Annotated in this window: 53 protein-coding genes and 1 tRNA gene (1 of these 54 running past the window's edge); 33 read left to right on the top strand and 21 right to left on the bottom strand. The window is 48.7% G+C overall.

Annotated features, from left to right (window positions below; all coding sequences use genetic code 11):
• The 19 genes from rplO to ACR6Z4_RS21820 all read left to right on the top strand — a co-directional run.
• A protein-coding gene (gene rplO / locus ACR6Z4_RS21910; RefSeq protein WP_479719451.1) for a 50S ribosomal protein L15 crosses the window boundary here: on the top strand, positions 1-440 show its 3' portion. It extends 7 nt beyond the left edge of the window; only the last 440 of its 447 coding nucleotides appear in the window; its start codon lies beyond the left edge, outside the window; its stop codon occupies positions 438-440.
• A 66-nt stretch (positions 441-506) separates the two neighbouring features.
• Positions 507-1,817, top strand: coding sequence for a preprotein translocase subunit SecY (secY, locus tag ACR6Z4_RS21905; protein WP_479719450.1), 1,311 nt, complete (start codon positions 507-509; stop codon positions 1,815-1,817).
• On the top strand, positions 1,817-2,371 hold the full coding sequence (locus ACR6Z4_RS21900; protein WP_479719449.1) for an adenylate kinase: 555 nt from the start codon (positions 1,817-1,819) through the stop codon (positions 2,369-2,371). The genes secY and ACR6Z4_RS21900 overlap by 1 nt, the downstream gene beginning before the upstream one ends.
• 206 nt (positions 2,372-2,577) lie before the next feature.
• Positions 2,578-2,802 carry a translation initiation factor IF-1 gene (gene infA, locus ACR6Z4_RS21895; protein ID WP_036002386.1) on the top strand — a complete coding sequence of 75 codons (225 nt, stop codon included), beginning with the start codon at positions 2,578-2,580 and terminating at the stop codon, positions 2,800-2,802.
• Between the two features lie 307 nt (positions 2,803-3,109).
• Complete coding sequence (rpmJ, locus tag ACR6Z4_RS21890) at positions 3,110-3,223, top strand: 50S ribosomal protein L36 (protein WP_071782548.1); 114 nt, start codon at positions 3,110-3,112, stop codon at positions 3,221-3,223.
• A gap of 93 nt (positions 3,224-3,316) precedes the next feature.
• Positions 3,317-3,700: a 30S ribosomal protein S13 gene (gene rpsM / locus ACR6Z4_RS21885; protein WP_479719448.1), complete on the top strand. Its 384-nt coding sequence runs from the start codon at positions 3,317-3,319 to the stop codon at positions 3,698-3,700.
• 161 nt (positions 3,701-3,861) lie between these two features.
• Complete coding sequence (rpsK, locus tag ACR6Z4_RS21880; RefSeq protein WP_479719447.1) at positions 3,862-4,257, top strand: 30S ribosomal protein S11; 396 nt, start codon at positions 3,862-3,864, stop codon at positions 4,255-4,257.
• A gap of 177 nt (positions 4,258-4,434) precedes the next feature.
• On the top strand, positions 4,435-5,382 hold the full coding sequence (locus ACR6Z4_RS21875; RefSeq protein ID WP_479719446.1) for a DNA-directed RNA polymerase subunit alpha: 948 nt from the start codon (positions 4,435-4,437) through the stop codon (positions 5,380-5,382).
• A gap of 69 nt (positions 5,383-5,451) precedes the next feature.
• On the top strand, positions 5,452-5,802 hold the full coding sequence (gene rplQ / locus ACR6Z4_RS21870) for a 50S ribosomal protein L17 (RefSeq protein WP_479719445.1): 351 nt from the start codon (positions 5,452-5,454) through the stop codon (positions 5,800-5,802).
• A 21-nt stretch (positions 5,803-5,823) separates the two neighbouring features.
• Entirely contained in the window at positions 5,824-6,711 is an 888-nt protein-coding gene (gene truA / locus ACR6Z4_RS21865) for a tRNA pseudouridine(38-40) synthase TruA (protein WP_479719444.1), read from the top strand.
• Positions 6,712-6,787: 76 nt separating this feature from the next.
• On the top strand, positions 6,788-7,243 hold the full coding sequence (rplM, locus tag ACR6Z4_RS21860) for a 50S ribosomal protein L13 (protein WP_479719443.1): 456 nt from the start codon (positions 6,788-6,790) through the stop codon (positions 7,241-7,243).
• Entirely contained in the window at positions 7,243-7,656 is a 414-nt protein-coding gene (rpsI, locus tag ACR6Z4_RS21855) for a 30S ribosomal protein S9 (RefSeq protein ID WP_479719442.1), read from the top strand. The genes rplM and rpsI overlap by 1 nt, the downstream gene beginning before the upstream one ends.
• A 120-nt stretch (positions 7,657-7,776) precedes the next feature.
• Positions 7,777-8,028 carry a 50S ribosomal protein L31 gene (rpmE, locus tag ACR6Z4_RS21850; protein WP_479719441.1) on the top strand — a complete coding sequence of 84 codons (252 nt, stop codon included), beginning with the start codon at positions 7,777-7,779 and terminating at the stop codon, positions 8,026-8,028.
• A 119-nt stretch (positions 8,029-8,147) separates the two neighbouring features.
• Positions 8,148-9,257, top strand: coding sequence for a peptide chain release factor 1 (gene prfA / locus ACR6Z4_RS21845; protein WP_479719440.1), 1,110 nt, complete (start codon positions 8,148-8,150; stop codon positions 9,255-9,257).
• A gap of 8 nt (positions 9,258-9,265) precedes the next feature.
• Positions 9,266-10,528, top strand: a complete 1,263-nt coding sequence (locus tag ACR6Z4_RS21840) for a metallophosphoesterase family protein (protein ID WP_479719439.1) — start codon at positions 9,266-9,268, stop codon at positions 10,526-10,528.
• Between the two features lie 416 nt (positions 10,529-10,944).
• Positions 10,945-12,651 (top strand): ABC-F family ATP-binding cassette domain-containing protein, encoded by a 1,707-nt coding sequence (locus tag ACR6Z4_RS21835; RefSeq protein ID WP_479719438.1) that lies wholly within the window; start codon positions 10,945-10,947, stop codon positions 12,649-12,651.
• 106 nt (positions 12,652-12,757) lie between these two features.
• Positions 12,758-14,356, top strand: coding sequence for a 2,3-bisphosphoglycerate-independent phosphoglycerate mutase (gpmI, locus tag ACR6Z4_RS21830; protein WP_479719437.1), 1,599 nt, complete (start codon positions 12,758-12,760; stop codon positions 14,354-14,356).
• 256 nt (positions 14,357-14,612) lie between these two features.
• Entirely contained in the window at positions 14,613-14,855 is a 243-nt protein-coding gene (secG, locus tag ACR6Z4_RS21825; RefSeq protein WP_479719436.1) for a preprotein translocase subunit SecG, read from the top strand.
• 16 nt (positions 14,856-14,871) lie between these two features.
• Positions 14,872-15,666, top strand: coding sequence for a peptidase (locus tag ACR6Z4_RS21820; RefSeq protein WP_479719435.1), 795 nt, complete (start codon positions 14,872-14,874; stop codon positions 15,664-15,666).
• A 100-nt stretch (positions 15,667-15,766) separates the two neighbouring features.
• On the opposite strand, the gene ACR6Z4_RS21815 is transcribed toward ACR6Z4_RS21820, so the two are convergent.
• The 3 genes from ACR6Z4_RS21815 to ACR6Z4_RS21805 form a co-directional block, all read right to left on the bottom strand.
• The gene (locus ACR6Z4_RS21815) at positions 15,767-17,353 is read right to left on the bottom strand and encodes a CAP domain-containing protein (protein WP_479719434.1); all 1,587 of its coding nucleotides are present in this window, start codon (positions 17,351-17,353) and stop codon (positions 15,767-15,769) included.
• 480 nt (positions 17,354-17,833) lie between these two features.
• A complete protein-coding gene (locus ACR6Z4_RS21810; RefSeq protein ID WP_479719433.1) occupies positions 17,834-18,511 on the bottom strand; it encodes an HAD family hydrolase in 678 nt (225 codons plus the stop codon).
• A gap of 5 nt (positions 18,512-18,516) precedes the next feature.
• Positions 18,517-21,411, bottom strand: coding sequence for a PAS domain S-box protein (locus tag ACR6Z4_RS21805; RefSeq protein ID WP_479719432.1), 2,895 nt, complete (start codon positions 21,409-21,411; stop codon positions 18,517-18,519).
• Positions 21,412-21,419: 8 nt separating this feature from the next.
• Between ACR6Z4_RS21805 and ACR6Z4_RS21800 the strand changes: the two genes are divergently transcribed.
• Positions 21,420-21,584, top strand: coding sequence for a hypothetical protein (locus ACR6Z4_RS21800; protein WP_479719431.1), 165 nt, complete (start codon positions 21,420-21,422; stop codon positions 21,582-21,584).
• 323 nt (positions 21,585-21,907) lie between these two features.
• On the opposite strand, the gene ACR6Z4_RS21795 is transcribed toward ACR6Z4_RS21800, so the two are convergent.
• Both ACR6Z4_RS21795 and ACR6Z4_RS21790 read right to left on the bottom strand, forming a co-directional pair.
• Positions 21,908-22,336 carry a DUF732 domain-containing protein gene (locus tag ACR6Z4_RS21795; protein ID WP_479719430.1) on the bottom strand — a complete coding sequence of 143 codons (429 nt, stop codon included), beginning with the start codon at positions 22,334-22,336 and terminating at the stop codon, positions 21,908-21,910.
• 336 nt (positions 22,337-22,672) lie between these two features.
• On the bottom strand, positions 22,673-23,254 hold the full coding sequence (locus ACR6Z4_RS21790; RefSeq protein WP_479719429.1) for a hypothetical protein: 582 nt from the start codon (positions 23,252-23,254) through the stop codon (positions 22,673-22,675).
• A 415-nt stretch (positions 23,255-23,669) separates the two neighbouring features.
• Here ACR6Z4_RS21790 and ACR6Z4_RS21785 point away from each other — a divergent pair, with 415 nt between their 5' ends.
• Positions 23,670-24,203 (top strand): NUDIX hydrolase, encoded by a 534-nt coding sequence (locus tag ACR6Z4_RS21785; RefSeq protein WP_479719428.1) that lies wholly within the window; start codon positions 23,670-23,672, stop codon positions 24,201-24,203.
• Positions 24,204-24,242: 39 nt separating this feature from the next.
• Positions 24,243-25,820: an NAD(P)H-hydrate dehydratase gene (locus tag ACR6Z4_RS21780; RefSeq protein ID WP_479719427.1), complete on the top strand. Its 1,578-nt coding sequence runs from the start codon at positions 24,243-24,245 to the stop codon at positions 25,818-25,820.
• A 233-nt stretch (positions 25,821-26,053) separates the two neighbouring features.
• Here ACR6Z4_RS21780 and ACR6Z4_RS21775 read toward each other — a convergent pair whose 3' ends face one another.
• Together ACR6Z4_RS21775 and ACR6Z4_RS21770 are read right to left on the bottom strand one after the other, a co-directional pair.
• Positions 26,054-26,821, bottom strand: a complete 768-nt coding sequence (locus ACR6Z4_RS21775) for a hypothetical protein (protein ID WP_479719426.1) — start codon at positions 26,819-26,821, stop codon at positions 26,054-26,056.
• 794 nt (positions 26,822-27,615) lie between these two features.
• Positions 27,616-29,070 (bottom strand): DUF4231 domain-containing protein, encoded by a 1,455-nt coding sequence (locus tag ACR6Z4_RS21770; RefSeq protein ID WP_479719425.1) that lies wholly within the window; start codon positions 29,068-29,070, stop codon positions 27,616-27,618.
• 170 nt (positions 29,071-29,240) lie between these two features.
• On the opposite strand from ACR6Z4_RS21770, the gene ACR6Z4_RS21765 reads away from it, so the two are divergent.
• The 5 genes from ACR6Z4_RS21765 (at position 29,241) to ACR6Z4_RS21745 (ending at position 33,747) form a co-directional block, all read left to right on the top strand.
• The gene (locus tag ACR6Z4_RS21765) at positions 29,241-29,609 is read left to right on the top strand and encodes a 2Fe-2S iron-sulfur cluster-binding protein (RefSeq protein WP_479719424.1); all 369 of its coding nucleotides are present in this window, start codon (positions 29,241-29,243) and stop codon (positions 29,607-29,609) included.
• Between the two features lie 307 nt (positions 29,610-29,916).
• Entirely contained in the window at positions 29,917-30,447 is a 531-nt protein-coding gene (locus tag ACR6Z4_RS21760) for a thermonuclease family protein (protein WP_479719423.1), read from the top strand.
• 167 nt (positions 30,448-30,614) lie between these two features.
• Positions 30,615-31,448, top strand: coding sequence for an inositol monophosphatase family protein (locus ACR6Z4_RS21755; protein WP_479719422.1), 834 nt, complete (start codon positions 30,615-30,617; stop codon positions 31,446-31,448).
• Between the two features lie 83 nt (positions 31,449-31,531).
• Positions 31,532-32,506 carry a J domain-containing protein gene (locus tag ACR6Z4_RS21750; protein ID WP_479719421.1) on the top strand — a complete coding sequence of 325 codons (975 nt, stop codon included), beginning with the start codon at positions 31,532-31,534 and terminating at the stop codon, positions 32,504-32,506.
• A complete protein-coding gene (locus ACR6Z4_RS21745) occupies positions 32,506-33,747 on the top strand; it encodes an ATP phosphoribosyltransferase regulatory subunit (protein WP_479719420.1) in 1,242 nt (413 codons plus the stop codon). Before ACR6Z4_RS21750 ends, ACR6Z4_RS21745 begins: the two co-directional genes overlap by 1 nt.
• A 143-nt stretch (positions 33,748-33,890) precedes the next feature.
• On the opposite strand, the gene ACR6Z4_RS21740 is transcribed toward ACR6Z4_RS21745, so the two are convergent.
• From ACR6Z4_RS21740 to bchM, 5 genes are all read right to left on the bottom strand, one after another.
• Entirely contained in the window at positions 33,891-34,298 is a 408-nt protein-coding gene (locus ACR6Z4_RS21740) for a secondary thiamine-phosphate synthase enzyme YjbQ (protein WP_479719419.1), read from the bottom strand.
• A 63-nt stretch (positions 34,299-34,361) separates the two neighbouring features.
• The gene (gene thrB / locus ACR6Z4_RS21735; RefSeq protein ID WP_479719418.1) at positions 34,362-35,288 is read right to left on the bottom strand and encodes a homoserine kinase; all 927 of its coding nucleotides are present in this window, start codon (positions 35,286-35,288) and stop codon (positions 34,362-34,364) included.
• A 47-nt stretch (positions 35,289-35,335) separates the two neighbouring features.
• Positions 35,336-36,688, bottom strand: a complete 1,353-nt coding sequence (gene accC / locus ACR6Z4_RS21730; protein WP_479719417.1) for an acetyl-CoA carboxylase biotin carboxylase subunit — start codon at positions 36,686-36,688, stop codon at positions 35,336-35,338.
• 480 nt (positions 36,689-37,168) lie between these two features.
• On the bottom strand, positions 37,169-37,885 hold the full coding sequence (locus ACR6Z4_RS21725) for a biliverdin-producing heme oxygenase (protein ID WP_479719416.1): 717 nt from the start codon (positions 37,883-37,885) through the stop codon (positions 37,169-37,171).
• 409 nt (positions 37,886-38,294) lie between these two features.
• The gene (bchM, locus tag ACR6Z4_RS21720; protein WP_479719415.1) at positions 38,295-38,978 is read right to left on the bottom strand and encodes a magnesium protoporphyrin IX methyltransferase; all 684 of its coding nucleotides are present in this window, start codon (positions 38,976-38,978) and stop codon (positions 38,295-38,297) included.
• A 522-nt stretch (positions 38,979-39,500) separates the two neighbouring features.
• Here bchM and ACR6Z4_RS21715 point away from each other — a divergent pair.
• From ACR6Z4_RS21715 to ACR6Z4_RS21695, 5 genes are all read left to right on the top strand, one after another.
• Positions 39,501-39,851 carry a slr0373 family blue light stress response protein gene (locus ACR6Z4_RS21715; protein ID WP_479719414.1) on the top strand — a complete coding sequence of 117 codons (351 nt, stop codon included), beginning with the start codon at positions 39,501-39,503 and terminating at the stop codon, positions 39,849-39,851.
• Positions 39,852-40,019: 168 nt separating this feature from the next.
• Complete coding sequence (ycf46, locus tag ACR6Z4_RS21710) at positions 40,020-41,624, top strand: stress-responsive protein Ycf46 (protein WP_479719413.1); 1,605 nt, start codon at positions 40,020-40,022, stop codon at positions 41,622-41,624.
• Positions 41,625-41,785: 161 nt separating this feature from the next.
• On the top strand, positions 41,786-42,139 hold the full coding sequence (locus tag ACR6Z4_RS21705; RefSeq protein ID WP_479719412.1) for a DUF1257 domain-containing protein: 354 nt from the start codon (positions 41,786-41,788) through the stop codon (positions 42,137-42,139).
• Positions 42,140-42,410: 271 nt separating this feature from the next.
• Positions 42,411-43,094, top strand: a complete 684-nt coding sequence (locus ACR6Z4_RS21700; protein WP_479719411.1) for a Crp/Fnr family transcriptional regulator — start codon at positions 42,411-42,413, stop codon at positions 43,092-43,094.
• A 266-nt stretch (positions 43,095-43,360) separates the two neighbouring features.
• Positions 43,361-45,145 (top strand): M61 family metallopeptidase, encoded by a 1,785-nt coding sequence (locus ACR6Z4_RS21695; protein WP_479719410.1) that lies wholly within the window; start codon positions 43,361-43,363, stop codon positions 45,143-45,145.
• Here the strand turns inward: ACR6Z4_RS21695 and thiD are convergent.
• The 3 genes from thiD to ACR6Z4_RS21680 form a co-directional block, all read right to left on the bottom strand.
• The gene (gene thiD, locus ACR6Z4_RS21690; protein WP_479719409.1) at positions 45,135-45,947 is read right to left on the bottom strand and encodes a bifunctional hydroxymethylpyrimidine kinase/phosphomethylpyrimidine kinase; all 813 of its coding nucleotides are present in this window, start codon (positions 45,945-45,947) and stop codon (positions 45,135-45,137) included. The two genes, ACR6Z4_RS21695 and thiD, sit on opposite strands and share 11 nt — an antisense overlap.
• 41 nt (positions 45,948-45,988) lie before the next feature.
• Positions 45,989-48,694 (bottom strand): phospholipid carrier-dependent glycosyltransferase, encoded by a 2,706-nt coding sequence (locus tag ACR6Z4_RS21685; protein ID WP_479719408.1) that lies wholly within the window; start codon positions 48,692-48,694, stop codon positions 45,989-45,991.
• Positions 48,695-48,976: 282 nt separating this feature from the next.
• Positions 48,977-50,794, bottom strand: a complete 1,818-nt coding sequence (locus tag ACR6Z4_RS21680; RefSeq protein ID WP_479719407.1) for a glycosyltransferase family 39 protein — start codon at positions 50,792-50,794, stop codon at positions 48,977-48,979.
• A gap of 285 nt (positions 50,795-51,079) precedes the next feature.
• On the opposite strand from ACR6Z4_RS21680, the gene ACR6Z4_RS21675 reads away from it, so the two are divergent.
• Positions 51,080-51,328 (top strand): hypothetical protein, encoded by a 249-nt coding sequence (locus tag ACR6Z4_RS21675; protein ID WP_479719406.1) that lies wholly within the window; start codon positions 51,080-51,082, stop codon positions 51,326-51,328.
• A 257-nt stretch (positions 51,329-51,585) separates the two neighbouring features.
• On the opposite strand, the gene ACR6Z4_RS21670 is transcribed toward ACR6Z4_RS21675, so the two are convergent.
• From ACR6Z4_RS21670 to ACR6Z4_RS21645, 6 genes are all read right to left on the bottom strand, one after another.
• Positions 51,586-53,346, bottom strand: coding sequence for a caspase, EACC1-associated type (locus ACR6Z4_RS21670; RefSeq protein WP_479719405.1), 1,761 nt, complete (start codon positions 53,344-53,346; stop codon positions 51,586-51,588).
• Positions 53,347-53,778: 432 nt separating this feature from the next.
• A complete protein-coding gene (locus ACR6Z4_RS21665) occupies positions 53,779-54,999 on the bottom strand; it encodes an aminotransferase class V-fold PLP-dependent enzyme (RefSeq protein ID WP_479719404.1) in 1,221 nt (406 codons plus the stop codon).
• Positions 55,000-55,174: 175 nt separating this feature from the next.
• A tRNA-Asn gene (locus ACR6Z4_RS21660) sits at positions 55,175-55,246 on the bottom strand.
• Between the two features lie 107 nt (positions 55,247-55,353).
• Positions 55,354-55,908, bottom strand: coding sequence for an NYN domain-containing protein (locus tag ACR6Z4_RS21655; RefSeq protein WP_479719403.1), 555 nt, complete (start codon positions 55,906-55,908; stop codon positions 55,354-55,356).
• A 183-nt stretch (positions 55,909-56,091) separates the two neighbouring features.
• A complete protein-coding gene (locus ACR6Z4_RS21650) occupies positions 56,092-56,766 on the bottom strand; it encodes an energy-coupling factor ABC transporter ATP-binding protein (RefSeq protein ID WP_479719402.1) in 675 nt (224 codons plus the stop codon).
• Positions 56,767-56,966: 200 nt separating this feature from the next.
• On the bottom strand, positions 56,967-57,236 hold the full coding sequence (locus tag ACR6Z4_RS21645; protein ID WP_479719401.1) for a UPF0367 protein family: 270 nt from the start codon (positions 57,234-57,236) through the stop codon (positions 56,967-56,969).
• Between the last annotated feature and the right edge of the window lie 435 nt (positions 57,237-57,671).

Raw genomic sequence — 57,671 nt, 5'->3', positions numbered from 1 at the left:
TGTCAGAAGCAATACCTCAAGAAGGTTCCCGAAAGCGCCGTCGCCGCGTTGGACGAGGCATTTCTGCAGGGCAAGGTGCGAGTTGTGGATTTGGGATGCGGGGTCAAAAGTCTCGATCTGGACATAGCACTCGTCCAGGTTTTGAAGGGGGTCAGATGCCTCTCTACCGGCGTATTCCCAAATTGAAGCACTTCACTGTAATTAATCGTCAGCAGTACACCATCATCAACGTTGAAGATCTAGTGGGGCTGGCAGCCAATACAGAAGTGACTCTAGATTCTCTCATGGATGCTGGAATTCTGACAGCTGATGACGGTCCTCTCAAAGTTTTGGGCAATGGAGAGTTGACGGTTTCTTTGGTCGTAAAGGCGGCAGCTTTCACTGAATCTGCGCGTAGCAAAATCGAAGCAGCAGGTGGTAGTTGCCATTTGCTAAGCTAGCTCTATCAACTGGATAGGTTGATACATCGGCTATCAATTAGAGCGAATCCATAGAGGTATCTGTTCATGGTTGTCAGTAAAGACAAAGCTCCAAGCGCTCAGGAGACCTTCATGCAGATGGCGCAAGCAGCAGGACTGAGAGGTCGGCTGCTTGTCACTATTGGCATGTTAGTTTTAGTTCGCTTAGGGATTTTTATTCCAGTCCCAGGAATTGACCGAGCGGCTTTTCAGGAAGGGATTCAAGGTAGTGGACTCGGTAGTTTAATTGGGTTTTTAGATATATTTGCTGGGGGCGGTATTTCTGCGTTAGGAATATTCGCACTTGGCATTTTGCCTTATATTAATGCTTCCATCATTTTGCAGTTGTTGACGGCTGCATTGCCCAGTCTTGAAGATTTACAAAAGAATGAGGGTGAGGCGGGACGTCGCAAGATCTCTCAAATCACGCGTTACGTAGCTTTGGGTTGGGCTGTTATTCAGAGTGTTGGGATTTCAATTCTAGTTAGTCGATATGCTTTGGCTCCTGGACCTATATTTATTATTCAGACCGTTTTGGCTTTAACGGCTGGATCTATGTTTGTTATGTGGGTAGGGGAATTAATTACAGAGAGAGGAATTGGTAACGGTGCTTCCCTGCTAATTTTTCTTAGCATTGTATCGACGCTCCCTCGTTCTTTAGGTCAAACGATTGAGCTAGCTCAAGTAGGCGATCGCGGATTGGTCGGCGGCATTATTATTTTGCTTGCTGTATTTCTGATCATGATTGTAGGAATTGTTTTTGTCCAGGAAGGGACTCGACGAATTCCAATCGTTTCGGCGAAGCGTCAAGTCGGGCGTCGTCTATACCTTGAGAAGAGTAGTTATTTGCCGCTCAGACTGAATCAGGGTGGAGTAATGCCCATCATTTTTGCGTCTGCGGTTTTGTTTTTGCCAGCTTCACTAGCCCAATTTTTCCCAGACAATAAACTGGTTACTAACATAATCAATGCTCTAAACCCGGGGACATGGATTCATGTGGTAGTCTATCTGGTCTTAATTCTGTTTTTTAGCTACTTCTATGCATCACTGGTCGTCAATCCAGTTGATATGTCTCAGAATCTCAAAAAAATGGGCGCTAGCATCCCTGGTATTAGGCCTGGTAAGGCTACAAGTGAGTACATCGAAAGGATTCTAAATCGACTAACCTTTTTGGGCGCAATCTTCCTGGGTCTAGTGGCGATCGTCCCGACAGCGGTTGAGAGTGCGACTAATATTACGACTTTCAGAGGATTTGGAGCGACATCACTCCTGATTTTGGTTGGTGTAGCAATCGATACAGCAAAACAAATTCAGACTTACGTGATTTCTCAACGTTACGAGGGAATGGTGAAGCAGTAGTGGTTCGATTAATTTTTTTAGGTCCTCCAGGTGCTGGGAAAGGAACTCAAGCTAGTTTTTTGGCGCATTCGTGTGAGATTCCTCACATTTCAACCGGAGATATTCTTAGATCTGCGGTAGCTCAAAAGACAGACCTTGGTGTGAAAGCCCAGTCTTATATGGAAAAAGGGGAATTGGTTCCCGATCAATTGATACTCGATATGGTTCGCGATCGCCTTGAACAGTCTGACACTACAGGTGGATGGATTTTGGATGGGTTCCCTCGTACCGTTGTCCAGGCATCTTTTTTGGATGAGTTACTATCTGGAATCAGTCAGAAGTACGATTTCGTCTTGAATTTAGATGTTCCAGATGAAATTTTGGTTGAACGTCTTTTAGGAAGAGGACGATCTGATGACCATGAAGAAACCATTCGCCATCGTTTGAAAGTCTACCGAGAACAGACTGAACCCCTGATCGGTTTTTATCGCGATCGCAACCAATTACTCTCGATCGATGGCAATCAAGCCATTGAAACCGTTACCCAAGCCATCCATGCGTTGGTGGAAGCGTAGCTGTTCTGAAAATGTTTCGTAAAGATGTAACTTGCTGCCTGAAAAATTAATGTTCTGTCTTATCTGTGTGGGTAACGAATCTGTTTTGCTAAGGATTTGTTACTGTTATAGAGAGGATAGATAAAGCGATTTAAATTATTTAGTTTTAAACTAATCTGTTTAAGTCCTGACAACCTACACGCTAATCAAATTGAGGAAAACTGGCATTGTCTAAGCAAGATCTGATTGAGATGGAAGGAACTGTGACCGATTCATTGCCTAATGCAATGTTTCGAGTTGACCTGGATAATGGGTTTAATGTCCTGGCTCACATATCGGGGAAGATTCGCAGAAATTACATTAAAATCCTACCTGGCGATCGCGTGAAAGTAGAATTAACTCCCTATGATCTGACGAAGGGCAGGATTACATACCGTCTGCGTAAGAAATAACAGCGTTTTCGAGCCTTTTGATAAAGTTTGATGCTTCTGCTCGTGGAGTTAAGTCTGCTCTATCGAGATCGAGCCAAGTCTCGATAGATTTAGTGGTCTGACGAACGTGAGCATCGATAAACTTGTTGTATCAGAACACTCTTCTTTTTATTATTTCGTTTTTAATAAATATTTTTTGAAATGGAATGATTATTCAAAATTGTATATTCTGAAAAATGGTGAAAGCCCTTGAACTCCTTTGTTTCTTGACAATTGATTTCATAAGCTGATAGAATGTTTTGTTTGTAATGCTATAGCGAATTGAGAAATGAAGGTTCGAGCATCTGTTCGTAAAATTTGTGAAAAGTGCCGAGTCATCCGTCGTCGCGGCAGAGTCATGGTGATTTGCTCTAACCCCAAGCACAAGCAACGTCAGGGATAGGTTGCAAAGTTTTTGATGAAGATTTGGTCTGACCCAGCGTCATTTCATTTCTGGAGAGGGGCAGTTTAGGTACGAAATTAGGGAGTTATTAAGGTGGCACGAATTGCCGGAGTAGACCTTCCACGGGATAAACGTGTTGAGATTGGTCTGACATACATTTATGGTATTGGCTTAACCAGGGCAAAGCAAATCCTCGCTACAACTGGTGTCAATCCTGATACTCGTGTTAAGGATTTGAGTGACTCAGACGTTGCTTCGTTGAGAGAAGCTGTTGAAAACGATTATGAAGTCGAGGGTGACCTGAGACGCTTGGAGTCGATGAACATCAAGCGACTGATGGACATTGGTACGTACAGAGGACGGAGACATCGCGCAGGTCTACCAGTTAGAGGGCAAAGAACTCGTACGAATGCTCGAACACGTAGGGGTGGACGCCGCACTGTAGCAGGTAAGAAGAAGGCTCCCAGTAAGAAGTAATAACAAGATCGCCCAAAGGGTGTTCTTGTATCCTTGCTTCTTGGCTCTAACCAGCTGGCGTCGAATTTGCTCTATAGGGCTTGATTCCTTCAAAGCATTGAATTTAACAAATAGAAGGATCAGCTCTGGTTTGATAGACATTTAACTTTGTGAGATGATTTATGGTCCGGCAACCTTCTAAAAAGACTGGAGCAAAACGGTCTAAACGTCATGTTCCTAGCGGTGTAGCACATATTCAATCGACTTTCAATAATACGATTGTCACTATCACGGATACGAATGGTGAGGCAATCTCGTGGGCTTCTGCGGGTTCTAGCGGATTTAAGGGCGCGAAAAAGGGAACGCCCTATGCTGCACAAACTGCTGCTGAGAATGCTGCCCGCCGTGCAACTGACCAGGGAATGCGTCAGGTTGAGGTAATGGTAAGTGGACCTGGAGCAGGCCGAGAAACAGCGATTCGGGCTTTGCAGGGAGCCGGTCTGGAGATTACCTTAATTCGAGATGTTACCCCTATCCCTCACAATGGTTGTCGTCCACCCAAGCGACGACGGGTTTAAGCATCACATTCAACGCCAATATTGGAACTTATGTCGCTTTCACGTCTAGACAAGCTCAGTTGCTCAATGCTCGAAGACGTCCCTGGCTAAACCTATGAGTTTAGAAGGGTTGATGGAAAGCGTTAGAAGTTTGAAAATATTGTCTTAATTGCGGTTAAGGATAAGAGAGGTTGGGTCATGGCACAGTTTCAGGTTGAGTGTGTAGAGTCGGATACCGGAAATGATAGAGGTTTATATAGTAAGTTTGTTCTAGAGCCTCTAGATCGTGGACAGGGGATCACGGTTGGAAATGCCTTGAGGCGAGTTCTGCTCTCTAATCTTGAAGGTGCTTCTGTGACGGCGGTGCGTGTCGCAGGGGTCACTCATGAATTTATGACGATTCCTGGGGTTCGGGAAGATGTTTTAGACATTCTCTTGAATATGAAGGAAATCGTTTTAAAGAGTTATTCTTCTCAACCTCAAATTGGAAGACTAAGGGTAGAGGGACCAGCGACCGTTACGGCTGAGTTGTTTGAGCTTCCTTCGGAAGTCGAAGCCATCGACCCTTCCCAGTATGTTGCGACTGTTGCGGCGGGCTCCACTCTTGAGATGGAGTTCAGGATTGAGAAAGGTGTTGGCTATCGTTCGATTGAGCGAGGTCGGGATGATTCTGCCGCGCTTGATTTTCTTCAGATTGATTCTGTCTTCATGCCGGTCCGGAGAGTCAATTACACGATTGAAGATGCCAGAATTGGTGGTTCTCTTGAAAAAGACCGCTTAATCATGGAAGTCTGGACTGATGGCAGTTTGACTCCGGAAGAGGCTTTGAGTCAAGCCGCTAACATCCTGGTTGATTTATTTAACCCGTTGAAAGATATTACTTTTGACCAACTGGAAAAAGATTTTCAGGATGATGAAGATCCAACCAATCAGATTCCGATTGAAGAGCTTCAGCTTTCTGTTCGTGCCTATAACTGCTTGAAACGGGCACAGATCAATTCAGTGGCGGATTTGTTGGATTATACTCAAGAAGATCTTTTAGAGATTAAAAACTTCGGGGCGAAGTCCGCAGAAGAAGTCATTGAAGCGCTGCAAGATCGTTTGGGCATTACGCTGCCTCACGAAAAATCTGCGAAGCCGACCTAAGATTGAGCCACGGTTTCAGTATCTGAGCGAATATTTAAGCATTTCTGTTGTGAAACTTGTCTATATACTATGCGTCATCGTTGTCGTGTTCATCAACTGAGTAAACCCGCTGATCAGCGCAAAGCCCTGCTAAGAGCTTTGACTACAGAGTTAATCCGTCATGGTCGGATTACGACCACTAGAGCGCGAGCAAAAGCGGTTCGTTCTGTCGCTGATAAAATGATCTCCTTGGCAAAGGATGGCTCTTTGTCTGCCCGCCGTCAGGCTTTGGGATATATGTACGATAAGCAATTAGTTCATGCTTTGTTCGAGCAAGCCCAATCTCGCTATGGCGATCGCGAAGGCGGCTATACCCGCATCCTTCGTACCGTTAGCCGTCGGGGAGATAATACTGAAATGGCTATTATTGAGCTGACTTGATTAATATTGTTGTGAGTTTTCATGTCTGGTCTACCGTTACAGCCCAATGACGTTTTAACTAAAAGTGAAGCGGAAACTGATAAGTTTCAAAGAGTTGCCCTGGTTGTTCAGTACCTGGGCACTCATTTTCATGGCTGGCAACGGCAGTCTAATCAACGGACGGTTCAGGCAGAGATAGAGCGTGCTATCCAATCAGTATCAGGCTCTTGCGTTACACTTCATGGTGCCGGTAGGACAGATACAGGAGTTCATGCAGCTGCGCAAGTTGCTCATTTTGATGTACCTGATTTAATTCCTGCTCATCGCTGGGCAGATATTTTGAATCATCGATTGCCTGAAGATATTGTGATTCGAGGTTCGGCTCCCGTTGGTCGTCGTTGGCATGCTCGCTTTTCAGCGATCTGGCGGCGATATCGATATACGATCTATACTGATGCCCGACCTAACTTATTTGTCCGTTCTTTTTCCTGGCATTATTACTACGAACCTTTGGATGTGTCGTTAATCCAAGACGCACTCAACCCGATGCTGGGGCTTCACCATTTTGCAGCGTTTCACCGTGCTGGCTCTCATCGAGGTCATTCTTGGGTGGAGATTCAAGCTGCAACTTGCATTCGTCGAGGTTCTTTTATTGAGATAGAGCTTCAGGCGAGTGGTTTTCTTTATGGAATGATGCGCCTATTAGTTGGCATACTGGTTGAAGTCGGTCGAGGCTGGCGATCGCCAGAGCACTTCACTGAGCTTTGGAAAGGGCAGCGCCGAGATGAGGTTAAGTATGCGGCTCCACCTCATGGGTTGTGTTTATTAAGGGTGGGGTATCCAGACTTTCCGTTTCCACCCAACATTTGGTTTGATACTCAACCTAAGTTTCAATTTTCAGAGGAAGTTTCGAGTCTAAGTGTTGTGTGACCTAAGCGTTGGTCGTCCCCGAATAGCCGTTATAACCCACCATCTTTTTGACATTTTTGAAGTTGTTGAACAAATCATGAACGAAACTTATCTCCCGCCTGTAAGCTCAATTGAGCGAAATTGGTATGTTGTAGATGCTACCGATAAACGCTTGGGTCGTTTGGCAAGCGCTGTGGCTCTAATTTTAAGAGGCAAAAACAAACCCACCTTTACTCCTCACCTGGATACGGGTGACTTTGTTGTGGTTATCAATGCTGAAAAGGTAGAGGTAACGGGTAAAAAGCGGTCGCAAAAACTCTACCGTCGTCACTCCGGTCGTCCAGGTGGTATGAAGGTCGAGACTTTTTCCAAGCTACAAGCTCGTCTTCCTGAGCGAATTATTGAGCAAGCAGTGAAAGGGATGTTGCCTAAAAATACACTAGGACGACAGCTGTTTACTAAGCTTAAGGTCTATGCTGGCTCTGATCATCCTCATCAAGCCCAGAAGCCCCAAGTTCTGAACATTGAGACAATTCCTGGAGTGAAGAATTAATGCAAGCTACAGAAAAGACAGATCGAGTCATGTACATGGGAACAGGTCGCCGTAAATCTGCGATCGCACGAGTTCGATTGGTTCCTGGTAACGGGCAGCTGACGATTAATGGCAAACCTGGAGACCTTTATCTCCAATTCAATCCCACCTATCTAGCGGTTGCAAAGGCTCCGTTGGAAACGCTGGGGTTGGAAGGTGAGTACGACATTCTTGTGAATGCTCACGGTGGTGGTTTGACAGGTCAGGCCGACTCTATTCGTTTGGGAGTTGCTCGTGCCCTTTGTCAACTCGATCCAGAAAATCGTAAACCTCTTAAAACCGAAGGGTACTTGACCCGTGACCCACGTGCGAAAGAACGGAAGAAATACGGTTTGCACAAAGCCCGTAAGGCTCCTCAATACTCTAAGCGCTAATTGTGTTTGGTTTTTACGTGTTTCTCCCCAGTTCTCGTAAACGCCAAGTCAATTGCTAAGGAGAAATGAGTCTCGTTAGAATGAACAAAAAATTAGATTCTGAAGTTAAGAGCAAAGACCATGCCTAAGCCCGATATCCACCCGAAGTGGTACCCAGACGCTAAAGTTTACTGTAACGGTGAAGTTGTCACCACAGTCGGCTCTACGAAGCCTGAATTACATGTTGATGTGTGGTCTGGAAATCATCCGTTCTATACCGGAACCCAGAAGATCATTGATACTGAAGGGCGCGTAGAACGCTTCTTGAGAAAGTACGGAATGATGGATGCGACCCAAGGTTCAGTAGATACGTCAAAGTCTAAGAAGAAGTAGCTCTTTGTAAGTTAACCATAGGATCAGTTTGAACTTTCGACCTTCTGGTTGAATGTTAGAACAGACCTTTTGGAACTAAAGCAATTACTTCTGTCCACGGATCTGGATGTTTTGACACTATGGCTGAGACTTATTTATTAGACAAGCTAAAGTCTGTTGAACAGACCTTTGATGAGTTAACTCGAAGGTTAGCAGATCCTGATGTGGCGACTGACCCGGACGAATTTCAGCGAATTGCCAGGGCACGCTCTTCCTTGGAAGAAACGGTTGATACGTTTGTTTTATGGAAAAAAGCTCAGGAAAATTTGGAGGGGACGAAGTCGATTCTTAAAGAGTCTGCATCTGACCCAGAATTGAGAGAGATGGCTGCCCTTGAGATTGATGACCTGGAAGAAGAAATTGCATCTTTGGAAAGCCGCCTGAAAGTTTTATTGCTCCCCCGTGACCCCAATGATGATAAAAACATCATGCTTGAGATTCGGGCGGGAACGGGTGGTGATGAAGCTAGCATTTGGGCGGGTGACTTGCTGCGCATGTATTCTCGCTATGCAGAGAATCAGAACTGGCGTGTGAAACTGGTCAGTGAGTCAACCGCAGATATGGGTGGCTTTAAAGAAGCAATTTTAGAAATTCAGGGAGAACGGGTTTATAGTAAGTTGAAGTTTGAGGCTGGTGTTCATAGGGTACAACGTGTTCCTGTAACCGAGGCTGGGGGAAGGATTCATACTTCGACCGCAACCATCGCCATTATGCCTGAGGTTGATGAGGTTGAGGTTGAGATTGATGCTAAAGATATTGAGCTGACAACTGCTCGATCGGGTGGAGCCGGTGGACAGAACGTGAACAAGGTGGAAACCGCCGTTGACCTGTTTCACAAACCGACAGGAATTCGAATTTTCTGTACAGAAGAGCGATCGCAACTGCAAAACCGCGAACGAGCTATGCAAATCTTGCGTGCCAAGTTGTACGACATTAAGATGCGGGAGCAACAAGAAGCAGTGACTTCGATGCGGCGATCGCAGGTCGGCACAGGTGCACGGTCTGAGAAAATTCGCACTTATAATTACAAAGATAATCGGGTGACCGACCATCGCTTGGGGCAGAACTTCACGCTGACCCCTGTTTTGGAAGGGGATATTGAAACGATTATCCAATCCTGCATCACGCAAGATCAGCAAGAGCGTTTAGCAGAAATGGCAACATCCGATTCTCCTGTTGTGTCTATCTAAACATTTCAATGGCTCGTTTTTTGCATCTAGCCGATATTCATCTTGGGTTCGATCGCTATGACAGCAAAGAACGGACTCAAGATTTTTTTTATGCCTTTCAAGATGCATTAGAAAAGTATGCGATCGCTGAACAGGTAGACTTTGTTGTGCTCTCTGGAGACTTATTTGAGCATCGCAACATCCAGCCTGGAACACTCAATCAGGCTCAGATTTGCTTGCAAACCCTGCGAGATGAAAATATTCCGGTTCTGGCAATTGAAGGCAATCATGACAACCGACCTTACGGGACTAAAACGAGTTGGTTGCGCTATCTAGCCGATTGGGGTTTATTGACGTTATTAGAGCCTGGAGATGTTGCTGCGGGTGAACCGTTCTATTCCGCTTGGGATGGGAGACGTGGGGGATACGTTGATTTAGAGTGTGGTGTACGAGTTTTGGGTTCTAATTGGTACGGAGCAACTGCACCCAAAGCCATCGAACAAATCTCAGCCATGATTCGAGAGTTACCACCGGGACCCGATCACACGATTCTTCTGTTTCACCACGGTTTAGAAGGTCAAATTTCCCGATATTCGGGTGCACTCCGCTATTCAGAAGTGTTGCCATTAAAAGAAGTAGGGGTCGATTATCTGGCGTTAGGGCACATCCACAAAAACTACGAAGTTGAGGGATGGATTTTTAATCCGGGGGCAGTTGAAGCCAACAGTGTAGAGGAAAGTCGATTTGAACGCGGCGTTTATCTGGTGGACATCGACAAGACTGGCATTAAAGCCCAACTTAAACAAGATTATCGTCAACGCCCCATCGTCAGATTGTGGTACACAACTCGGGGTTCAGAGACATTAGAAGACGTTGAACAAGGTGCGATCGCCATGGTGCAGGACGCGATCGCAGCTGGTCGGATTGATCCCACCCAGGTGCCGATTGTGGAATTGAAAATTGATGGACAAGTTGGATTTGAGCGTTTAGATTTAGATGTTCGAAAATTGCGACAGCAACTTCAGCACCTGAGTAATGCTTTGATTTTTTTGCTGAAGTATGAGGTTGATTCGACAACCTATGTTTCCCATGCTTCCGAGGATGCGACCCGTTTACAGATCGAGCAAGAAATTTTTATAGATTTGCTGAGTGCTAATAATCTTTATAAAAAACGGGCAGGAGACTTGGCAGAGGGCATTATTGAACTTAAAAATCGACAGCTGGACGGCCAAGCAGAACCGGATCTATACGAGTTTGTTCAGACGTTATTGCTTGACTCAACGATGTCTTAGGCGATTTCTAGAAAAGGTCATCCCATAAAAACGTAGGGCGAGGCATGCGAACCATGATTTTTGCCATTAACCAAAGCCTATCTAACGAATGCTTCACCTCTACAGAGGTAAAACCTTTTTCAGAAATATTCTTAATTAGAGTATGACTTTCTTTGATGTCCATCGCTTGAACTCTGATTTACAACACTGGCTTACCATCCAGTAATGAGTACAATGGGGTTGTATATAGATATATGTAGCAACTACTCCGAAGTGCATATAGACTTCCGGCAAAACAGAGTTATCTAAACTTTGCAATTCGGATGGGTTAGGCTTTAGAATTTCTTAAGATTTAATTTGAGAATTGCTCCTCATCTCTGCTCTGGTTGAGAGAAGAAGTGGTTGATTGATCTGTGTCGTTTGCTTGGAGCCATTTGATGCTAAGACTAGAGCACATCAGTAAAATTTATTCTACGGGCGAAGTCTTAAAAGACGTCAACTGGGAAGTGAAGTCTGGGGATCGGGTCGGGTTGGTCGGAGTGAACGGTGCTGGCAAATCGACACAACTTAAAATTATCACGGGAGAGATCGAACCCACGAGCGGTAATATTGTTCGCCCCGCCAGTTTGCGTATTGCCTACCTGAATCAAGAATTTGATATTGATCCCCAACGAACGGTACGGGAAGAGTTTTGGCGAGCATTTGCAGAGGCGAACCAGGTTCATGAAGAGTTGGGTCTGGTACAACGGCAAATGGAAACTGCTGATCCAGACTTGCTGGATCAATTAATTCATCAGCTCGATCGCGCTCAGCGAAAATTTGAAGCGCTGAATGGTTATGGTTTGGAAGCAAAGATCGAGAAAATTTTGCCAGAAATGGGATTTGACTCAGAAGATGGCGATCGCCTCGTCAGTGCCTTTAGCGGGGGCTGGCAAATGCGGATGAACCTGGGGAAAATTTTGTTGCAAGAGCCTGATTTGCTGTTGTTGGATGAACCGACCAACCACCTCGATCTAGAAACGATTGAATGGCTGGAAGTTTATCTCAAGGGACTCACCACTCCAATGGTGATTGTTTCCCATGACCGGGAATTTCTCGATCGCCTCTGTACCCAAATTGTAGAAACTGAGCGGGGTGTTTCCACAACATATTTGGGCAATTACAGTGCCTATCTCCAGCAAAAAGAAGAACTGCAACAGGCGCAATTGAGTGCTTACGAGCGCCAACAGAAAGAAATTGAAAAACAGCAAGTATTTGTCGATCGCTTTCGTGCCAGTGCAACCCGTAGTACCCAGGCGAAAAGCCGGGAAAAACAGCTCGAAAAGATAGAACGAATTGAAGCACCCGTCGATGGTCTAAGAACGCTTCACTTTCGGTTTCCCCATGCACCTCGCAGCGGACGTGAGGTGGTCATTATTGAAGGGTTGACTCATCTGTATGAAGACAAGATTTTATTTTTAGGGGCAGAGTTACTGATTGAAAGAGGCGATCGCGTTGCTTTCTTGGGACCGAATGGATCTGGGAAATCAACGTTGTTGCGGTTAATGACCGGGTCAGAAAATCCAATTGAGGGCACGATTAAGTTAGGGGATCATAACGTAATCCTCAGTTATTTTGAACAAAATCAAGCCGAGGCGCTGGACTTAGAGAAAACGGTCGTCAATACGATTCATGATGAAGTTCCCGATTGGACGGACGAAGAAGTTCGAACATTATTAGGGCGATTTTTGTTTAGTAAAGATACTGTTTTTAAGCAGGTTCTTGCGTTAAGTGGTGGCGAAAAAGCACGATTGGCACTGGCAAAAATGTTGCTTCGTCCGGCTAACTTGCTAATTTTGGACGAACCTACGAATCATCTGGACATTCCTGCCAAAGAGATGCTGGAAGAGGCGATTCAGAATTATGATGGCACTATTATTGTGGTGTCTCATGATCGATATTTCATCTCTAAAGTGGCAAATAAAATTGTTGAAATTCGAGATGGCGAATTAAGATTGTATCGAGGTGACTATCACTATTACCTGGATAAAACGGCAGAAGAAAAAGAGAAAGCGAAGCTAGAAGCAATTGCAGCTGAAAAAGCTGAGAAGGTTGCGGCAAAACGAGAGAAACAAAAGCAAAAAGAAAAAGCCAGAAAAGGCTAAAGTGAACTCTATTCTCAACTCATTCAACTTTTTGAGTAGGCTCAGGTAGAGTTTAAAACTGAGTGATATTATTGCTGAGAGATTATTCAACGGAAGGGCTACCTGCATGGCACAAGCGCCGATTTCACCCGTGGTGCTGGTTATCCTTGATGGTTGGGGTTATCGCGAGGATGCAGATGGTAACGCGATCGCCGCTGCTAAAACACCCATTATGGATAGCCTTTGGTCTGTTTACCCAAAAACATTAATTCATACATCTGGGAAGAATGTTGGGTTGCCCGATGGGCAGATGGGTAATTCAGAGGTTGGGCATCTTAACATTGGTGCCGGACGAGTGGTTCCGCAAGAATTGGTTCGCATTTCCGATGCTGTCGAAGATGGGACATTGCTGAGCAACTCAGCGCTGCTCAAGGTTTGTCATACCGTTCATGAGAACCAGAGCAAGCTGCACCTGGTTGGGCTGTGCTCAGAAGGCGGCGTACATTCTCACCTCAGTCATCTTCTGGGGTTGCTAGAGCTTGCCAAGGATCAGAATATTTCTGAGGTGTGCATCCATGTGATTGCAGATGGGCGAGATACCAAGCCTACGGACGCTGTGAACGCGGTGCAGCAGATTCAAGAGCACATCGATCAGCAGGGTATAGGACGGATTGTAACGCTGAGTGGGCGTTATTACAGTATGGATCGCGATCGCCGCTGGGATCGTACCCAGAAAGCCTATGACGTGATGACGCAAGATGGCGCTGGAACAGGTACAACTGTCGTTGAAGCGGTTCAGGCGGCATACGATGAGGGCATCACGGATGAGTTTATCTTGCCTGTCCGATTGGCACCAGGTGCGGTAGAGCCAGGGGACGGCATGATCTTTTTCAACTTCCGCCCAGATCGGGCGCGACAACTGACCCAAGCCTTTGTTGATCCAGAGTTTTCGGGGTTTGAGCGATCGCTGATTCAACCCTTAACCTTTGCTACCTTTACCCAATACGATCCGTCCTTTCCAGTTCTGGTCGCCTTTGAACCCCAAAATCTCAATAACATTCTGGGACAAGTGATCGCTCAGAACGGTCTCAAGCAGTTTCGTACAGCGGAGACTGAAAAATATGCCCATGTAACTTACTTTTTTAACGGTGGCATCGAAGACCCGTTTGAGGGAGAAGATCGAGAACTCATTCCTAGCCCAATGGTGGCAACCTACGATCGCGCACCGATTATGTCTGCGGATCAAGTGACAAAAGTGGTCGCCGCTGCCGTCGAAAAGCAAATTTATGCTCTGATTGTGGTGAACTATGCCAACCCTGACATGGTGGGGCATACAGGTAAGATGGATGCTACTGTGACGGCATTGGAAGCCGTTGACCAGTGCTTGGGGCGACTCCTGGAAAGTGTCAGTAAAGTGGGTGGCACAACGTTGATCACTGCCGATCATGGCAATGCGGAGTTGATGTGGGACGAAGATCACAACCCCTGGACAGCGCACACGACTAACCCTGTCCCCTTTATTTTGATCGAAGGTGAACAGCGCAAGATTCCAGGTCATGGAACTGATGTTTCACTGCGGTCTGGGGGGCGGCTGTGTGATATTGCACCAACAATCTTGGAGATCTTAAAACTGCCTCAACCCGTTGAAATGACGGGGCGATCGCTGCTTGAACCTGTGGGTTTTGAAGTTCGTGCTAATCGCACACCCGTGCGCGTATCTCTTTAAGGTTTGACGCGCAATTCCTGTTTTGAAGCACTGACTTGAAATTGTGGATTTAATAGAACCTTATCCCTTTCGGGAGAGTGACGGCGGAGCCGTCACTCTCCCGAAAGGGATGACAGATCATTGAACGGGTGATCCTGAGGGAACGTTGCCAGATAGTAACACCCTGACTAGCCCATGACCCCCTTCACCAAAGTCTGTAAAATGTAATTAGGTTTACTGCTTTAGATTTTCTCGACGTTTTACCTGGACTACTGCTATGACTCTCGTCAATATTGCCCAAACTATTTGGGCTTTGTCTGCCCTTGGTTTAATCATTCTGGTGTTGCTCCATAGTCCCAAGGGAGATGGTCTGGGAGGTCTGGGAGGTCAGGCTCAACTCTTTACCAGTACCAAGAGCGCCGAGACCACTCTAAACCGAGTGACATGGACGTTGACTGTGCTGTTTATGGGGCTGACGGTCATTTTGAGTGCAAACTGGTTAAATCCACCTGCTAGCTAAGTCGGTGAGAGCCGTGATGCGCTGGTTGTTGACTCTCAAACGTAGTTGTTTCTATGTCAGTCTGCTTCTTGCGTCGATCCTGATTGTGCTTGTCGGGCAGTATCCGGGGCAAGAACCGAGTGTTGCTCAAGATCTGCCGCCTGTGACTCAGCAGGTCGTGCCGGAACTGCACGTTCATCCGTTGCCGTTGACCTTAGAACAGTGGCAGGATCCAACGAACTCAGGGGACTATTTTTCTGACATTCGAGCAACGTCTGTGGGGTATCTGGTTTGGTCAAGTTTTCCAATTAAGGTTTATCTCGAAACAGCGATTCCGACATCGCCACCGTCACCGTCCGTCTTACCGGCTCAACAGCAAGCTCAAGCCTGGACCGATGCAGTGCGTCAGGCGATCGCAGAATGGTCAGTTTATTTGCCGCTAGAAATTGTTGCTACGGCTGAGGAAGCAGATATTGCGATTTGGCGACGGACTCCTCCTCTGCAACGCGAGGGAGGGATCTTGCGTGCCCGTTCTGCCGAAACTCGCTATGAGTTGTATATCCGTCGTTCAGATGCGATGTCGGATCATTTGGCGCATCGGTTTACCCTGTTACTGCGTCCTGACCAAACCCCAGACTATACCCGAGCCGCTGCACGTCACGAGTTAGGACATGCTCTAGGACTGTGGGGGCATAGCTCTGTGGCAACAGATGCTCTGTATTTTGCTCAGGTTCGCCATCCACCCCCGATTTCTACAAGAGATGTGAATACGCTGAAACGGGTCTATGAACAGCCGACGCGCTTGGGCTGGTCCGTTGTGCCCAGCCCTTAGTTAACGCTAGTGCTTTGTCAAGTATTTTCTGACGGGTAATGTGCCGCGCTTCGCGCGGCACATTACCCGTTTTAACCATCAATTTTTAATTGACAGACCACTAGTTAGCTTCTTCATAATCGTGGGCATAGGTGATATCGCACATATATCTGTAGATGGAATGGGAGCCGCAGGCTACCCCGGTCATCTCAAATCTGGGATCGAGCAATGTTGTGCGGTGCCCTCGATTAGAAACACCATCATCAATTAATAACTGCATCACATGCCATTGAGCGGTGTTGATCGGAGAATAGCTAATGTTTTCTCCAGCAACACTTTCGTTTGGGGTATTGTCCCAGCGGCCGTAGCGGTTAATGCGGTCGAACGGGCTACTGCCATCGCTGCCATAGTGTCCGGTCAAACCCTTTGGACCCATATCATTGAGGTGATCATCCGCTCCTAAAGATAATCCTCGTGAGGGACGGAGAGGAGGGAGGGAAGGTGTATTTCGCAGTTGGGCGATCGCTTCTAAGACTACGTCAGCACCTTCATGGGTGAGTAAGGGCGTCTGTCCCGGCATTCGCAATAGATTTCCATGAAAATAGGGCAACAGATTTTCCAACCGTTCAGCATAGGCAGCAGGATCTTGCCGCAAACGATTGGTTTCAGCAATAATCTCGCGTTCTAAATCTGAGAGGTAGTCGGCATTTAGCTCAGCGGTTGCCGGTACTGCTGTGGTTTCAGAGTCAGGAATAGGGGCATCGGGCACTTTAGGTTCGACTGGGGTCGTGTCTGATGGCGAGATGCGCGTATACAGATCCATCTCATTCGAGTTTTCACCCTGGGCGTGGCGATCGGATGGGTGCTGGCGATCGGATTGGCGCTGGTGATCGGATTGGCGCTGGTGATTGGATTGGGGTTGATCTGCATCGGCTACATCGGTTGAGGCAACAGAAGGTGCTTCCATTGGCTGGTCAGTGTACTCGGTTACAGCCCCGACCAAGCATAGGTTTGCCTGATGCGACGCATCGCCACATGCCACCCCGATAAACCCATACTCTGGGCTAAGGAGGGTAGTTCGAGCGTGACGAGATGGATTGCCATCATTCAGAATTGCCAGCAATACGGTATGTTCTGGGGTGTAATTGCCATGACTTTGAATTTCGATCGCTTGACCACTCCATTGCCCGTAGCGATTGAGGCGATCGCCCAAGCGATTACTACCGTCTGATCCGCTTGTCATTGCATTCAGATGATCATGAGCTGCCTGAGCGATCCCTAGAGAGTTATGGAGGGGTGGCAGAGGATCTAGTGATCGCAGAAAAGCGATCGCCTCGTCTAATGCTGCAACGCCCTCATAGGTGCGAAGCCGACCCTCTCCCGGTAAAGTCAAAATGTCATGGTCGTAGGCAGGACGAAGGGTTTCCAGCCAATCGGCATAGGCACTGGGATTGGTGCGAATTTGATTAATCGTATCGGCGATCGCTAGGGCTTGCGACTCTACGTCTGCTGTGGGTTGAGAATAGGAGTTAGCAGGATGTGGGCGAGCGCTAATCTGTTCTAAATGGGAAGATCCGCTAGAATTAGTTGGCGTTGTAGCAGCCTGGGTGATAGGTGTATGGACAAAGGCTAACGGGAGCGCGATCGCGAGCAAGGGCGATGGAACCAGACGGAGGGTATGCGCAAATAGCGAATCAATCAGCTTCATAAAAGATTGGGTACTGGATATTGACCTAATCGGTGTGCAATAGGGCTGATATGCAACAACTGCGTCCACAAAATGCAAAAAAATAGGTACGCACCCAGGCTCTATTGTGTATAAAAAAAGCCTGACCTAATATCCGCGAAATTGCTTAAAATTCTTCTTCTAATCTTAATTTCCGCTGCTGGCATCTTAGATCCGGATATGTGAAGGAAGTTGGATTGTCCCATACCTTATTTCGGCGTGGTGGGGCGCAGAGCGCCCCACCACGCCATTTCTCGCTATATGCCATCGATGAGTGATACCGATATGAAATCCGAATTCAACGAATCACGTACGATTGAGCGCCTCGCGAAGCGAGGCGCTCAATCGTGATCTGTGCGATCGCTACGTTAACTGGGGATGACGTGTTGGGGTCGGAAACACGTCACTTGTTCCTCAATCCTTTAGAGAGGGGTTCCTCAATCCTTTAGAGAGGGGCTTGGATCAATTTGGATCGCGATCGGTTTCTAAAATGTGCCGGATCAACTCTGCTACGCCAGCCCCTCGTTCGGCTTGAGTGATCCAATCAACCTGTTGTTTGACTGGGGGCAGGGCATTGGCAACGGCGACAGAAAAGCCACAGATCTCTAAAAATGCCCGGTCGTTTTCGGCATCGCCCACGCCCACCGTCTGATGCAGCGATAAATCCATTTCGGCTAAGACAGCAGATAAGCCAGAGGCTTTATCGACCCCCGTTGGCAGCACCATGACAGCAGCTTTGTTGGTGATGATGTGCAGATCGAGCGCTAACTCTTGAATCGCTGCTTTGACCGTTTCGCCGTGGGGTTGCCAGGTAGATATGATGACTTTGCCTATGCCCAGAGGACTGACCTGGCGATCGCTCAACCATTTGACCAGATCTGTATTGGCGGGGGGAGCCAGCAGGTGTTCGAGTTGAGTAGCGGGTTGATAAAGCAGTGCGCCATTTTCAGCCACCACCCAGTCAAAGTGAGCCAACGGCGGAAAAATCTCGATCAATTCATCGACCTGTCGCCCGGTAATTAAAATCAGGCGGCGTCCAGAATTTCGCCAGTGTTCCAGAGCGACTACGGTTGCCTCATCCACATAGCTTTTTGTCGCAAGGGTGCCGTCATAGTCGGTTGCAAGGACGAGGTATTTCATACCCATCAACGTTGATGAATGGGAATATCAATCATAAAACTAGACCCCATTTTGGGTTCTGAAACGCATTGGAGAGAACCACCATGCTTTTCTGTCACGATTTGGTAGCTAATAGAAAGCCCCATGCCGGTGCCTTTGCCAATAGGTTTTGTTGTGAAAAAGGGATCGAATAACCGCTGCCGAATATGCTCTGGAATTCCAGAACCATTATCAGCCAGGCAAATGCGAACTTGCTTGTTTTCCAATAGCTCTGTGGTAATCGTGATGCTGGGTCGAAATGTTTTATTGATTGCAAATTTTTCTTCTAAGGCATCAATAGCATTACTGAGAATGTTCATAAAAACTTGATTGAGCTGCCCAGCGTAACATTCGACTTGAGGTAGATTACCGTATTGTTTTTTGATCTGAATTTCAGGATAGTCAGGGGTTGCTTTCAGGCGATTTTGCAAAATCATCAAAGTACTATCGATGCCTTCATGGATATTGACAGCTTTCATTTCAGCTTCATCCATGCGGGAAAAGGTGCGGAGTGATGCCACAATTTTGTGAATCCGATCGGCTCCCACTTTCATCGATCGCAGCAGTTTGGGTAAATCTTCGAGCAGAAAATCTAGATCGATGGCTTCGACTGCCGCGTGAACTTCGGGAACGGCATGAGGATAGTGCTTTTGATAAAGTTTCAACACCTTCAACAGATCCCCGATATAGGCATTGGCGTGGGTGAGATTGCCATAGATGAAATTGACCGGGTTGTTGATTTCATGCGCCACACCTGCCACCAGTTGCCCCAGGCTAGACATTTTCTCACTTTGGATCATTTGTGCCTGTGTGCGTTGCAATTCTCTCAGGGCACGCCCCAATTCTTTGGCTTTGGCACGGCTTTGAGCATAGAGCTCGGCCTGGTTGAGTGCGATCGCCAACTGATCCATAATCGCTTGCAACAGCTCGATCTCTGCCTCATCCCAATCACGCGCCTCAGTGCTATGGCTACAGAGCATGACGCCAATGCGACCCGATGTCGTTTGCATGGGCATGGCTAGCAATGACTTGTAGCCGAGTTGGTGCAAAAATGCCTGGGAGGCTTGATCTGCAATGGCATCGATGTCGGGAATTTGCAGCATGTTGAGCTGTAAAATTTGAGCGGCGATCGCCCCAGATTGAGACACGGCATAACATCCGGTTAAATCTGCCAATCCGCTAGAGCGGGACTCTTTGACAATTTCCCAGCATGGTTCCGCCATATCGGAGCGATACCAGGCAAAATCACACCGATCGACTTGTAGAATCGGCTGCACCCCTTCCAGTGTGCTGCCTAAAATCATATCGAAATCGAGGGAATTGCGAATTTGGCGAATCAGTTGATTCAACAATTGTTCTCGTTGTGCCTGCTCTCGCAGTTGTTGTTCAGAATGACGCAGGGCTTCTTCGGCAGATTTGCGATCGCTAATATCGCGGGAAATGGCAATCAAGCCGATTAAATTACCATCAGTATCGTAATGAGGTGATTTGGTCGTGAGAAAGGTATGCAGGTTGCCTTGAACCAGGAGATTTTCTTCAAAGGTTTTAGTCAGACGCGTGGCAAAAATGCTCTGATCAAGCACCATAATGGCGTCAGCCATCTCTTCCGGGAAAATGGCGATGTCAGTTTTGCCAATAATATCGTCTGCCGATATGCCTAACACTCGCCGAAATGAGGTGTTGACCAACACATATTGGCTCTCTAAGTTTTTAACAAAAATGAGATCATTGGTGCCATTAATCACCCCGTTCAACAGGGTATAACTTTGTTGCAAGGCTCGGGTTCGTTCTTCGACCCGATCTTCTAAAACTTCGTTGAGGTGTTCCAAGGCTTCTCGCGATCGCTTCCGTTCGGTGATGTCTGCACCAATCGAGAGAATGCCTGTAATTTCACCATCTGTTGCCAATAAAGAAATGTTGTACCACTCGCAGGTAATGAGGCGACCATCTTTTGTACAATTTTCATTGATGCTGAGGGCATCGCTAGTGTGTAACAGTGCCCGAGTCAGGGTTTGCTGCACTTGTGGACGACCAGCGGCGGGCACAGTTAATTGATCAATATACTGACCCAGAGCTTCGCTTTTACTGAACCCGAAAATGCGTTCTGCGGCAGGATTCCAGTCTGTAATCAAAAAATGGGGTGTGGTTTCGATAATGGCTAAAGGACTGCGTTCAATTAATAGAGCCAGTTTCTTTTGGGCTTGTTGCAATTTAGAGACAGAAGCGGCGTTCGCCTGGATCAATTGGGATGTCCGTTCTCCAATTTTGCCTTCGAGATGGTCTTCAAGTTGCTGGCAGCGATCCTGCATCTGACTGTGTTGAATGGCGATCGCCAGTTGTACAGCGAGATATTCTAACCATCGGCATTCACTCGCTTGCCACGAGTACTTGATAGAACAATGGTCAATCACCAACACACCCCAGAGAGACTTGGCTATATCGGATTTTGGGTCAGTTGGGTGAAGCCCTGCCACCGTGGAGAGAATGGGGATTTCAATCCGACTCATCACTTCAGATAACGCATCCAAGTCATCTTCTTGCTGGCGATAGTGGGGATGGGGGGGGGTACTGATGTGGAGGTGTCCATCTTGCAACTGTTGCCAATGACCGATTGGATCTATCCAGTTTAATGTTGGCAACGGTTTCGGTAGACAAGGATAGCCTTCGGCAACCGACTTGGCTACGATCACGCCTCCTTTCCCCGTTTTCAAGCGGTAGATCGCTACCCGATCTGCCTGGAACAGTGCCTGAATCTCAGTGGTTGCCGTCTGAAAAATGTCGTCTAGATGGGTAGACTCTCGCATACAGCAAGCGATCGCCATCAGACGCTCAATCATCTGATGAGGGTCAAGCTGGAAAGAAGGGTGGTCTTCATTTTGCATAGCACAACATGTTTGGGCAAACCCGATCGCTGGGAGTGGATGGGATGGCTAAAGGCGATCGCAAGTTGGCTTTGACCACCATTCGCATAGAGATCTCGTCTGTAGCGCTTTGCGCTCGACTAGAAATAGATTATTTCTTGAAAGCTATGCTCTACGTGGCTTTTAAGAAATAATCTGTGCTCCACTCGATTGAAAATCGCTATGTGAATGACGAGGGCAGAGAAATTGAGCGTACACGGATGCCAAAGGGATAGGGTCTGCCAAATGATGCATCGTACAGAGCTATCAAAACCTGATTTTGTCTGAAGAGCGTAGATTTTATTTAGGATTGTAGATTAATTAACCTGTCTTTTGGAGAAAGCAGCGGAGCCACTGTTCTTTCGAAAAGAATTGCGATTTATTAAATCCACGATCCTCAATATGTGAATGTCATCCCTAAAATCGTTGAGCGCACCCAATTCTTCGCACAACGTTGCTGTCAAGTTGTTGTGGTACCTCATTCTAGTAGACCATTCGGCGATTCGGTATGAGTTGAGCCTGCGGCAGAGGCATAGTCTATTTCATTTAAATATTGTGGGCAATAGTGGGTGATGCCGCCATATAACAGAACGTTGGAGATTGACACCATGAGCCTTCTGGCTTCTGGGTCAGAGTAGCCTGCGGCAAGCTGGTCTACACCGTGTTGGATCTGGTTCAGGCTGACTCCGTGATCGAGTCGCGCACAAAAATCTTGCGCTGCAAAAATTTTGGCATCGTCAGACAGAATATTGGCAGGAATTTGCTCACGTTCAAAATGTTGCTCGATCCACTGCAAAAACTGTAGGTCGCTTGCCGAATAGCTCGCTTGATGGTTGGTTTGGGCGTAGGCAGAACTACTAGTAAAAAGAGCGATCGCACTTAAAAAGCCTGCCGTCAACTGTCGCATAGTGTAATATCTCTCGAACGTTAGCTAAAAATAGTTTGCCCTGTGGCACAAACAACTCTGCAAACCAGGCGGATTGATCATAAAAAACATGCTTCCGTTCTGCCGTATCAAACTTGGCATTGCTGAATCCTGGTATGAATAAATCTCTGGCAGCTCAGCTTGGGCAGGGGCTGTGCCCCCGGACAGAGGTTCCACCCCTGCACCCCGTCCGAACCGAAACGCATGGTGCTATAAAGCCATCAGTGGCTCACACGCAACGCTCTTAATGCTAAGAGCTGGAGGGCTTCCGTCGGAAGCTCTCCAGCTCTTAGCGTGAAATTGGTTGTCAATGCAGGTTTAATAACGAGCCTGGCACGTCTCTAGCATCTTGTAGTTGTTTTCATCAATGCTGGCAATGGGCTGATATCCGACGAGTTGAATCGACTCAAATGCAGGATTTTCGGATGATGCAACGGCAGTATCGGTTGCCATATCTACAGAGTAAGGATAGCTGGCTTGTTCATAGCTGTTGGTTACGTTCAAAGCCAGGCGATCGCCTTGAACTTCGCCCTGGAAACAGTCAAAGGATGAAGATGGCATGTAAAAAGCGCCCACCACTTGCTGATGGTTGACTTCAAAAACCATGTAAGCGGAACCGATTTCATCAGCTTGAGCAGATTGCCCGTAGAGATAGACTCCATCTCTCAAAGGTTGCCGCTGAGTAGAGTTTGATGCTTCTAGAGAACTGGGTGTTGTACTGGATTGGGCGATCGCTGGCACTTCAGTACTTTGCGCCGGTAAAGCGGCTGCTGTAATGCCAATAGCCAGGGTTAGTAATGCACCTGTCAATAGCCTTTCGATCGAGCGATTAAACCGTGAGGGTGTGGCGGTGGTTGCGGTCTGGGAGGTGGCGGGTTGAGTGCAGATAGGAGTGTTCATAGGGGCTGCTCGGTAGAAGCTGTCGATGTAAGTAATATCCCGCATTTGACTGCTCGACCTGGTGATTGCACCCCAAGTCTGAGTGTGATTCTCCAAGCCATCTCAGGTGACATGTCCCACCCACAACGGTGACTCACGTCACACTTTGCCCGAAGGCTAATTCCTTACAGCGCTTCGCACTTGAGTCTGTTTAGATTTCTTGTGGTGTGCCACGCTCCGCATGTCACACCACAAGAAATCTGTGGCTTCAGCTCAGAATCAGTTTTTTTGCGGATGAACCCGCAGGGTTCATCCGCAAAAAAACTACCCGTCCTGTAACAAAGTGCTGTCATTGCTACGTGAATTCAGTGGATTATGGGGGGTGTAAGGTTTTGCCTGCATTCCGACCCTAACTTCATCAACGATTCATCCGCTCATGTGGACAAAAGGCGATCGCTTTCTAGACATCCGTTCTCATTGGCTGACCCTCATTGGCGAACGGTATCGCGATGACCAGGGACGAAATTTAGAATATTGGCGAGTGGAGCGGGCTGATTCGGTGATTGTTTTACCGATTCAAGCGAATCAGTTGATTTTGCCCCCCAAGGTCTACCGTCCGGGGGTGGGAATCTTAACCTTAGATTTTCCGGGTGGACGGATGCTAAAAGGCAAGCCTCCAGAGACTACGGCGATCGCTGTCTTACAACGAGAGTTGGGTGTTGCGGCTGAGGCAATCTCTTTTTTGATGGCACTTAACCATGAGGGCTGGATGGTAGATAGTTCGTTTTCTAACCAAAAGCTGTATGGGTTTATTGCCGAAATTCAGCCTGATTTTCCGCTCCCGCCTAACCATGTGGGCACCACGTACCCCGCCACATCGACCGGGGTCAGCGACCTGCTGCAAGACCTTACCTGTTTGCAATGCCGCATGGTTTTATTGGAATGGTGGATGCGGCGGGGTATGGGCTAGAGTCCCTATCCGAACAGTTGATTTTTTCAGGACAACTCTATGACACTGAGCCATCGATCTGAGCAGATTCAACGCTATGTCGTGACTGCCAGTCAAATGACAGCGATTGAATCTCGCTTATTTGCTGCGGGAATGCCTGTTGCTGCCTTAATGGAGAAAGTTGCCGGGTTAATTGCTCAGCGCATTCAAACCTTATATCCGCGATCGCACATGAGTCGGGTTGGCATTTTGGTCGGACCCGGTCACAATGGCGGCGATGCGCTGGTGGTTGCCCGTGAGTTGCATTTCAAGGGCTATGAGGTATTGCTTTATCAACCGTTGAGCAATCTCAAAGACCTGACGGCTGCTCATGCTCACTATGCAGCTAGTCTGGGTATTCCCTGTTCTAGCAACGTTGAGTCATTATCGACCTGCCACTTTCTCATCGATGGCTTGTTTGGATTTGGGTTAACGCGATCGCTTGAAGGGGCGATCGCCGATGCTATCAACACGATCAATCACGTGGATCGACCCATTGTTAGCATTGATCTGCCCTCTGGACTGCATACCGACACCGGAGAAATCTTAGGGACGGCTATTCGGGCAACTCATACGCTGTGCTTGGGGTTATGGAAACAGGCGTTTTTGCAAGAACAGGGCTTAGCGCATATGGGCAGGGCAGAACTGGTAGATTTCGATATCCCCCTGGCAGATGTCGCGGCGGTTTTGGGTGCTGTCCCCGATACTCAGCGGATTACGGCGACTAGGGCGATCGCCCAGTTACCCCTGCCCCGTCCCGTTACCACCCACAAATACAAGCAAGGTCATCTGTTATTGGTGTGCGGCTCCCGTCAATATAGTGGCGCACCCATTTTGGCAGCTTTAGCTGCGAGAGCGAGTGGAGTGGGCATGTTATCGATCGCCGTTCCCAAAACGCTGACGTCTCTGATGACGGCTCAAGTTCCTGATGCACTCGTTGTCGGCTGCGCCGAAACCGAAACTGGGGCGATCGCCCACCTACCCCCCGATCTAGACCTGAACAAATATCAGGCGATCGCGGCGGGTCCGGGTCTGACTGTGGCGGCTGAAGCTGTTGTCCGCTCGCTGTTATCCAGTCCGTGTCCGCTGGTTTTGGATGCCGATGGGCTTAATATTTTGGCGCAACTGGGCACTCAAACAATGCTCGCTTCCAGACCTGCACCGACTATCCTGACGCCCCATGCTGGGGAGTTTAAACGGTTATTTCCTGATCTGACCGGTATCGGTTCCGACTTCATTGCTGCCGCCCGAACTGCTGCCAGGGCATGTGGTGCGATCGTTTTGCTCAAAGGTGCCAGAGTGGCGATCGCCCATCCACAAGGACGGGTTTGGCTCAATCCAGATAGCACTCCTGCGCTGGCAAGGGGAGGAAGTGGCGATGTACTGACGGGGTTGCTCGGCGGACTTCTGGCGCAAGCAAACGGGCAAACATCTGCGGTCGAATCTACGGCTGAATCTGCGGTTGAATTTATCGTGCAAACGGCAACATGGTGGCACGCTCAAGCCGGGATTTTTGCCGCTCACAACCGAACTGAACTGGGTGTAGATGCCTCAACCCTGATTCAATCCTTGATTCCAGCGCTAACTCAATATTTATAGCAACCGTCGAGATAGTTAAATCAGGAGGTTGTGTGAGAACCCACGCTCTGCGCGGGTTCTCACACAACTTTTATCCTAATCAACCCTCGACTGCCATAGCGTTATGTGCCCAGAACCAGGACTGTATTGAACTGCGTCGCGGAGCGACGCAGTTCAATACAGTCCTACCGCAATCACGTCGGGCGATACGTTGGTTATCAACGAAAAAATGAGTTTGATTTAAAGCGCGATCCTTACGGTCTCGGCTTTGACAGCAAATCAGCTAGAACCTGATCAATTTTGTGTAACCCGTCGGATAAGTCAACTGCCTGGAGTAAGCCAGAACTAACCAGCTCCTCTGCCCGCTCGCTGACTTTTTCCCCCCGAATGGCAGCAGCCAGATCATCGGCTGTGCGTCCACTGCCAGCAATCACCACAACCGGACGATTGGCGCGAACGCTGTTATGAACGTCTTGCCATGCAATCCCGCCGCCATTGATCAATATCGTCGCGGAAGGAACCCCAACCGCCAACGTTGTGGCAACTTTGGCAATCCACGGAGCTTCGTCGCCCCACAGTGCCCCCGGAACAAATAAAAAGTGGGTGTGGTTGGGTTCTAAAGGTGCGCCATCGGGTGGGGGTGGGGCATCGCTATTGGGCATAATTACAGTTCCGGTTGCTGCAACCCCAATCAATGAAAAGCTGGAGCCACTGGCGCTGCGGGCTTGCCCGATCAATTTCATCACACCGGCATCAGTGCCTCCATCGACCACCGATACTCCCAACCGCTGTACCAGCGGTGCTAAAACCTGATCAAATAGCGATCGCAACTTCTCAAGGCGATCGCTCGTAATTCCACTGGCACCTCCGACAACGACAAGTGTTGGATATGCTGCCTGGAATCCCATCTTTTTTAACGTGAGGGACAAATCATCCGAGCGATGGACACGAATGGCTTCTGCTGCATGTCCGTCTGAAAAAGTGACCTTAAAGACTTCTTCCATCCCTACGGCGATTGTCATGAAGTTCTCAGTTGGGAAATAGCCAGTCGATCTGATGAGCTTTAAAACATACTTCCCAGGATCTTAAATTCTTACTCATAAAATCTTGCCCGTCATCAATTTTCGGCAGATTTTGTCTTGGTTAGGATTGTGGATGTAATGGAACCCAATTCTTTCTGAGAACAGCAGAGCTGCTCTCTCAAAAAAATGACAGGTTCATTAATCTGTGATCCCTAGAATAGGGCAGCTAGATGTTTCCAAGTAGAACACAAACTCTGCTGTGATGGCTGCGCTTGAATTTGGGAGTCGCTTAGCGAAGCCACCCACCAAAACTTTTTTGCTCTACTCACGTTGACCTAAAGCTAAACTAGCTACCGCTTTAAGACCGGGAGGTGGACTAAGACTAAAGCTTAACCCAATTTTTATTTGATAGAATTTATAACCTGTTATCTCCAAATTTATGCGTTTCCTGAGGTAGGAAATCAGCAAAAAATTCTGAATAGATACACCTAACTGACATTGATACCATATTAAAGAGACAGCATAACAGGTTGATATGTGGATAAACTTCAAGTTTTATGGCGATCGCTATAAAAAGGAAGGCAGGTTATCGCAACATTCAATCGCAGCAATCGAGCTATTTATCAATGCCCTATCCAGATGAATGTTGAGATCTATAGTTGACGCGAATGAGTTCACGCAAATCTCAGCATTCGTTCTCAGGATCACATATCCAACAAAATTTGGAAGATCTGGTGCTGCCAGCACCAGATCTTCGGGTTTATTGAATCCACGACTTTAAGAAACAGCTCTTACTAGCTCATCGGCTGACTGTAACTGATCTCTTCCTCTGGAAGATCACCTTGAGTTACAGGCATCTCCTCGCTTTCATCTGGCAACGCTTCGTTAGCCGTTGCCAAACTCTCATCGGCTGCTGGTTCTTCAGCTACTGGAGCGATCAAACTCCCATCCGATAGCCCATTGGTGCTCAAATCCAGTGATGGAGGTTCGGCTAAGGGCATATCTGCGGCAGGTTCGATAGATGCCTCGGATACTGCCTCCGGTGAGGGCAACTCTTCAGAGGCGATCGCCCCTGAAACCTCACCAGTCGAGCCGTCAGTGGCGATCGCAGGGATAGACCCATCCTGAGTATCTGGATTATCTGGCTGTTCTAAAACGCCTGAACTTCCCCCTAACGTCAATAACATCTGCACCGATTCCGATTCTTTCTTGTCTCCGTAGATATCGGATAGGGCATCGCGCATTTCCTGCACCCAACCTGCATTTTCACTCTGAATTACGGACTCAGCGCTACTGACGAGCGTGTCGATATTGGCACTGTCTGCCTTTGCTTCGTCAGAAAGCGCCCGCCACCAGGTGCGAATGTCGTACAAGTCTGAAGCAGCCGTATTACAAGAAATCAAGTTGGTTTCTACCCGTTTGAACTCCAGAAAACTAGCCAGGGCGGTGGCTAAGGCACTGCTCACCGCAATCCAGATATCAAACCCAAACGCTGCCAATAAGGTACCGATGCCCCCTAAGATGTAAACCAACCACTGAAACTGTTGCAATTCACGGCTGAGTCGCAACGCTTTTTTCTGGTAGTAGTTAAACTGATCTTCAACCCGGTAATTAACGTACTGGTCGGGAGTGAGGCGCGAAAATCCATCATCTCCCTGAGCCGTTCCATATAAAGGCGGTAAGGTGCCCCGGTAGGGTTCTAACCCTGTTTGGTTGACCTGGGTTTCCATCAACCGTTTACTAATACTTTTAACTTTACGTGCCAGTTGCACATCGCGCAGTCGTGCGATTTCCTCGGTAACGGGGTTGTATTCTCCAACTCCCATGCGATAGCGAAAAATCTCTTTTTTTAGCGCTTCAGCACTGCTGCGGAGCATGACCCAACTCAGCCCCATATTGAACTTCACAGTACCCGCAATTAAGATACTGAGGATAATGGGCGCAACAATCACCAACCCGTGAATCACACTAAAGGTGTACTGATTTAAGATGGGTTGCAGCCAGAGCGGTGCAGAATCGACGACTAAGTTTTCTAACACCGAATAGGTGACTGCCAGTGTCGTTGAGATAACACCCAGGGCAAGAATCAGTTTTTGCTGAAACGTGAAGCGTTTTTGAGCAGCATTAGCGTTTTTATCGTATTTCGCAAAACATTGCCATGCATCTTCGAGTGTGGGATTTTTGGGTAAATCGGGGATAGGGTTCTCTATGGTCACGGTGTTTGCCCCTGCTGGCAGATCGCTACACATCTAAAGTTGTTTCCATAATTTAGGGTACTGGTTATCTTCGTTTGAGAAAGGAAAACGTTTCAATTTTTCAGATTGCCAATTTCCTGCTCAAGAGTCCCGATCGCACCCAATCTCAACAACGCTATATCACGGTAGAGTGATATAGGTAAGATTCCTGCTTAACAAAATTCATGGTTCGTTCTTATACTGTACGCATCCACAATCGACAAACCGATACCTGGCATACTTTAGACGTACCAGAAAATCGTTATATCCTTCATTCTGTAGAAGCGCAGGGCGAAGCATTACCTTTCTCCTGCCGCAACGGCGCTTGTACCACCTGTGCGGTGCGGGTGATTTCGGGCGATCTCTATCAGCCCGAGGCAATGGGGCTATCTCTGCAACTCCAACGTCAGGGGTATGCGCTGCTTTGCGTTTCCTATCCTCGGTCTAACTTGGAGGTAGAAACCCAAGATGAAGACGAAGTCTATGAATTGCAGTTTGGTCGCTATTTTGGCAAAGGCAAGGTGCGGCGTGGTTTGCCGCTAGACGAAGACTAGTACACCCAGTTAAAAGTTTTAGAGGGGGTGGAGGGGGTAAAACCCCCTCTTGGGGGTGCAGCCCCCAAACCCCCATGTTGCAAAATTTCGTGTTTGCAACACTAGTACACCCAGTTAAAAGGTTTGCAGGGGTTGCTTAGGACAAAGGTTGTGTGAGAACCCGCGCAGAGTGCGGGTTCTCACACAACCTTCTGGTTTAACCATCTCGACGGTTGCCATAACACAGCCAGCGTCTCAACGTACAGAATTGGGCACCCTACACAAAGGTTAGTTGCTCTTGTTCTGCTACTGTAAAGACGCGCTGTCTATGACACTTCAATGGCTTAAACGTTCGCTTTTAGGGATGCTGCTCTGCTGCGCTGTTTTGCTTTGGGGTTGCCAATCAACCCTGACCCCCGGTGCGCCTGTCCATTTGATCCGAGTTGTCAGTGGTCAAACCCTAGAAATTGTGAATGCTGCCGGACAAGCCGAAAAAGTGCGACTCATTGGCATTACTGCTCCTGCCTGGAAACAAGAACCCTGGTACAGTGCGGCAAAAAATGGCTTAGAAGACTTGATTGCACCGGCTAAAGTCATTCATCTAGAATTTGATGTTGAAACCCAAGAAACCTGGCAAGATGGCTCAACCCGTAAACTTGCTTATGTTTGGAAGGATCAACAGTTGCTGAATGAGATCGTGGTAGAAAAAGGCTTGGCATTAGCAGAAGGGCGATCGCCCAATTTGCGTTATCAAACTCGTCTTGCCTATGCCCAAGAAAAAGCTCGCCTGACCGGAGTCGGCATCTGGAATCCTAAAAATCCGATGCGACAAACTCCACAAGCATTTCAAGGGAGCTAATAGCTAATAGCTAATAGCTATTAGCTAGCCCACAGCTAACAGCTAATGGCTAACAGCCGATAGCCGACAGCCAATACCAATAACTAACAGCCGATAGCTAATAGTCAACAGCTAACAGCTAACAGCTAACAGCTATACAATTTCTGCACGTTTTACCCCTCTTCCTCATGCCAACTTCTTCCTCTCTACAAATTTTTCTCGATATCGCTACCGAAGCTGCTTTGGCGGGGGGGGCGGTGTTGCAATCGTATCAAGGCAAATTAGAGGCGATCGCTGAAAAAGGACGTCCCGGTGATTTAGTGACTGAAGCTGACAAAGCTTCGGAAGACGCCATCCTGGCAATTATTCAACGCCACTTTCCCGATCATGCCATTTTGGCAGAAGAGTCTGGGCATTCTGGAGAGCAGGCGAGTGAATTTCTGTGGGCAATTGATCCGCTTGATGGCACGACAAACTATGCCCATCAATATCCCGTCTATGCTGTTTCTATTGGATTACTTATTGATGGGGTGCCCCAGGTCGGTGTAATTTTCGATCCCTCCCACCAAGAGCTATTTCGTGCGGCTCAGGGTTTAGGAGCAACCCGAAACCGCTCTCCTATCTGCGTCTCATCCACTCAGGAACTCCGCAAGAGTCTTTTGGTAACTGGGTTTGCTTACGATCGCCACGAAACGATCGATAATAACTATGCAGAATTTTGTCACCTCACCCATCTCACCCAAGGGGTAAGGCGAGGTGGTGCGGCTGCCATCGATCTGGCACATGTGGCTTGCGGTCGGCTCGACGGCTACTGGGAGCGCGGTCTGTCTCCCTGGGATATGGCAGCCGGGGTAGTTTTACTAGAAGAAGCAGGCGGTAAAATTACCGCTTATGATGGTAGTGCATTCTCGCTTGATTCAGGACGCATCTTAGCGACTAATGGGCACATTCATCAGACTCTCAGTGGTGTTCTCCAATCGATCAAACCTTTACCAGCAGAAACTGTAAAAGCCTTTATCTAATTCGGTTCAGTGTATACCCTAATCTTGAGTTAAGCGAAGTAAACTAAAGAGAATTCTTAGGCTAGAAGAGTGAGATACGAAGAATGTCCTTCAAAATTGAGCAAGGGTTATTTGGCTTAGATTTTACCGACTATCATGCTGTTCTAGGCGTTCCGCTTGATGCCGAATACAACGATCTTCGTAAAAGATACCTCAAGATTGCGCGGCGTCTTCATCCCGATAGCTGTTCTAAAGAAAGCGAAGACGATCGCAAGCGTGCGGCTGAGTATTTATCTAAACTGGTCAACCCATCCTACGAGAAAATTTCTCAAGAGAAGGATTATACAGAGTATCTGTTGTTGCTCAAGTTAAAAGGTCAACAGGCGCGCAGACAACAAGACACAGTTTTGTTGACGAGCGAGTTGTCGAAAAAGCTAGCCGCTGCCAACGATAGCAATATTGACTCAGAATATAAAGCAACGGTGCGGCAGTTAGCAGAGCAACAATATGAGCACCTTAATCAAACGCTGGAAGTGACAGGACAGTTGAGTGAACTCAACCTCGTTTACTTGATGCGTAAAGACGGTGGGGAAGCGCCCAGACCAGTGCCTCCACCTCCAGTTCCGAGTCCGTCTGGCAGAGGAACACCACCTTCACCAGGTCCGAAACCTCCACCGGGTAAGGAGGAGTTAGTCGAAGCCTGTTTGCGGCGGGCACAGGAATATGAGTCGAAAGAAGACTACGTGAAGGCAATCCAGGAACTGAGAGGAGCGCTGGAAATTGATCCGAAGAGTAGTCGAACCTATGGTCGCATGGGGATGCTATATCTTAAGAGTAAGCAGCTAACCATGGCAAAAATCCACTTCCGCAAAGCAATAGAGTTAGATCCTAACGATGAGCTAGCCCAGAGTGGAATGCGTGCCGCTGATCCTTCGTCTGCGCCTCCCAGTAGCTCGGCTCAAAAAGGGCAAAAAACGACCACTGGAGCAGGTAATGTTCCTCCGAAGAAGGGTGGAACGCCGCCGAAGCAATCGGGCGGTGGCTTGTTTGGTGGCATATTTGGTGGAAAGAAAAAATAATGGTGTACCAACCGCCTGTTGGAGCCAGGGATCTCCTGCCCTTGGATGTGGCGCAAAAGCGCTGGATTGAAGAACGCCTGCAACAGGTGTTTCATCGGTGGGGCTATCACCGCATTATTACCTCAACCCTAGAGCGGTTGGATACGCTAATGGCGGGAGGGGCGGTGCAACAGTCCACCGTGATTCAGTTACAAAACTCTGAGGATGAGGCGTTGGGGCTTCGTCCTGAGCTGACGGCGTCGATCGCTCGGGCTGCTGTTACTCGTATGGCTGGGGTCACGTTTCCGCAGCGGCTTTACTATAACGCTAATGTGTTTCGTCGTGCCGGACGGGGCAACCACAATCGCCAGCAGGAGTTTTACCAGGCTGGGGTAGAGATGCTGGGGGCTGCTGGGGTTGCGGCAGATGCGGAAATTTTGCTGTTGCTGGCAGATGGGTTAAATCAATTACAGCTCGGTCAGTGGTATCTGGTTGTCGGGGAGGCAGGGTTAACCGAATCGTTGCTGTCGGTGTTTCCGGATGAATTGCGCGATCGCGTTCGAGATGCGATCGCCCAGATCGACCGGATTACGATCGAAAATTTGCCGTTATCACCTGAATTGCGCGATCGCGCCTTACTCTTGCTCGATCTGCGGGGTCGTCCTGCGGATGTGTTGCAAAAGGTTTCCAGTTTAGATCTCAATCCAGAACAGCGGCAAATTGTTAATGCTCTGAAATCGCTGGTGGAACTGCTCGAAAGCAGCCGTTCCCAACAGCCGGATGCCAAGGCAACCGTGCCCTCTGTGATTCTAGATTTAAGCTTACTGCGTACTTTTGAATACTATACGGGTATCGTTTTCGAGGCAGTGAGTGATAGTGCGTCAGGAAAACGGATTTTAGGTCAGGGCGGTCGCTATGACCAGTTATTAGGACTATACAATCCTAATGGCGTGAGCTATCCCGGTGTCGGATTTTCCCTCAATTTGGATGATCTGCATCAAGTGTTGCTGGCGACCGGGCAATTGCCCATGCAAACGCCAGCAAGTAATTGGTTGGTTGTGCCGACCACACCAGATTGTTATGCCGATGCCTTTAATTACGCCCAAAAAATCCGCGATTCTACAACTCTGGTGCGGGTCGAGGTTGCCTTAAGTGAATCCTTAACACCTGATGCAGTGCGCGACTATGCTCGACAACGACGCATCAACCAAATTGCCTGGGTGAATGCTGAGGGAACGCCTGATATTGAAACGATGCACTGAAGCGGTGTTACCAGGTTTGGGTGTGAATTGGGCTGTGAAACCTTTGGTTTCACAGCCCAATTCACACTCATTGTCTTTTTGAGAGAGCGACGGCGGAGCCGTCGCTCTCTCAAAAAGAATTACAGGTTCATGAATGGGTGAGCCTAAGCATCTGGTATGATGCGTAACCAGACTTCTCGGGTGCGGGGTCCATCAAATTCGCACAGGTAGATGAACTGATACTGCCCCAAGCAAAGCTGGGCGGCACTCAGCAAAACCGTTTTGCTGGGACCAATCAGCGATGCCTTGATATGGGATGGCGCATTTTTGTTAACTGTCTGGTGCAAATAAGGCAGATCTTTAGGAACCAAGCGCTCCAAGGCATTGAGCAGATCTGTGTGAACGTTTGGATCGGCATTCTCTTGAATCAAAACGCTAGCCGTTGTGTGAGGCACGTAAATTACGCAAATTCCTTCCCGAATGCCGCTGCTACTGACGGCGGCTTGTACGTGTGGTGTGATGTCGATAATTTCAGTTTTGTGCTGGGTCTCAATTTGGAATTTGTGTAACATGGCGGGTCATCTGTCGAAAAAATCAGCGGTTTGGGTTAGCGAATAGCGAATTGATTGGGCTTATTACCTCACCGTTGCGCCCTGCGTATCCAGTTGCAGCGTATGAACGATCACTTCGATGTTAAAACTGCTCCATGTTGTCGCGATCGCCTGTTTGACGTCATCTACCTGCTGGGCATGGGTCAAAGCCAGGAGAGTAGGACCTGCGCCACTGATGACCAGACCATAGGCTCCTGCGGCGATCGCCGCTGCCTGTACGGCTTCATAGCCTTGAATCAAGGTTTGGCGATAGGGTTGATGAATTCGATCCTGCAATGCGACTTGCAGCCAATCTTCTCGTCCGGTTTCTAAACCCCGCAGCAATAAACCCAGATGCGCCATATTAAAGATGGCATCGGCTCGGCTGTAATCGGTTGGCAGAACGCGCCGTGCAGCAGCGGTCGATAGCTCAAAATTGGGAATAGCAACGACAGGAATAACGCTGTCGTGCCAGGGAATATCACAAATACTCCAGGTGTCGTCTGGAGCAGATGCAGACAACCGACAGCCCCCAATTAATGCGGGAACTACGTTATCGGGATGCCCTTCCATGGCGATCGCCAAGTCCATCACTTGTGTTTGACTCAACGGTGAACCCGCCAAAACATTGGCACCCACTAACCCCCCAACAATGGCGGTTGCCGAACTACCCAAGCCCCTTGCCAACGGCACCCCTAAGGCGATCGCCAATTTTACCGCAGGCGGCGTTTGTCCGATGTGTTGATAGAGGTGACAGAAAGACTGATAAGCCAGATTGGTCTGATCGGTCGTAACCCGGTCTGCTTCTACGCCAACCACTTCAATCACAAACGGCGTTTCTGTATCGGTGGGTAACCGAGAAAACTCAAACTCGTTATAGATCGTTAGCGCAGCACCTAAACAATCAAAACCGGGTCCAAGGTTCGCCGTTGTGCCAGGAACCTTGACCGAAACTGACGTGGGAATAGACATGAACAGCTACCAAAATCGCAGACACTGGCAAATTGCAACGGCATGGTTTAGGGCTTGGTTTGCATCATTTGCTCGACAAAATTGGTGTAAACCTTTGCCTCTAAAAACTCTTTTGTTTCCAAGACTTTTTGATGGAATCCAATAGTGGTCGGTAACCCAGTAATGGCACATTCCCGCAATGCCCGTTTCATCCGCTGAATTGCAGAGGCGCGATCGGGACCCCAAACGATCAGTTTGCCAATTAATGAGTCGTAATAAGGCGGAATTTCGTAGTCTGTATAGACGTGCGAGTCCATCCGTACGCCTGGTCCACCGGGTGGGAGATAGCCACTAATACGACCGGGATTGGGTCGGAAATTGTAGTCTGGATCTTCGGCATTAATCCGACATTCAATGGCATGGCCTCGCAAGATGACCTGATCCTGGGTCAACTTCAACTTTTCGCCCTGGGCAATGCGAATTTGTTCGGCGATCAAGTCCAACCCCACCACCATTTCGGTGACAGGATGTTCCACCTGAATGCGGGTGTTCATTTCCATAAAGTAAAAATGTCCGGATTGATCGAGCAAAAACTCGACGGTTCCGGCACCCACATAATTGATCGACTGAGCCGCACGAACCGCTGCCGATCCCATTTTTTCTCGAAGTTCCTGGCTCAGAGCAGGACTGGGTGCTTCTTCTAAAAGCTTTTGATGGCGACGTTGAATGGAGCAGTCGCGTTCGCCCAAATGAATCACATTGCCATAGCTATCTGCCAGGATTTGAAATTCAATATGACGGGGGCGTTCAATAAATTTTTCCATGTAGACGCCCGGATCGCCAAAGGCAGCTTCTGCTTCTCCCTGGGCTGCCAGAAAAGATTTGACCAATTCGTCTTCAGAACGCACTAACCGCATTCCGCGACCGCCCCCGCCCGCAGTTGCCTTGATCATCACGGGGTAGCCGATTTTTTGGGCGATCGCCAGAGCTTCTTTATCGTCGGTTAATAATCCATCGCTACCCGGAACAGTGGGCACACCCACCCGCATCATTGTTTCTTTAGCAGTAGACTTGTCTCCCATCGACCGCATGGAGTCAGGGGTCGGTCCAATAAATGCAATTTGGTGGTCGGCACAAATTTCTGCAAACCGGGCATTTTCTGCTAAAAATCCATAGCCTGGATGAATCGCAGTAGCATTGCGGGTCAAAGCCGCCGCAATAATATTAGGAATGTTGAGATAGCTTTTGCTGCTGGGGGGTTCCCCAATACAAACGGCTTCATCCGCCAATTGAACATGAAGCGCATGGCGATCGATAGTGGAGTGAACTGCAACCGTAGCAATCCCCATTTCTTCGCACGAACGGAGAATGCGGAGTGCAATCTCCCCCCGATTTGCAATCAAAATTTTATCAAAATGCATCTTCCAACGTTCAAGTGAGAGCTTAGGTAAGGCGCACTTTCCTCCCTTTCTGTCAGTGTCAAGCTTGCGTAGAGCAGACTCTGATCGATTCACACCCTCTCTATCAAAAAGACATTGCTAGTTTTAGGCGCGCAGTTGATTATGTCTCCAGAAAGGACACAGTCAACTGCATGCCAAGAGTTAGCAATGCTAGCAAACGAGAGAGTTGAAAAAAGAGTCGATGCCTTGTCGAAGCGATGCGGTTTAGCCACTCTAGAAGCGACAGACAGAGATTGGAAATATACGTGCCAGCAATTCATCCTACCATGCAGGGGATTGGCGCATAAAACCGACTGCCCAAAACTAAGGGATCAAAAATCAAAAATCTTGAAGTCTAAAAATCAGATTCTGACCCAAAAGGCACTGGAATCTCATTTCTAATTCTCGATCTCTGATCGTTGATCCCTGATCTCAATCTCTGGCGCAATCTTTGAGAAAAGATTACTCAGCTGTTGCTAACTCGGTGCTGCCACGAGCCCGACGACGGGTCAACGTGTTAAACAGCATTTGCCCGATTGCCTTAATTAGATTCCCTTCCAGCTCCATAAACATCTTCATGTTCATGCCGAATGCGGCGTTCGCTTCGTCCACAATGCGCTCAACAGTAGCAGAGTCAATGGGCAGATCATCCATTGCCTGACGGTACTTAGCTTTAAACTCTTTTTCGTCAGAGATGTCTTTGAATTCGTAGAAAGCAGTACCTTCACCCTCTGCTAAATTCATTGCACGTTGGGCGATGCCTTTGAGAATTTGCCCACCTGACAAATCACCCAGATAGCGAGTGTAAGAATGCGCAATCAACAACTCAGGTTCATTCGCAGACACTTCGCGAATGCGAGCAATATAAGCTTCGGCTGCTGCAGACGGGGCAACTTGCTCTTTCCAGTTGGCTCCGTAGTAGTAATACAAATCTTGCTCAAGGCTGGCTTTGCGATTTAGCTCTGCAAAGTGAATCTTGGAAACTAAAGGATGATTTTGTTGCCGATCCATTTCCTCTTCCATCGCGGAGTAGACAAAGTAGAGGTTGGATACGAGCTTCCGATAGGAGGTTTTCTCAACCACTCCCTTAAGGAAGCACTTTACGAAACCGACGTTTTCAGCCATCGTATGGGCTTTTTTAGTACCTTCTCGCAACCGGGTTGCTAAATTACTGCTCATGCTAAATTTCCCAACACTAAATTTCGTCTACTAGAAGTCTTGCTAAACCAGATCAAGAGTTGCTGGATGCAAAAGACATAAAAAGAACCCAGAAGACTTTCCTGAGTTACCTGCTCATACAGAGACTCACAAACCACCTAAATTGTTACAGTAGTCTGATTTGATGAGAGTTTTTATTAAAAATTCTTACGTTTCCCTGACGCTAAAGGATTTGTTAGCCTCCTCAGTTCTTCAACATTTGGGCATCACGAGGTAAACGTCTATGCCCTTACCTATATAGCTTTTGAGCCTAGGACATACTCAATCGTGAGAGGAGCGATGGGACAAAAATGGGTGTCTTGCTACCCCCCTCTTCATTCAAATTGAGACTGTTGAGTTTTGTAATGATCTGAGCGGCGTTAACCCTTCTTCATCGGGTAACTTCAAGAATCCGTGAGAAATAAAAGCTGGTTTTGGTCATGCCATTGCGTTGCACTTGCCAACCGCTAGCTTCCAAGATTTTTCTGATTCCTACTTCGCTGTGGAGGTAGGCACGGGTGGCTTTGCTGGGCCCTGGAAAGAAATCGCCAATCTTTTTGAGCAGGCTATACGCCAGGGTTTTGGGTGCAAAGCTCAGAATCAGTCGGTGTTCTGCCAGAGCGCTGAGGTGAGCAATCATATCAGCTGCTTTGTCTTGGGGATAGTGAATCAAAACATCCAGGCAGATCACCGTGTGATAGTGACCGCTGAGCGCTTCTAAGTCTTGGACGGCAAAGGTTGGGTTGGCAGTTTGTCCCAGTACTGTTTGGGCGCGATCGCTCGCTTCAGTCACCATTTTCTCGGAAATATCGCTGGCATAGACGATCGCTCCGGCTTCTGCCAACGGAATGCTGAGGCTACCTACGCCACACCCAGCATCACAAATGGTTAGCCCAGATAGGCTGTTGTCTGCTTTTAACCATGCCAAAACGGTATCGATGGTTTGTTGATGCCCCTTGCGGATATCGAGCTGAACCTTATTAACTTCGCCATCCCCATAAATCCGACGCCACCGATCGAACCCTGTAGCGTTGAAATATTCTTTAACAACCGTCTTATCGTCAACTACGTTCATAAAGTTTGTTTACATAGATCCGAGACGGTTACTTACTTTAGCAGGTGTGTAGGACGAACAAAAGAGTTGTTTGACAGGATCAACGCTTTCGATCGACGTCATATGAAACAGAAGCTAAACAGCATAGAGGTGCCAACCCCAAACATTTATTTTATGAATGCTTATGTTTGGAGGCGCGGCAACGCCGCGCCTCCAAACATAAGCGCTCGGAAAACTCAGCAAAAAGTCCAATTAAAGTCAGCGGTATTCACCGACTCCTAATTGATCCCGTTGGGGAATATCGCAATTCTCAAGGGTGTGTTGTACAAGTTGGTGTGTGAGAGTCTCACTCCGTGCGGCTCTCACACAATAACCGTAATTTATCTAAGCGCGTCGCGTTATGGAAGTTCAGGTGTCGTCAGGCTGGGTAAATGTAAACAGTTGTAACAATAATGCTGTCATAGCGTCTTTCCGTCTTGACAGCACCAGACAAAGGCGACTATTCTGTCATTCATACCCGGGTATTCACTATGTAATCGTTCTATGCAAGAGAAGCACAAGGTCACGTTATATCTCCCACCTGAACTGCACCGTCAACTCAAAATTCGTTCGGCAGTTGAGACTGAACCTATGTCAGCTATCGCAGAGCGAGCCATTGTTTTCTATTTGACACACCCGCATGTGGTAGATGAGCTAGAAACATCTCATGGTCACGTCCATCAGGTTTACAACTGTCCTGCCTGCAATAGCGCTCTCATCCTGCGTGACGACGAGGCAATTGCTCTCGGTGATCAGCCCAGCATTCTTCCCGACGAAGAATTGTCTGTGAGCAAGATACAGGTTGGGCACCACAAGCCTGATCAGCAGGGGGAACAAGAACTGGTTCCCTGTTAGTCTCCGTCCATTATTAAAGCTGCTAGTCAATCTGAAGTAGATATCTGGTTTTGTTTTGAACTGTAAGATGCCAATTCTCAAAAACTTCTGCTCTAAGGCACAGGTCTAATCGGAAGCGGCAATGTGAAGATTGAGGATGTCTGCACCGTCTCTAGTAGGTCGATGGTTATGAAAGAAGAGCTAAATATTCTTGTTCAAGCTCAATATCCTCTGATCTACCTCGTTACTTCCGAGGAAGAGCGGACTGAGCAGGCGATCGCAACCATTGCTCAAATGAAGCCCCAACGCCGGTTTTTCGTTTGGACAGTGACCCACGGCATCGTTGAATATGGGCAACCCCGAAACGTAACTCAGCACAATACGGTTTCACCCGAAGCTGCCATTGAATGGGTGATTCGCCAACGCGAACCTGGTATCTTTGTTTTCAAAGATTTGCACCCATTTATCGACTCTCCGGCGGTTACTCGCTGGCTTAGAGATGCGATCGCCAGCTTCAAAGACACGCAGAAGACTATCGTCTTGATGTCGCCGCTTCAGACGGTTCCGATCGAGTTAGAAAAAGAAGTCGCTGTCGTCGATTATCCTCTGCCAGATATGGCAGAGCTCAACCAGGTTCTTTCGCAGCAACTCGATCAAGTCCGAGTTCCTCGCCCTCGAATTACCACCGAGACGCGTGAAAAGTTGTTAAAAGCAGCTTTAGGGTTAACCCGAGACGAAGCAGAGCGGGTCTATCGCAAGGCAACTGTTACGGCTGGTAAGCTAACTGAATCCGAAGTTGAAGTTGTTCTTTCTGAGAAAAAGCAACTGATCCGTCGCAACGGTATTCTGGAATATCTTGAAGAAGATGGCAAGCTAGATGATGTCGGGGGTTCCGACGATTTGAAGCGGTGGCTGGAACAGCGAGCCACATCCTTCACCGAGAGAGCCAGGGAATATGGTTTGCCACAGCCGAAAGGCGTACTACTACTGGGTGTTCCAGGATGTGGTAAATCGTCAGTTGCCAAAGCAACGGCAAGTTTGTGGGGCTTACCCCTACTCCGGTTAGATTTGGGTCGAGTTTATGATGGCTCGATGGTCGGTAGATCGGAAGCAAATCTCCGCAATGCCCTAAAAACGGCTGAATCCGTTTCCCCAGCTATTTTGTTTATCGATGAGCTAGAGAAAGCGTTTGCCGGTAGTGCAGGATCAGCGGACTCGGATGGAGGAACATCCAGCCGCATCTTTGGTACCTTTCTGACCTGGATGCAGGAAAAGAAATCCCCCGTTTTCGTGATGGCAACCGCCAACCGAGTCGATCGCTTACCGGGAGAATTCCTCAGAAAAGGTCGATTTGATGAGATCTTCTTTGTTGATCTACCCACCGTTGAAGAGCGCGGTGAGATCTTTAAAATTCATCTATCCAAGCGTCGTCGGGACATTGCCCGCTTTGATCTGGAGCAGTTAGCCAAAATGTCGGAACGGGAAGAGGTAATCTCCTTCCACAATCCGAATACAGGGCATGTCGAACAGCGAAAAGTAATTTGTGGTTTTTCTGGAGCGGAAATAGAACAGTCTGTGATTGCTGCTATGTATGAAGCATTTGCCCAGGATCGGGAATTTACCCAACTGGATATTATTGCGGCGATCAAGTCAACGCTACCGCTTTCGAAGACAATGGCGGAACAGGTCATAGCTCTAAGGGAATGGGCTAAGCAGCGAGCGCGACCTTCAACACTCTCTGTCGCAGAGGAAAGTGCCCGAGAAGAGGAATACAAGCGGCAAGAGTGGCTATAACAGGCTTTCTCTCCTGCTCCCAACAGGAGGAAAGGTTAGCTAGAAATTAGCTAACAATTTCAAAAGTTGTAACTAATTGTCTCCCAAGGCATCGGTTGCAGTTCGATTCGTAACTTAAAACGTTGTTGTTCTCTCAAACTCTCTACAGGAGGAAACCCGAAATGTCTCATTTCAGCACTCTGCGTACCAAGATCACCGACGCTGAAATCCTGAAATCCTCTTTGCGGGATCTGGGTATCGCTGTTAAGACTGAAGCTGATGTTCGTGGCTACAATGGTCAGCGTGTTCGTGCTGACATCGTAGCAATGCTCGAAGGCGAGTATGACTTAGGTTGGTCTCGCAACGCTGATGGTTCTTTTGACCTCATCGCTGACCTCTGGGGTGTTGCTAAAAAGCACAATCAGACCGAGCTAATTAACTCGATCAACCAAAAGTACGCTGTTAACAAGACGTTGGCTGAAGTTAAGCGTCCTGGTCTGCAAAATGCCAACGTTAAGTTGGTTTTGCAAAAGTAGTCCTTTTAAGCGTTCCCAAATAACCGGGTTAATCCGCTAGGGTTAACCCGTTTTTTGGCTTTTTGGGATCATGTCCGTGCCCCGTGTGTCATAAAGGGATTGCTAAAAATCTTAGGAAATTTGAGTTTTACTGACGTTTCTGGGTACGATAGTTGAGATATAGAGCAATTTGCTTTACTTCTTATGGTCGGTTTTCACCTGAAGATCTCCCCCATCAGAGAATCCATAAGTTCCGGTAGAGCGTGTCAATTCCTATCTCGTGCACCCTTCCATGCAGACCGCAGTTTTTAGTGAGCTCTTTCCCCTGTTTCATTCAGCCAGTCCTGAGACATTAGACTGGCTGCTCTCGATCGCTGTTGAACATGAATATCCGGCAGACCGTGCTGTCTTAATGGAAGATGCCTGGGGCAACGCAGTTTACTTTGTAGAGTCTGGTTGGGTTAAGGTTCGACGCCATGCCGGCGAAGAAGTCGTAACACTTGCCATTTTGGGGCAAGGAGATTTTTTTGGTGAAATGGCAATTTTGGATGAGTCCCCCCGTTCTACAGATGTGGTTGCGTTGTCTGGGGTAAAGTTGTTGAGTATTTCTGCTCAACGGTTTATCCAAACCCTCTTCAAAGACCCACAGTTACATCATCGGATGTTGCAACTGATGGTTCGACGATTGCGTCAAACTAATTTTCGGTTTCAATTGCGGCATCAACCACCCGCCATTAAGTTGGCAAATACTCTGGTTGGTCTGGGGGAAACCTATGGACAAGTCTCTGTTAATGGCATAGAAATTTTCAACATCCCGTTAAAAGATCTAGCAGATGTCACGGATATCACCGTTGATGAAGCCAGCAAGATTATGGAAAAGCTAGAAAGTAAGGGTTGGATTAAAACTGACTCCAGTAAACAGGTCATTGATCTGGTGAATATGAAGCAACTGGCTCATCTAGCAGGCAAAATCTAGGGAATGTTGGTTAAGTAAAAGAATGAGTAAATGGGTGGGGCTTTTTGAGAAAGTCCCACCCGTTTTATTATTTTTGGCGTTGCTGGTGTGATGGCGGTGTGCAAGTTCTTAAGTACAGAAATGGTGTTGTGGGGCGCGGAGCGCCCCACAACACCGTACTGAGTCAACCTGCACAGCGCTATATTCATGCGCGCGGAGTCTGAATAGCAAAGATTCCCAGAGATAGGTTATTGTGTGGGAAGTTTTTCACACTGATTCCCCACAAGATGCATACTTTTCAAGTGTCACCTACGACTTCCTCTCGAACAGATTTGAGTATTGAGTATCGGGTTGAAATGCCTTGTCCTGAGTCTCACTTGTTTGAAGTCACGTTGCAGGTGGGCGGATGGCAAGCAGATGTGTTGGACTTAAAAATGCCGGTCTGGACACCAGGATCTTACTTGGTGCGCGAGTATTCCCGGCAGTTGCAAAATTTTCAGGTATTGGCAAAGCAACCGCTGGCATGGGCGAAAGTTAGCAAAAATCACTGGCAGATTGAAACGTCAGGAGTGTCTGAGGTGACGGTGTCCTATCAGATATTTGCGAATGAACTGACGGTTCGCACAAATCATCTGGATAGTTCTCATGGCTATTTTAATCCGGCGGCTCTTTGCTTTTATATTCCTGGCTTTGAGCATTGTCCGATGGTGATTAGCGTGTCACCTGCTCAGCCTGGTTGGCAGGTGACGACGGCGTTACCGGCGGTTCCGGATCGGGTCAATACGTTTGTTGCTGAAACCTTTGATGTGTTGGTGGATAGCCCTTTTGAAGTGGGAGTGCATCAGATTCATGTGTTTGAAGTGTTGAGCAAGCCGCATCAGTTTGCGATCTGGGGGGAAGGGAATCTGGACGTAGAGCCGATGATCGCAGACACCTGCAAAATTATTCAGGTAGAAGCCGATTTATTTGGCGGATTACCCTACGATCGCTATTTATTCCTGTTGCATCTGTCTTCGCAAGGATTTGGTGGACTGGAGCATAAGAATTCTTGTACGTTGAACTATGCAAGGTTTGGGTTTCGCACTCCTGAAAAATATCAGCGCTTTATGCAACTGGTGGCGCATGAGTTTTTCCACCTCTGGAATGTGAAGCGGATCCGCCCAAAGGCATTAGAACAGTTTGACTATGATGCTGAAAACTATACGCCGTCTCTATGGTTTAGCGAAGGGACAACCAGTTACTACGACTTGATCGTTCCGTTGCGAGCCGGTGTGTACAATGCCAAAACATTTTTGCGAGAGTTGAGTAAGGAAATTACTCGATTTTTGACGACACCGGGACGACGGGTGCAACCTCTGAGTGAGTCTAGTTTTGATGCCTGGATTAAGCTTTATCGACGAGATGCGAACAGTGATAATTCGCAAATGTCGTATTACCTCAAAGGGGCAATGGTGTCGTTGTTGCTGGATCTATTAATTCGGGCGCAGCATGACAGTCGGCGATCGCTGGATGATGTTATGCGGCAGATGTGGCAACAGTTTGGGCAACCTGAAGTTGGCTTTACCCCTGAAGAATTAGAGGCAGTCATCCAATCGATTGCTGAGGTAGATTTAACGGACTTTTTTAAGCGATATTTGCATACCACTGAGGAATTGCCCTTCAATCATTATCTCAAGCCATTTGGGTTGCAATTGCGTCCAGAAGATACCAGCGATCGCCCACCGTTTATGGGAATGACGGTGAAAACAGAACAGGGGCGCGAGGTAATTAAATTTGTGGAAGCCGACTCTCCGGCGCAGCGGGCAGGGGTAGATGCTGGGGATGAGCTGTTGGCGATCGATGGTCTGCGAGTGACGGCTGAACAATTGGGCGATCGCCTGAAAGACTATGCGGTTGGAGATACCCTTCAGCTCACCTACTTCCATCAGGACGAACTCAGAACCTGTGCGATCGCGTTAATTGAGCCTCGCCCCAGTCGCTACGATCTGGTTGTTGTCCAACAACCGACCCCTGCACAAGACCAACAGTTCAAAGCCTGGTTGGGGGTGAGCTTAACGGACATTAACGGATGAGTGGAAAGAAGTGTCCGACGGGACCCTGCCCTTTGCCAATGCGAAGGGAATGGTGCAAGGCGGCTGTGACATAGTGTTTGCCATGATGAACCGCTTCAACCAGGGGATATCCGATGGCAAGGTTTGCGGCGATCGCAGCTGAGAGCGTGCATCCGGTGCCGTGGGTGTCGTGGGTGGTAACCTGGTCTGTTTTGAGCGTGTCCAGGCGATCGCCATCAAAAAATACGTCTACACCTCGCAACTCACCAACCATGCCTCCTCCTTTCACCAGTACTGCCTGAGTGCCTAACTGAAAGATGCGCTGAGCTGCCGTTTGCATATCCTCTAACGTCGTAATCTCTAAACCGCTGAGGATCTGGGCTTCGTACCGATTGGGGGTGAGTAATGTTGCCAGGGGAATAAGGTTGGTTCTGAGGGTGGCGATCGCCTCATCATCGATCAATTGTGCGCCGGTACGAGAGACCATGACCGGATCGACAACCAGATGCGCTACTGGCACGTCTGTTAATTGCTGGGCAACGGCAGCAATAATCTCCTGGTTGAGCAGCATTCCGGTTTTGGCAGCCTGGACGCCGATATCATCCACTACTGCCGTGATTTGGGCGATCACGGCGGCAGCTGGCAGTGCATCCACCCGAGTTACTCCCAGCGTATTTTGTGCTGTGATGCAGGTGAGGGCGCTGGTGCCGTGGACTTTGTGAAAGGCGAAGGTGCGTAAATCGGCTTGAATTCCTGCGCCGCCGCCGCTGTCTGACCCGGCAATGGTCAATGCCACGGGAATTATGCGATCGGAAGGGGTCATGGTTAACGTGTCCTCAAGGGTTATGGCAATTAAGTAGATGGTCAGGACAGTGGGGGTGTGAGGGCTGCGCCCCCAGCCAGGGGTTCCACCCCTGCACCCCGTTCAACCAGCCTCTCGGCTGCTATAGATGGTGAGGGATGGGTTTGCGAATTCATCTGCTGGCTGGCTCGTGCCGATCGCCCATACTGCCATGCTTGCCAGAGATTGCCCTGCATCAGATAGGCAGCGGCACTGAGTGCCTGAATTTCGGGGGAGTCAGGTTGCAACAATCGAGCGGTTTTCAGGGCTACCTGCGCGGCACCCGGTCGAAAAACATATAGATTCACAGCGGCTAGATAGGCGTAGGCATAGGGATTTTGGGGATCGAGCCGGACAACCTGTTCGAGACTGGCGATCGCTGCTTTGGCTCGACGTTGCAATGCCTGAGCCAGGGTTAGGGCATAGGCATAGTCCAACCGATTGGGGTCTTGCTGAAGTCGATAGCTTAACGTCTGCTCTGCCTGGATGATATAGCTCTGAACAGGATCGTAGATATTGAAGCGTCCGATTGGCTCAAAAATATCTTCCAGTGCTGGCGTCCCCTCTCGCAGGGTCAGTGCTAGATGGCGCAATTGCGAGACGCGATCTACGTCGGGTGCTGCCACCGGAGGGGCTGTAGGGGTCAGGGTCAGTTTAGTGTCAGGAAGGGCGATCGCATAGGTTTCGCCTGTCGATGGATTCAGGTACGTTGCCTGAAGCGTATAGATGCCGGGTGGGGCATTGGCTGGCGGCAACATGGCAGTTCGTTCAATCACCCGAAATGCCTGGGTAGGATCGACGGATGCAGCCGCTTTGATGGTCTGACTATTGGCTTGAATGGCACCAGGATGCAGCTCACCCAGACCAATGGCGTGGTCGTGAATCCAGGAGGTTGGGGTAGGATTGGGCAGAGCTGGGTCGGCTTGAGATTGCCAGGTGAGTAACACCAGACCGTCATGCAGATCTTGCCACGACCCTGCCCATTCGTACGTGACTGGAATCGGTGCCGTGGCAGGAACCTGGGCGGGAACAGACACTTTGACCAATCGAATGGTGGATAGATCCCTTGAGTTGGGCGTGTTGAGGGGTTGGACGGTAACGGACGGCTGTTTGCGGCGAAATAAATAGAGGCGATCGCCGTCTGGAAAATCCCAGGTTTTTTGTCGTTGAAATGCCACGCTTTGTTCGACCCGTTCTAAAAACTTAGCCCGTTGGCGACGAACGTTGCCACTTTCGCCTGCCAATTTGCCGGGGTTGACAACGAACCAAGAAAGCGATCGCAAGTCTTGATCTAAAAAGCGATCGGAATTGCCCAGCCGACGGGCGTAGACCTGAAAATTTTCACGGTTGCCGTAGTAGTTAAAGGTATTTTCATTTAACGTTGCCGTTGCGTGTAACACCGCTAACGTATGCCGTTGATAGGGTTGGGTGCGGATAATTTCTTGAATCACCTCCGGATGGGGGTAGTCTGCACCGAGATAGGGATAGCGCGCTGCTTGGGGACTGAGTGCCTGAGTCAGGGCGTTACCCACCATCCCACCCACCGGAAAGAGATTGAGCAGCATCAACACGAACGCTAACCCTACCGTTGCCCAGGACACGCCCCGCCAGCGACCCTGCCAGCGGCTCAAGCCATAGCCCAACACGACGGAAAAGACCGCCAGTAGCGGCATGACATAGCGATGATCTTTATTGAAAATGGCAGACAGGATCAGATACGCACTGACCAAAAAGATCGCCAGCCAGCGGAAGGCGATCGCTGGGTTACCAGAGGTCGAGTAGCCGGAGAAGGACGCCAAAGGGCGATCGCGAAACGTGCTAAATCGACCACTCCAGGTCAGCAGCAACCCCACCAACGGCACGATTAACAAAGGCACCGTCAACGCTCTAGGCAGGTCATTCCAGTAATAAGTCCAGGCAGCCAGGGTATTGGTCGGCGGATCGCCTTCCGACATTGCCGGATCAACATTGGCATTCAGCCAGACACTGATTTGAAAAATCCAGTTGGTGGTAAACCAGGGAGCCAGCATGGTCAAACAAATCAACAGGCTAAACCCCAGTTGGGCTAAGCGTCCCCAGTCTCGTTGCCAGAGGGCCGTGCCACTCACCCACAGCAATGGGATCAACAGGAAAAATAGGGCAGATTGTTTGGTAAACAGGGCACCGCCCAGGCACACCCCAAAGCTCAATGCCCAGAGCCATTGCCGCAGCGGAGATTTAGCATCTCGCCAAACCGTCAGACAAAAGAAACTGGCAGCGACTAACGCGGTTAAGGGATAGTCGATCAGATAGTGCACCTGCACCCGATAAAAGCGGGGAAACAGCACACATAATGCCGCAGACCATAATCCCGCCTGGGCATGAAACAAATGCTTGCCCAATCCGTAAATGGAACCCAGTAGAATTGCGCTAAACAGCAGATTGACTGCCGTTGCCTGGACAATGCCCCGACCCAAGAGTTCGATAAAAGGCGCGGTTGAGATATAAACCAGGGGTGGATATTTGGACGACAGCCGCCAAAGTTCTGTCCACCATTCTCCTGAAAACCAGTGGGCATTGTGCAGCGTCCACCAATAATTCAGCGACCCCGTCAGATGGTTTGCCAGATCCCAGGATGGGACGGAGCGATCGAGCATCAGCCAGGTCAAATTAATCGTGGCTCCCACCAGCCAGATCAAACTCAGGAGGGTGAAGTTGCCCAATCCTTTACGCTGCGTTTTCAATCTCATACCCTTGCCCACTGATCTCCATCTGGTATCTGGCGTAGAGCCACACAATGCATTGACTTCAATCCCCGTTCCTTAGGATCACAAATTAATTAAAACCCGGACGTTTATGGTTCTACGCAATCTAGTTAGGACATCGGGGGGGTGGGGGCGGTGCCCCCACGCAGGGGTTCCACCCCTGCACCCCGTCCTAACCCTAATGCGTACCGCTATATTTTTGGAAGCGCGGCTCTGCCGCGCTTCCAAAAATAAATCTTCCGTTTTATTAAATCCACGATTCTTAGTCTAGGACTTGAGGGGAAAACACCGATAGCGTTGATAGCGATAGCCATCGATGCCATCCAGTTGCGATCGCGGCACACAATTGACTTCTCGCAGGGGCGATCGCGGTTTTACGGCTTCCAGCAAGTCTGGAAAATTTAATAGCCACAGATCTAATGGACGCGGTTGGTTGCGCAAAACATCCTGCAAGATTTGCAGCGAAGCATGAGACGCAGAATGTTCCTGGGCAAGCAGAAATTGGGGATCGGTGGCGACTCTCCCATGGCGATGTAAATCCCAGGCAACCCCCATCAGCCGCCCCGTTTGCCCGTGGGTGTAATGGGGAATGGCGATCAGGATCGGTGTGCTGGGGCTGTCAGCGGCATCTTCGCGAATCTCGGCAGCCACGATTTCAGGACGGTTGGGTTTCTTGTATGCCAGGTCAAGCGAAACAGTCAATCCGCCTAAAAAACTGAAGAAAAGAATCAGGATCACCGTTCGTTGACCGCTCCCTGATACCCATCGCCAGCCCCGTCGCCACAATTCCCCCCGTTTGAAGGGGGGCGAGGGGGGATCAAACCCGTCACTCTGCTGATTCAGTAAAGACAGTTGAGTCCTCTCCCAGGCAGGTGCCAGGGCGATCGCCAGCAACACGACTACGGCTGGAAAGTAGACAAAGTTATACCGAAAGGCACTGGGTAAATTCATCCCCAATCCATACGTCATGCCCAGAAAAATGGCGATCGCTGCGGTGACAAAGCTTGCCAGAATTTGTATCGAGAAGCGGTGATCCGATTGGGTTGCCTGAATTTGCCAGCCGCGAATCAGCTTCGGCAACGTCCACAGCAGCAGCCCGACTAAAATGGTGCCGGAGATACGTTTGATGATTTCCTCAGGTGCTTGAATGGGCGCAAGATAGAGCATCGTGATCAATCCGGCGATCGATTGGGCAATGGAATCGATAAATGCTGACCCAAATCCCTGCCGATATAGCCATTCTGTCAGGTCACTATTCTGTACAGTGCTGAGAAAGGGCAACCAGACGGCTCCACCCACCGCCGTTCCGGCGATCGCCAATCCCAACCGGGACGACCCCAGAATAAACCCGCCCATTTGCTTCTGGACACTCAAAATCAAGCCCAAACCTACTAACACCAGCCCTTCTGCTGCCAGCGTCAAAATGAAAAAGTAATGGGTGGCAATTCCTAAACTATTGACCACAATCCAGACGCCCACCCACAAAAACGGCAGAGGCTGGCGATCGCGCACCTTTCTCGCAGCGACCAGTAAACATGCCAGAGATGCCATCACCCAGATAATCGGCAAGGTATAGTGACGGGCTTCATGCGCCAGATAAATGCTAAACGGCGACACTGCCATGATCACGGCGGCTAAGTGTCCTACCACAGGCGATCGCATGGCTAACCAACCCAGACCATAGGCAGCTGGAATGCTGAGCACCCCAAATAAAGCGGCTAGCGATCGCACGGCAAACACGGAGACATAGCCATCTACAGCCGGAAAAAAGTTGAGCCAAAGATGGGTCAAGACAAAGTACAGCGGCGGATGATTGCTCTCGCTCAACAAATGCTGCACCACTGCACCCACGCTGGTTGGGGGATTTACCTGCAACGGTGCTAACAATTGCGCCGATGGGATCACCTGATCAAGCGGGATCGGTTGAAACGAATGCCCCAGGCTAAAGACGATCGTAGAAAACTCATCTGTCCATAAGGGCTTTGTCGTCAATCCAACCAGCCGCAATCCTACTCCGATCGCCATCCAGACCAGCAGTAACCCAATATTCCTCCAGGGGCGATCGCCAAAAACCTTCAATGTCAACCAATCTCCGCATGAGCGTTCGTAAAAGATTATGGCGCTCCTGCGATCGGCTGGCAATCGTCTGATCCGTAAACGCGACGAGTAGAATTTAAAAAATGCCGCAGATCCTAGCCAGAGGAGCGATCGGGTATGACGCTAGCCAATGAACGAAAAATCTGGACGGATGAAGAGTTTATGGCATTTTCAGAAGAGTAGGTTGCATGACAGAAGAGGCGATCGCGCCATTTAGTCTGAAGATGCATTTGAGAAAGGAATCCAGCAAGCTCGTAGACGACTGGGGAAATAATGATGCAAATTAGCGATCGCCCAATCCCAATTACCAATACGACTCTGCGGCATTTGATTCATGAGTTAGGGGAAGAATGTCGCAATATCACAACCCTGATCAATCAACTTCAACTGCCTCACCTCACCCCTGAACAACAAGCAGAAATTTTGGCAGAGTTTTTGGCAGCAACAATTTATCTGCATACTCACTGTGGTGACGAGTTTCAGTCGTTGATTGCAGATGAGATGGAAACTATCCCAGATTAAAGGTCAATTGGATGTGGACAAGAAATCTCAGCAGAAAAGCCCAGGACAAATGAATTTGTGGGAGGAATGGCAGCTTCCGCTGCATCGCATTCAAGATGTCGCGAAAAAATTGTTGGCAAACTGTTTGAATCTTGACATCGTGGCACCCAGATTTTCGGATACCACTTAGCCTCGGTGCCAGGTAACAGATTCTCGAAATACCTGATTTCCCGTAGGTCGAGGGTCTGAAATAAAACTTTTTTATCGGAGTGAAATCCTTACCTGTTACACTCTACAAGTCTGGATGCGAGAGAAGAAAACCACCGCCACCCCAGCCCCCCAAAAACCCCCCCCACACACAACCAAACCAATGGGAAAATCCCTTGGGCAGAGGGAAGAGAGGAGTTTAGCTTGTTATACTCCAACCAGCTGCCATCCTTACGCCAGCCGACGCGATCGCAAAACTTATACCAGATTTCGTCACCAGGGTATTTGCCGTCAAGTTTAGCACCACATTCCACATAGATTTGTTTTTGTACGCTAAACCCAAATCTGCCCTGGCTATATTTCACCCAGAGGCGATCGATCGTTGTTAGATCCACACAGGGAAAATTCAACAGATCAGCGTTCTCGACCTTAGCCCATGATCCTTTCCCGATCGCTTTTAGCATTTGGGTTGCGGTTTCCCGATCGGCTTCTTTCCATTGTCCTGCCTTCAGCAGATCTCGCAATTTGCCATAATCAATCCCCTTTTCCGATGCCAGATCATCCGCCAATTCCGGGGCTTGTAGGGGCGCGGCATTCGGTTTAGATTTCTGGGAGGTGGGTGATAAGTCTTCTGCCGAATGCTGCGCCCTTACAGAAGGTAGATTAGATGACGAATGATGCGCCCGTACAGGCGATCGATTTTGATCCGTATCTTGCACCTGCACAGGCGATCGGTTGTCCTTCGACTCTCGTGCCTTGGCAGAAACATACACCTCATCCCAGATTGGCTGTACGTTTTCATCCAGCAACCCCAAGACTTGTTGCAATTGCTTTAAGCGTTTGTGTTCTCGTTCTCCTAAGGGATTTTTGTGGTTCAGGGCGCGGGTCAACACCTGGCGATAGCGATCGAGTTTTGCCTGCCGTTGCCGAATCGGTTCTAGGATTTCTGCTTCGATCGCGTATGCCTCTGCATCACTTAGCCCTAGCTTGTGTTGCCATTCTTCTAAAACCGGACGGCTGAAGATTTCGTCAATATCATCACCATCTTCCTGAACGATCGCCTCAACTTCTTTGCGATATTTCACCCTCGGATCGCCCAGGGGTGCGTTGGCAATCCGAATTCGGTAGCCTTCGTCTTTGAGGACGATGATTTTGGGTGTCATTGCGGGCGATTCTTCCTGCACCTTACGGCTGGCATACTGGTGCAGTTCTTGTACCGTAATTGCGCCGTCATTATCGATGTCGGCGGCTCCGGTGCGGATGCCTTCCAGCAGATAATGGGTGTAGATAGACAGTTCACCGTCTCGTCGCTCAAAGGAATATTGGATAGAACTGGAGGAGGTCATCACTACCCGTCCTTCTGCGCCCAATAATCCCCCTAGATCAATGCCGCCGTCGTCTTTGGCAAGCAGGTCGCCAAATGCGCCGCTAAAACAACAGTCGAGAATAATAATTTGCCGTTTGGCTTTGCTGTCGCGGATGCAGTCACGCACAAAGTTTGCCGGAACCGCTGTGGAACGCACCAGTTCTTCTTTTTGTTTGCGGGTATTGCAGGCAGCAAAGTAAAGCTCTGATCGATCATCTTTGATGCCATGCCCGGAGAGATAAAGCAATGCCAGGTCGTCTTTGCGCCGTTCTCGAAACCAGGTTTCGATCGTTTCACTCAGCTTGGTGTGTTGTGGGTTGATTAACGTGGTGACGTGATCAAACCCACCCATCGTGGGATCGTGCAATACGGCAGCAACTGCCTCAACATCTTTGGGAGCCGCTGGCAGCGGGTTAAAGCCTTTGGTATATTCGCCTGTGCCCACTACTAGCGCAACTCTTGCCATCTGTCTCTGAGCAGATTCATTTTCACTACTCTAACGGATTTATTTCTTGTCCCCCAATCTCGTCGTTTAACGGGTCATTGAGTCAGAAGGAAGTCTTTTCTTGGGGGCTTGCCCCCAAACCCCCACTGGGGGACGAGGCGCTTCCCCCAGACCCCCTCCGAAGCTGATATCGGTAAGAATCACATGACCAGGGTCGAGATTCTCAGCATTTTGGGAAATGTCGGGGATCTAGGGAACTGTAAAGAAATAATACCGATTTAAACAGACTCCACGGCACACCAATCTAGTGTAGGGGCGCATCGCGATGCGCCCCTACGGTATCTGATGCGATTGCTAATTAAATTGGTATAACATGAGCTGGGCTGTTAGCTGTTGGCTAATAGCTAATAGCTAACAGCCAGCCAAAACCATGAAACTATTTTTCAACAAGCCCTAGGGAAGTATCTCAATCAGGGCATTGGCTAGGGCTTCGTAATCCGCAGGGCTGTTGTACAGTTGGGCAGAAATCCGTATAAGTCGCTGAGGGGAGGGTTGCCAGGGGATGATCGGCACCTGGATGTGATAGCGATCGCTCAATTCCTGATACAGCGACTCTACATTGCCATCGGGTAAGGGTAAGGTTGCCATTGAGCCAATCATCTGGGGTGGGCAGGGTGGGTCTATCTTCAGGGCTTCGCAGAGGATTTTTTGCCCCAATACTGCTTTTTCGTGGTTCCATTGCATCAATCCTGACCAATCTCCCGGCACTAACCCACCCATAAACCGGATGGCTTCTGGCACGCTCAAATATGCACTGGGGTCGCCTGTCCCCATCCAGTCAAATTCCAACTGAAAGCGGGAGCGATCGCACCGAGGAGAATTGGCTCCGTGGCTGATCACGGTGGGGCGAATGTCGGCTTGCCGATCGGGGTGGACATACAAAAAACCGGCTCCTTTGGGCGCGCATAACCACTTATGGCAGTTGCCGGTGTAGTAGGTGACGCCCAGTGTTGTTAGATGGAGGGGAATCATACCGGGAGCGTGGGCACCATCGATCAACAGGTCAATGCCTTGTGCTTGCAGCGCTTGGGCAATCGGTTCAATTGGAAAAATCAGGGCAGTTTGGCTACTGATGTGATCCAATAGCACCAGTCGCGTTCGGGCGGAGACGTTGGCTAAGATGGCGTCCACCAGTTGGTCAGCGGATTGCACGGGAAAGGGTATATCTGCCACCACCACTGTTGCTCCGGCTCGCTCGGCAACAAAATTCAAGACATTGCGTGAGGCATTGTATTCGTGGTTGGTGGTCAGTAATTCATCGCCGGGATAAAAGGTCAGCGATCGCAATACGGCATTGACGCCACTTGTGGCATTGGGGACAAATACAAGATTCGCGGCGTCTGCCCCGACAAAATCGGCTAGGTCTTGCCGTGCCTGGTCAAGCAACACTTCATAGTCCTGGGCAAAAAATCGCACGGGCTCCTGCTCCAGTCGATCACGTAGCGATCGCTGGTGGGCTAACACGGGTATCGGACACGCCCCAAACGATCCGTGATTGAGAAAAATCACCGTCGGGTCAAGGGACCAGAGCGATCGCCAATGGGCATCAGACCTGTTAGCCTCGTTCGCAATGTTATCAATCGGCGGAGTGCTGTAGCGTTCGGGATTAACCATGCGGATGAGCTAAAGAAAGGGATGAAGTGAGCGATCGCCTAGCCATCTACCAAAACCACTGAGGCTAAAAAATAAGAATGGGTGACGCGATCGCGTCACCCATCCTACTTACCCTATCTGCAAGCCATGAGTTAGAACCTTAAAAAGGCTCTCTCAAAACTCGACGTCATTAAAACTCCCCAGGCGGGATTCGAACCTGCGACCAATCGGTTAACAGCCGACCGCTCTACCACTGAGCTACTGAGGAACGCGAATCTAATAGTATCTAGAATTAGGACACTTTGGCAAGCCCCGATCCATCTTTTTTTTGAATTTCTTTAAAGCTGGCTGGCTGGCTATGGCGATCGCACCGATTTAATCGGCACTTTGACCCAATCGCAACTGTGCCAAACGCTGACGGGAAGCGGGATCGAGCGAATGTGACAAAAACCGACTGGGCGATCGTCCTTTCGGGTTTTGCTGCGATCGAATGCGATGGGTCATCAACTCGACATCTGCCTGCAACCGTTGTGCCGACATCCACTCGGCACCATACCCTGTTACGGTCAATTGCTGTGCCCGGTCAGACGTTGCCACAATCAGCCGATGGCTAAATTTCCGGACATCGTGACGAAATTTGGCACATGCCTGTTCGATATAAGAATCGGCAGTTTGTAAAAAATCGGTATAGCAAATCGCCAGATGGGGCGTGATGGTTTCGCGGCTACCGGGATTGCCTTGATACTGGGCGTCAAAAATTACATTGGTTTCGTATCCCTGAAACGAACTATACCCCGCCAATGCCTCAGTTAATTCTCTCCGTGCTTCTTCTAACCCCGTGCGATCGCGTGTCCGCTTCAAGCCTGCCCAGGCTCCAATGATGTTGTAGCCATCAACCAGCAGAATCGCTTGTGGAGTAGAGCGTGGCATGGTTTAAATCTTTCAAGAGACGTTTAGAGAGATGTGTTTCATATTTTTAATATTCTTATATGATGCCCCGTTGATTGAGTTGTGTAAACCAACACTCTTTTCTGAAGATTATTTATAAGTAAAACTGAAGGGTTTATCTGTGGGTGCGTGGCAACGCCGCGCACCCAAGATTTATAGAGTAGATCAGGACTCTGGTTTCACCTGCATCAGCCGTTGCTTCAAGCGTTGAGGATCGCCCTGATCGACCACTCGACCGTTTTCTAACAAAAATGCACCATCGCAATAATCCAATTCATCCAGTCGATGGGTTACCCAAAGCGCAGTTAACTGCCGCTCCTTGACCAGGCGTTGCACCTGCTCGACTAAATCAAGCTGGCTATCGGGGTCTAACAACGCAGTGGGTTCATCCAACAGCAATACTTCACAATGACGGGCGATCGCCCCAGCAATGGCAATGCGTTGCTTTTGTCCGCCACTGAGGGCATAGATCGGTCGTCGCTGTAAATGCCAGAGATTGACGGCAGCCAGTGCTTCTTCTACCCGTTGCCGAACCTGGGGAATGGATAACTTTTCTTCGACCAACCCAAAGGCAACATCGGCGGCAACCGTTGGCATCACCAGTTGATGATCAGGATTTTGAAACACATAGCCAACCGTGGGCAAAATCCCGATCGTGCCCGATTGGGGATGGAGTAAGCCCGATAGCAATTTGAGTAAAGTTGACTTGCCACTGCCATTGGTACCCAACAGCATCCAAAATTCGCCCTTGGGAATCTCTAACGAACACTGATCTAATACAGGCGTTGTATTCGACCAGCCAAAACATAGGTCATGGATGGCGATCGCCAACTCGCTCATAAAATTGCTGCTGTTAAAAAATGGATATGTCGTATTTCGGATCGCCTATGAGAGGCACACCCCAAAGGAGTGCGCTTCCCAGAACCCGCTGATCTTACGACTGATTTAGGACGGCTATAGATTCAGAGGACTGAGGGACTGATGTTGGATGGAACTGGCTTTGCCAGTTCTATCCAACATCAGGTTTGAGAACGACCCAATTATTCGCTTAGCGCAAAGAAACCGGGCACTCTCCCCGAACTGGTTCCACTTCCCGATTTCTCTGCTACTTGAACTCCCGACAGTTCACTTACCATCACCGCAATCTTTTTGCCAACCTGTTGCTCACACGTAAGTTCAAGCAAAGCAGGGCTACCCGATCGAATTGCATCCATCACCTGCTGATAAACCGCATCCGCACCCTCCTGCGTTTTACGCTGTACCGACAACATTGAAGGTGTATTTTTTAGAGCCAGGTCAATAATGTACATACTTTCTCTAGAAATCGATCTCAGTCATTCACTCTTCAAGTATCTCAAATTAAAGCCAGTTCGACGAAAGCACCCCATGTAAACCCGATCTATTTTGTCAAGGCGTGGTTTTTACGGAGAACGCTGCCTACGGCACCCAATTTTTTGCCAGATCCCATCCTGCAAAGCGAATAGTTACGAAAAACCTGCTGTTTTTGCAACGTTTCTGAAACATTATCTGGATTAAGACATGGAATCGGGATGGAAAAACCAGAATTCTATCGATATAATGATGAGACAGTAAAGAAAAGTAACATCTGCTCATAAAACTTGGCATTTTCTGCTCATAGAGTATGAAAGCCTAGATTGAGAGCAATGGACTAAATCCTGATCAATAGTTCTGTTGATAATCAATTACTCGGAGACTCTGCTATGACCATAGCAATGGGTCGCGCC

The organism is Calyptranema fuscum S582, from assembly GCF_055793305.1.
Note: the sequence above shows the minus strand (reverse complement) of the source record. Positions and strands in the feature narration are given on the sequence as shown.

What these genes read in the sequence shown, in the direction of transcription:
- secY (WP_479719450.1), top strand. Translation starts at nt 507, where the DNA reads ATGGTTGTCAGTAAAGACAAAGCTCCAAGCGCTCAGGAGACCTTCATG.
- rpmJ (WP_071782548.1), top strand. Translation starts at nt 3,110, where the DNA reads ATGAAGGTTCGAGCATCTGTTCGTAAAATTTGTGAAAAGTGCCGAGTC.
- rpsK (WP_479719447.1), top strand. Translation starts at nt 3,862, where the DNA reads ATGGTCCGGCAACCTTCTAAAAAGACTGGAGCAAAACGGTCTAAACGT.
- ACR6Z4_RS21875 (WP_479719446.1), top strand. Translation starts at nt 4,435, where the DNA reads ATGGCACAGTTTCAGGTTGAGTGTGTAGAGTCGGATACCGGAAATGAT.
- rplQ (WP_479719445.1), top strand. Translation starts at nt 5,452, where the DNA reads ATGCGTCATCGTTGTCGTGTTCATCAACTGAGTAAACCCGCTGATCAG.
- truA (WP_479719444.1), top strand. Translation starts at nt 5,824, where the DNA reads ATGTCTGGTCTACCGTTACAGCCCAATGACGTTTTAACTAAAAGTGAA.
- rplM (WP_479719443.1), top strand. Translation starts at nt 6,788, where the DNA reads ATGAACGAAACTTATCTCCCGCCTGTAAGCTCAATTGAGCGAAATTGG.
- rpsI (WP_479719442.1), top strand. Translation starts at nt 7,243, where the DNA reads ATGCAAGCTACAGAAAAGACAGATCGAGTCATGTACATGGGAACAGGT.
- rpmE (WP_479719441.1), top strand. Translation starts at nt 7,777, where the DNA reads ATGCCTAAGCCCGATATCCACCCGAAGTGGTACCCAGACGCTAAAGTT.
- prfA (WP_479719440.1), top strand. Translation starts at nt 8,148, where the DNA reads ATGGCTGAGACTTATTTATTAGACAAGCTAAAGTCTGTTGAACAGACC.
- ACR6Z4_RS21840 (WP_479719439.1), top strand. Translation starts at nt 9,266, where the DNA reads ATGGCTCGTTTTTTGCATCTAGCCGATATTCATCTTGGGTTCGATCGC.
- ACR6Z4_RS21835 (WP_479719438.1), top strand. Translation starts at nt 10,945, where the DNA reads ATGCTAAGACTAGAGCACATCAGTAAAATTTATTCTACGGGCGAAGTC.
- gpmI (WP_479719437.1), top strand. Translation starts at nt 12,758, where the DNA reads ATGGCACAAGCGCCGATTTCACCCGTGGTGCTGGTTATCCTTGATGGT.
- secG (WP_479719436.1), top strand. Translation starts at nt 14,613, where the DNA reads ATGACTCTCGTCAATATTGCCCAAACTATTTGGGCTTTGTCTGCCCTT.
- ACR6Z4_RS21820 (WP_479719435.1), top strand. Translation starts at nt 14,872, where the DNA reads ATGCGCTGGTTGTTGACTCTCAAACGTAGTTGTTTCTATGTCAGTCTG.
- ACR6Z4_RS21815 (WP_479719434.1), bottom strand. Translation starts at nt 17,353, where the DNA reads ATGAAGCTGATTGATTCGCTATTTGCGCATACCCTCCGTCTGGTTCCA.
- ACR6Z4_RS21810 (WP_479719433.1), bottom strand. Translation starts at nt 18,511, where the DNA reads ATGAAATACCTCGTCCTTGCAACCGACTATGACGGCACCCTTGCGACA.
- ACR6Z4_RS21805 (WP_479719432.1), bottom strand. Translation starts at nt 21,411, where the DNA reads ATGCAAAATGAAGACCACCCTTCTTTCCAGCTTGACCCTCATCAGATG.
- ACR6Z4_RS21800 (WP_479719431.1), top strand. Translation starts at nt 21,420, where the DNA reads ATGTTTGGGCAAACCCGATCGCTGGGAGTGGATGGGATGGCTAAAGGC.
- ACR6Z4_RS21795 (WP_479719430.1), bottom strand. Translation starts at nt 22,336, where the DNA reads ATGCGACAGTTGACGGCAGGCTTTTTAAGTGCGATCGCTCTTTTTACT.
- ACR6Z4_RS21790 (WP_479719429.1), bottom strand. Translation starts at nt 23,254, where the DNA reads ATGAACACTCCTATCTGCACTCAACCCGCCACCTCCCAGACCGCAACC.
- ACR6Z4_RS21785 (WP_479719428.1), top strand. Translation starts at nt 23,670, where the DNA reads ATGTGGACAAAAGGCGATCGCTTTCTAGACATCCGTTCTCATTGGCTG.
- ACR6Z4_RS21780 (WP_479719427.1), top strand. Translation starts at nt 24,243, where the DNA reads ATGACACTGAGCCATCGATCTGAGCAGATTCAACGCTATGTCGTGACT.
- ACR6Z4_RS21775 (WP_479719426.1), bottom strand. Translation starts at nt 26,821, where the DNA reads ATGACAATCGCCGTAGGGATGGAAGAAGTCTTTAAGGTCACTTTTTCA.
- ACR6Z4_RS21770 (WP_479719425.1), bottom strand. Translation starts at nt 29,070, where the DNA reads ATGTGTAGCGATCTGCCAGCAGGGGCAAACACCGTGACCATAGAGAAC.
- ACR6Z4_RS21765 (WP_479719424.1), top strand. Translation starts at nt 29,241, where the DNA reads ATGGTTCGTTCTTATACTGTACGCATCCACAATCGACAAACCGATACC.
- ACR6Z4_RS21760 (WP_479719423.1), top strand. Translation starts at nt 29,917, where the DNA reads ATGACACTTCAATGGCTTAAACGTTCGCTTTTAGGGATGCTGCTCTGC.
- ACR6Z4_RS21755 (WP_479719422.1), top strand. Translation starts at nt 30,615, where the DNA reads ATGCCAACTTCTTCCTCTCTACAAATTTTTCTCGATATCGCTACCGAA.
- ACR6Z4_RS21750 (WP_479719421.1), top strand. Translation starts at nt 31,532, where the DNA reads ATGTCCTTCAAAATTGAGCAAGGGTTATTTGGCTTAGATTTTACCGAC.
- ACR6Z4_RS21745 (WP_479719420.1), top strand. Translation starts at nt 32,506, where the DNA reads ATGGTGTACCAACCGCCTGTTGGAGCCAGGGATCTCCTGCCCTTGGAT.
- ACR6Z4_RS21740 (WP_479719419.1), bottom strand. Translation starts at nt 34,298, where the DNA reads ATGTTACACAAATTCCAAATTGAGACCCAGCACAAAACTGAAATTATC.
- thrB (WP_479719418.1), bottom strand. Translation starts at nt 35,288, where the DNA reads ATGTCTATTCCCACGTCAGTTTCGGTCAAGGTTCCTGGCACAACGGCG.
- accC (WP_479719417.1), bottom strand. Translation starts at nt 36,688, where the DNA reads ATGCATTTTGATAAAATTTTGATTGCAAATCGGGGGGAGATTGCACTC.
- ACR6Z4_RS21725 (WP_479719416.1), bottom strand. Translation starts at nt 37,885, where the DNA reads ATGAGCAGTAATTTAGCAACCCGGTTGCGAGAAGGTACTAAAAAAGCC.
- bchM (WP_479719415.1), bottom strand. Translation starts at nt 38,978, where the DNA reads ATGAACGTAGTTGACGATAAGACGGTTGTTAAAGAATATTTCAACGCT.
- ACR6Z4_RS21715 (WP_479719414.1), top strand. Translation starts at nt 39,501, where the DNA reads ATGCAAGAGAAGCACAAGGTCACGTTATATCTCCCACCTGAACTGCAC.
- ycf46 (WP_479719413.1), top strand. Translation starts at nt 40,020, where the DNA reads ATGAAAGAAGAGCTAAATATTCTTGTTCAAGCTCAATATCCTCTGATC.
- ACR6Z4_RS21705 (WP_479719412.1), top strand. Translation starts at nt 41,786, where the DNA reads ATGTCTCATTTCAGCACTCTGCGTACCAAGATCACCGACGCTGAAATC.
- ACR6Z4_RS21700 (WP_479719411.1), top strand. Translation starts at nt 42,411, where the DNA reads ATGCAGACCGCAGTTTTTAGTGAGCTCTTTCCCCTGTTTCATTCAGCC.
- ACR6Z4_RS21695 (WP_479719410.1), top strand. Translation starts at nt 43,361, where the DNA reads ATGCATACTTTTCAAGTGTCACCTACGACTTCCTCTCGAACAGATTTG.
- thiD (WP_479719409.1), bottom strand. Translation starts at nt 45,947, where the DNA reads ATGACCCCTTCCGATCGCATAATTCCCGTGGCATTGACCATTGCCGGG.
- ACR6Z4_RS21685 (WP_479719408.1), bottom strand. Translation starts at nt 48,694, where the DNA reads ATGAGATTGAAAACGCAGCGTAAAGGATTGGGCAACTTCACCCTCCTG.
- ACR6Z4_RS21675 (WP_479719406.1), top strand. Translation starts at nt 51,080, where the DNA reads ATGATGCAAATTAGCGATCGCCCAATCCCAATTACCAATACGACTCTG.
- ACR6Z4_RS21670 (WP_479719405.1), bottom strand. Translation starts at nt 53,346, where the DNA reads ATGGCAAGAGTTGCGCTAGTAGTGGGCACAGGCGAATATACCAAAGGC.
- ACR6Z4_RS21665 (WP_479719404.1), bottom strand. Translation starts at nt 54,999, where the DNA reads ATGGTTAATCCCGAACGCTACAGCACTCCGCCGATTGATAACATTGCG.
- ACR6Z4_RS21655 (WP_479719403.1), bottom strand. Translation starts at nt 55,908, where the DNA reads ATGCCACGCTCTACTCCACAAGCGATTCTGCTGGTTGATGGCTACAAC.
- ACR6Z4_RS21650 (WP_479719402.1), bottom strand. Translation starts at nt 56,766, where the DNA reads ATGAGCGAGTTGGCGATCGCCATCCATGACCTATGTTTTGGCTGGTCG.
- ACR6Z4_RS21645 (WP_479719401.1), bottom strand. Translation starts at nt 57,236, where the DNA reads ATGTACATTATTGACCTGGCTCTAAAAAATACACCTTCAATGTTGTCG.